Origin of the sequence: Microbacterium sp. JB110, from assembly GCF_003335195.1 — a bacterium.
In the GTDB taxonomy this organism is placed as follows: Bacteria; Actinomycetota; Actinomycetes; order Actinomycetales; family Microbacteriaceae; genus Microbacterium.
In genome coordinates this window covers 454,009-508,764 of record NZ_QPGM01000001.1, presented here as the reverse complement: position 1 = coordinate 508,764, position 54,756 = coordinate 454,009, and the positions used below count along the sequence as shown (strand labels likewise).

58 protein-coding genes (1 of these 58 only partly in view) are annotated in these 54,756 nt (G+C 67.8%); 39 read left to right on the top strand and 19 right to left on the bottom strand.

What is annotated here, in order from left to right:
• The 3 genes in view from CIK77_RS02410 to CIK77_RS02400 are tightly spaced (at most 38 nt apart) and all read left to right on the top strand, a layout consistent with a single transcriptional unit that may run on beyond the window.
• Nucleotides 1–427 carry the end of a heme o synthase gene (locus CIK77_RS02410; RefSeq protein WP_087055715.1) on the top strand. The gene continues 488 nt to the left of window position 1, outside the view, so 427 of the gene's 915 nt are visible here — the last part of the coding sequence; its start codon lies off the left edge, out of view; the stop codon is at nucleotides 425–427.
• Between the two features lie 13 nt (nucleotides 428–440).
• Nucleotides 441–1,931 (top strand): MFS transporter, encoded by a 1,491-nt coding sequence (locus CIK77_RS02405; protein WP_087055307.1) that lies wholly within the window; start codon nucleotides 441–443, stop codon nucleotides 1,929–1,931.
• A 38-nt stretch (nucleotides 1,932–1,969) separates the two neighbouring features.
• Nucleotides 1,970–2,491: a YbhB/YbcL family Raf kinase inhibitor-like protein gene (locus CIK77_RS02400; RefSeq protein WP_087055308.1), complete on the top strand. Its 522-nt coding sequence runs from the start codon at nucleotides 1,970–1,972 to the stop codon at nucleotides 2,489–2,491.
• A 19-nt stretch (nucleotides 2,492–2,510) separates the two neighbouring features.
• Here CIK77_RS02400 and CIK77_RS02395 read toward each other — a convergent pair whose 3' ends face one another.
• A complete protein-coding gene (locus tag CIK77_RS02395) occupies nucleotides 2,511–3,587 on the bottom strand; it encodes a COX15/CtaA family protein (RefSeq protein WP_087055309.1) in 1,077 nt (358 codons plus the stop codon).
• Nucleotides 3,588–3,844: 257 nt separating this feature from the next.
• On the opposite strand from CIK77_RS02395, the gene sufB reads away from it, so the two are divergent.
• From sufB to CIK77_RS02370, 5 genes are read left to right on the top strand one after another with little or no spacing between them, the layout of a single operon-like run.
• The gene (gene sufB, locus CIK77_RS02390; RefSeq protein ID WP_087055310.1) at nucleotides 3,845–5,263 is read left to right on the top strand and encodes a Fe-S cluster assembly protein SufB; all 1,419 of its coding nucleotides are present in this window, start codon (nucleotides 3,845–3,847) and stop codon (nucleotides 5,261–5,263) included.
• A 1-nt stretch (nucleotide 5,264) separates the two neighbouring features.
• Complete coding sequence (gene sufD / locus CIK77_RS02385) at nucleotides 5,265–6,479, top strand: Fe-S cluster assembly protein SufD (protein ID WP_087055311.1); 1,215 nt, start codon at nucleotides 5,265–5,267, stop codon at nucleotides 6,477–6,479.
• Entirely contained in the window at nucleotides 6,476–6,802 is a 327-nt protein-coding gene (locus CIK77_RS02380; protein WP_087055312.1) for a non-heme iron oxygenase ferredoxin subunit, read from the top strand. Before sufD ends, CIK77_RS02380 begins: the two co-directional genes overlap by 4 nt.
• A 1-nt stretch (nucleotide 6,803) precedes the next feature.
• Nucleotides 6,804–7,574 (top strand): Fe-S cluster assembly ATPase SufC, encoded by a 771-nt coding sequence (gene sufC / locus CIK77_RS02375; protein WP_087055313.1) that lies wholly within the window; start codon nucleotides 6,804–6,806, stop codon nucleotides 7,572–7,574.
• A 10-nt stretch (nucleotides 7,575–7,584) separates the two neighbouring features.
• On the top strand, nucleotides 7,585–7,914 hold the full coding sequence (locus tag CIK77_RS02370) for a metal-sulfur cluster assembly factor (RefSeq protein ID WP_087055314.1): 330 nt from the start codon (nucleotides 7,585–7,587) through the stop codon (nucleotides 7,912–7,914).
• 172 nt (nucleotides 7,915–8,086) lie between these two features.
• Here CIK77_RS02370 and CIK77_RS17500 read toward each other — a convergent pair whose 3' ends face one another.
• Complete coding sequence (locus tag CIK77_RS17500; RefSeq protein WP_087055315.1) at nucleotides 8,087–8,272, bottom strand: hypothetical protein; 186 nt, start codon at nucleotides 8,270–8,272, stop codon at nucleotides 8,087–8,089.
• A 342-nt stretch (nucleotides 8,273–8,614) separates the two neighbouring features.
• Between CIK77_RS17500 and CIK77_RS02365 the strand changes: the two genes are divergently transcribed.
• From CIK77_RS02365 to CIK77_RS02350, 4 genes are read left to right on the top strand one after another with little or no spacing between them, the layout of a single operon-like run.
• The gene (locus CIK77_RS02365; RefSeq protein WP_087055316.1) at nucleotides 8,615–9,898 is read left to right on the top strand and encodes a hypothetical protein; all 1,284 of its coding nucleotides are present in this window, start codon (nucleotides 8,615–8,617) and stop codon (nucleotides 9,896–9,898) included.
• Nucleotides 9,895–10,545, top strand: a complete 651-nt coding sequence (locus CIK77_RS02360) for a hypothetical protein (protein WP_087055317.1) — start codon at nucleotides 9,895–9,897, stop codon at nucleotides 10,543–10,545. The genes CIK77_RS02365 and CIK77_RS02360 overlap by 4 nt, the downstream gene beginning before the upstream one ends.
• Entirely contained in the window at nucleotides 10,542–11,192 is a 651-nt protein-coding gene (locus CIK77_RS02355; protein ID WP_087055318.1) for a hypothetical protein, read from the top strand. Before CIK77_RS02360 ends, CIK77_RS02355 begins: the two co-directional genes overlap by 4 nt.
• Nucleotides 11,192–11,869, top strand: coding sequence for a hypothetical protein (locus CIK77_RS02350; RefSeq protein WP_087055319.1), 678 nt, complete (start codon nucleotides 11,192–11,194; stop codon nucleotides 11,867–11,869). Before CIK77_RS02355 ends, CIK77_RS02350 begins: the two co-directional genes overlap by 1 nt.
• 24 nt (nucleotides 11,870–11,893) lie before the next feature.
• Here the strand turns inward: CIK77_RS02350 and CIK77_RS02345 are convergent, their stop codons facing one another.
• Nucleotides 11,894–12,448: a TetR family transcriptional regulator gene (locus CIK77_RS02345; RefSeq protein ID WP_087055320.1), complete on the bottom strand. Its 555-nt coding sequence runs from the start codon at nucleotides 12,446–12,448 to the stop codon at nucleotides 11,894–11,896.
• A 209-nt stretch (nucleotides 12,449–12,657) separates the two neighbouring features.
• On the opposite strand from CIK77_RS02345, the gene CIK77_RS02340 reads away from it, so the two are divergent.
• From CIK77_RS02340 to CIK77_RS02295, 10 genes are all read left to right on the top strand, one after another.
• Nucleotides 12,658–13,494: an IclR family transcriptional regulator gene (locus CIK77_RS02340; protein ID WP_170934159.1), complete on the top strand. Its 837-nt coding sequence runs from the start codon at nucleotides 12,658–12,660 to the stop codon at nucleotides 13,492–13,494.
• A 225-nt stretch (nucleotides 13,495–13,719) separates the two neighbouring features.
• Entirely contained in the window at nucleotides 13,720–14,703 is a 984-nt protein-coding gene (locus CIK77_RS02335; RefSeq protein WP_087055322.1) for an ABC transporter permease, read from the top strand.
• Nucleotides 14,700–15,605, top strand: a complete 906-nt coding sequence (locus CIK77_RS02330) for an ABC transporter permease (RefSeq protein ID WP_087055323.1) — start codon at nucleotides 14,700–14,702, stop codon at nucleotides 15,603–15,605. Before CIK77_RS02335 ends, CIK77_RS02330 begins: the two co-directional genes overlap by 4 nt.
• A complete protein-coding gene (locus tag CIK77_RS02325; protein ID WP_087055324.1) occupies nucleotides 15,602–16,501 on the top strand; it encodes an ABC transporter ATP-binding protein in 900 nt (299 codons plus the stop codon). The genes CIK77_RS02330 and CIK77_RS02325 overlap by 4 nt, the downstream gene beginning before the upstream one ends.
• Entirely contained in the window at nucleotides 16,491–17,312 is an 822-nt protein-coding gene (locus tag CIK77_RS02320; RefSeq protein WP_087055325.1) for an ATP-binding cassette domain-containing protein, read from the top strand. Before CIK77_RS02325 ends, CIK77_RS02320 begins: the two co-directional genes overlap by 11 nt.
• Complete coding sequence (locus tag CIK77_RS02315) at nucleotides 17,309–18,895, top strand: ABC transporter substrate-binding protein (protein WP_087055326.1); 1,587 nt, start codon at nucleotides 17,309–17,311, stop codon at nucleotides 18,893–18,895. The genes CIK77_RS02320 and CIK77_RS02315 overlap by 4 nt, the downstream gene beginning before the upstream one ends.
• Nucleotides 18,896–18,961: 66 nt before the next feature.
• The gene (locus tag CIK77_RS02310) at nucleotides 18,962–19,603 is read left to right on the top strand and encodes a biotin transporter BioY (RefSeq protein ID WP_249268619.1); all 642 of its coding nucleotides are present in this window, start codon (nucleotides 18,962–18,964) and stop codon (nucleotides 19,601–19,603) included.
• Entirely contained in the window at nucleotides 19,600–20,301 is a 702-nt protein-coding gene (locus tag CIK77_RS02305; protein WP_087055327.1) for an energy-coupling factor ABC transporter ATP-binding protein, read from the top strand. Before CIK77_RS02310 ends, CIK77_RS02305 begins: the two co-directional genes overlap by 4 nt.
• Nucleotides 20,298–20,909: an energy-coupling factor transporter transmembrane component T family protein gene (locus tag CIK77_RS02300; protein ID WP_087055328.1), complete on the top strand. Its 612-nt coding sequence runs from the start codon at nucleotides 20,298–20,300 to the stop codon at nucleotides 20,907–20,909. Before CIK77_RS02305 ends, CIK77_RS02300 begins: the two co-directional genes overlap by 4 nt.
• 117 nt (nucleotides 20,910–21,026) lie before the next feature.
• Complete coding sequence (locus tag CIK77_RS02295) at nucleotides 21,027–22,469, top strand: aldehyde dehydrogenase family protein (RefSeq protein WP_087055329.1); 1,443 nt, start codon at nucleotides 21,027–21,029, stop codon at nucleotides 22,467–22,469.
• A 16-nt stretch (nucleotides 22,470–22,485) separates the two neighbouring features.
• Here CIK77_RS02295 and CIK77_RS02290 read toward each other — a convergent pair whose 3' ends face one another.
• The 4 genes from CIK77_RS02290 to CIK77_RS02275 are packed head-to-tail and all read right to left on the bottom strand — an operon-like array spanning nucleotide 22,486 to nucleotide 25,892.
• A complete protein-coding gene (locus CIK77_RS02290; protein ID WP_087055330.1) occupies nucleotides 22,486–23,313 on the bottom strand; it encodes an ABC transporter ATP-binding protein in 828 nt (275 codons plus the stop codon).
• A complete protein-coding gene (locus CIK77_RS02285) occupies nucleotides 23,310–24,080 on the bottom strand; it encodes an ABC transporter permease (protein ID WP_087055331.1) in 771 nt (256 codons plus the stop codon). The genes CIK77_RS02290 and CIK77_RS02285 overlap by 4 nt, the downstream gene beginning before the upstream one ends.
• Complete coding sequence (locus CIK77_RS02280) at nucleotides 24,077–24,901, bottom strand: ABC transporter permease (protein ID WP_087055332.1); 825 nt, start codon at nucleotides 24,899–24,901, stop codon at nucleotides 24,077–24,079. Before CIK77_RS02280 ends, CIK77_RS02285 begins: the two co-directional genes overlap by 4 nt.
• A 4-nt stretch (nucleotides 24,902–24,905) precedes the next feature.
• Nucleotides 24,906–25,892: an ABC transporter substrate-binding protein gene (locus CIK77_RS02275; protein WP_170934161.1), complete on the bottom strand. Its 987-nt coding sequence runs from the start codon at nucleotides 25,890–25,892 to the stop codon at nucleotides 24,906–24,908.
• Nucleotides 25,893–26,038: 146 nt separating this feature from the next.
• Between CIK77_RS02275 and CIK77_RS02270 the strand changes: the two genes are divergently transcribed.
• Entirely contained in the window at nucleotides 26,039–27,169 is a 1,131-nt protein-coding gene (locus CIK77_RS02270) for an NDMA-dependent alcohol dehydrogenase (RefSeq protein ID WP_087055334.1), read from the top strand.
• Nucleotides 27,170–27,194: 25 nt separating this feature from the next.
• Here the strand turns inward: CIK77_RS02270 and CIK77_RS02265 are convergent, their stop codons facing one another.
• Genes CIK77_RS02265 through CIK77_RS02255 form a run of 3 tightly spaced genes read right to left on the bottom strand, consistent with a single transcriptional unit; the run spans nucleotide 27,195 to nucleotide 30,513 of the window.
• On the bottom strand, nucleotides 27,195–28,394 hold the full coding sequence (locus CIK77_RS02265) for an acyl-CoA dehydrogenase family protein (protein WP_249268620.1): 1,200 nt from the start codon (nucleotides 28,392–28,394) through the stop codon (nucleotides 27,195–27,197).
• Entirely contained in the window at nucleotides 28,391–30,019 is a 1,629-nt protein-coding gene (locus tag CIK77_RS02260) for an AMP-binding protein (protein WP_170934162.1), read from the bottom strand. The genes CIK77_RS02265 and CIK77_RS02260 overlap by 4 nt, the downstream gene beginning before the upstream one ends.
• A gap of 8 nt (nucleotides 30,020–30,027) precedes the next feature.
• Nucleotides 30,028–30,513 (bottom strand): MaoC family dehydratase, encoded by a 486-nt coding sequence (locus CIK77_RS02255; RefSeq protein WP_087055336.1) that lies wholly within the window; start codon nucleotides 30,511–30,513, stop codon nucleotides 30,028–30,030.
• Between the two features lie 238 nt (nucleotides 30,514–30,751).
• Here CIK77_RS02255 and CIK77_RS02250 point away from each other — a divergent pair, with 238 nt between their 5' ends.
• From CIK77_RS02250 to CIK77_RS02235, 4 genes are read left to right on the top strand one after another with little or no spacing between them, the layout of a single operon-like run.
• On the top strand, nucleotides 30,752–31,843 hold the full coding sequence (locus CIK77_RS02250) for an ABC transporter substrate-binding protein (protein ID WP_087055337.1): 1,092 nt from the start codon (nucleotides 30,752–30,754) through the stop codon (nucleotides 31,841–31,843).
• Between the two features lie 23 nt (nucleotides 31,844–31,866).
• A complete protein-coding gene (locus tag CIK77_RS02245) occupies nucleotides 31,867–32,685 on the top strand; it encodes an ABC transporter ATP-binding protein (protein ID WP_087055718.1) in 819 nt (272 codons plus the stop codon).
• Nucleotide 32,686: 1 nt separating this feature from the next.
• A complete protein-coding gene (locus tag CIK77_RS02240; protein WP_087055338.1) occupies nucleotides 32,687–33,484 on the top strand; it encodes an ABC transporter permease in 798 nt (265 codons plus the stop codon).
• A 7-nt stretch (nucleotides 33,485–33,491) separates the two neighbouring features.
• Nucleotides 33,492–34,298, top strand: a complete 807-nt coding sequence (locus tag CIK77_RS02235) for an IclR family transcriptional regulator domain-containing protein (protein WP_087055339.1) — start codon at nucleotides 33,492–33,494, stop codon at nucleotides 34,296–34,298.
• 78 nt (nucleotides 34,299–34,376) lie between these two features.
• On the opposite strand, the gene CIK77_RS02230 is transcribed toward CIK77_RS02235, so the two are convergent.
• The 5 genes from CIK77_RS02230 to CIK77_RS02210 form a co-directional block, all read right to left on the bottom strand.
• Entirely contained in the window at nucleotides 34,377–35,735 is a 1,359-nt protein-coding gene (locus tag CIK77_RS02230) for an FAD-dependent oxidoreductase (protein ID WP_212647497.1), read from the bottom strand.
• Nucleotides 35,732–37,459 (bottom strand): dihydroxy-acid dehydratase, encoded by a 1,728-nt coding sequence (locus tag CIK77_RS02225; RefSeq protein WP_087055340.1) that lies wholly within the window; start codon nucleotides 37,457–37,459, stop codon nucleotides 35,732–35,734. The genes CIK77_RS02230 and CIK77_RS02225 overlap by 4 nt, the downstream gene beginning before the upstream one ends.
• Nucleotides 37,460–37,632: 173 nt before the next feature.
• Nucleotides 37,633–38,394 carry an IclR family transcriptional regulator gene (locus tag CIK77_RS02220; protein ID WP_087055341.1) on the bottom strand — a complete coding sequence of 254 codons (762 nt, stop codon included), beginning with the start codon at nucleotides 38,392–38,394 and terminating at the stop codon, nucleotides 37,633–37,635.
• 21 nt (nucleotides 38,395–38,415) lie between these two features.
• A complete protein-coding gene (locus CIK77_RS02215) occupies nucleotides 38,416–39,525 on the bottom strand; it encodes a hypothetical protein (protein ID WP_087055342.1) in 1,110 nt (369 codons plus the stop codon).
• Complete coding sequence (locus CIK77_RS02210; protein WP_140403540.1) at nucleotides 39,522–40,067, bottom strand: UGSC family (seleno)protein; 546 nt, start codon at nucleotides 40,065–40,067, stop codon at nucleotides 39,522–39,524. Before CIK77_RS02210 ends, CIK77_RS02215 begins: the two co-directional genes overlap by 4 nt.
• A 122-nt stretch (nucleotides 40,068–40,189) precedes the next feature.
• On the opposite strand from CIK77_RS02210, the gene CIK77_RS02205 reads away from it, so the two are divergent.
• Together CIK77_RS02205 and CIK77_RS02200 are read left to right on the top strand one after the other, a co-directional pair.
• On the top strand, nucleotides 40,190–41,053 hold the full coding sequence (locus tag CIK77_RS02205) for an amidohydrolase family protein (RefSeq protein ID WP_087055344.1): 864 nt from the start codon (nucleotides 40,190–40,192) through the stop codon (nucleotides 41,051–41,053).
• 110 nt (nucleotides 41,054–41,163) lie between these two features.
• Nucleotides 41,164–42,762, top strand: a complete 1,599-nt coding sequence (locus CIK77_RS02200; RefSeq protein WP_087055345.1) for an ABC-F family ATP-binding cassette domain-containing protein — start codon at nucleotides 41,164–41,166, stop codon at nucleotides 42,760–42,762.
• 35 nt (nucleotides 42,763–42,797) lie between these two features.
• On the opposite strand, the gene CIK77_RS02195 is transcribed toward CIK77_RS02200, so the two are convergent.
• Genes CIK77_RS02195 through CIK77_RS02185 form a run of 3 tightly spaced genes read right to left on the bottom strand, consistent with a single transcriptional unit; the run spans nucleotide 42,798 to nucleotide 44,280 of the window.
• On the bottom strand, nucleotides 42,798–43,673 hold the full coding sequence (locus CIK77_RS02195; RefSeq protein WP_087055346.1) for an SURF1 family cytochrome oxidase biogenesis protein: 876 nt from the start codon (nucleotides 43,671–43,673) through the stop codon (nucleotides 42,798–42,800).
• Nucleotides 43,670–43,897: a hypothetical protein gene (locus CIK77_RS02190; RefSeq protein WP_087055347.1), complete on the bottom strand. Its 228-nt coding sequence runs from the start codon at nucleotides 43,895–43,897 to the stop codon at nucleotides 43,670–43,672. The genes CIK77_RS02195 and CIK77_RS02190 overlap by 4 nt, the downstream gene beginning before the upstream one ends.
• Nucleotides 43,894–44,280, bottom strand: a complete 387-nt coding sequence (locus CIK77_RS02185; protein WP_249268621.1) for a DUF3099 domain-containing protein — start codon at nucleotides 44,278–44,280, stop codon at nucleotides 43,894–43,896. The genes CIK77_RS02190 and CIK77_RS02185 overlap by 4 nt, the downstream gene beginning before the upstream one ends.
• A 103-nt stretch (nucleotides 44,281–44,383) precedes the next feature.
• On the opposite strand from CIK77_RS02185, the gene fabG reads away from it, so the two are divergent.
• The 10 genes from fabG to CIK77_RS02135 all read left to right on the top strand — a co-directional run bounded on the left by fabG (nucleotide 44,384) and on the right by CIK77_RS02135 (nucleotide 54,196).
• Complete coding sequence (gene fabG / locus CIK77_RS02180) at nucleotides 44,384–45,106, top strand: 3-oxoacyl-ACP reductase FabG (RefSeq protein WP_087055348.1); 723 nt, start codon at nucleotides 44,384–44,386, stop codon at nucleotides 45,104–45,106.
• A gap of 266 nt (nucleotides 45,107–45,372) precedes the next feature.
• On the top strand, nucleotides 45,373–45,720 hold the full coding sequence (locus CIK77_RS02175; RefSeq protein WP_087055349.1) for an HIT domain-containing protein: 348 nt from the start codon (nucleotides 45,373–45,375) through the stop codon (nucleotides 45,718–45,720).
• A 46-nt stretch (nucleotides 45,721–45,766) separates the two neighbouring features.
• Nucleotides 45,767–46,792: a PhoH family protein gene (locus CIK77_RS02170; protein ID WP_087055721.1), complete on the top strand. Its 1,026-nt coding sequence runs from the start codon at nucleotides 45,767–45,769 to the stop codon at nucleotides 46,790–46,792.
• Nucleotides 46,789–47,250: an rRNA maturation RNase YbeY gene (gene ybeY / locus CIK77_RS02165; RefSeq protein WP_087055350.1), complete on the top strand. Its 462-nt coding sequence runs from the start codon at nucleotides 46,789–46,791 to the stop codon at nucleotides 47,248–47,250. Before CIK77_RS02170 ends, ybeY begins: the two co-directional genes overlap by 4 nt.
• A gap of 34 nt (nucleotides 47,251–47,284) precedes the next feature.
• Entirely contained in the window at nucleotides 47,285–48,661 is a 1,377-nt protein-coding gene (locus CIK77_RS02160) for a hemolysin family protein (RefSeq protein ID WP_087055351.1), read from the top strand.
• The gene (gene era, locus CIK77_RS02155) at nucleotides 48,661–49,566 is read left to right on the top strand and encodes a GTPase Era (protein ID WP_087055722.1); all 906 of its coding nucleotides are present in this window, start codon (nucleotides 48,661–48,663) and stop codon (nucleotides 49,564–49,566) included. The genes CIK77_RS02160 and era overlap by 1 nt, the downstream gene beginning before the upstream one ends.
• 187 nt (nucleotides 49,567–49,753) lie before the next feature.
• Entirely contained in the window at nucleotides 49,754–51,505 is a 1,752-nt protein-coding gene (leuA, locus tag CIK77_RS02150; protein WP_087055352.1) for a 2-isopropylmalate synthase, read from the top strand.
• A gap of 123 nt (nucleotides 51,506–51,628) precedes the next feature.
• Complete coding sequence (recO, locus tag CIK77_RS02145; RefSeq protein WP_087055353.1) at nucleotides 51,629–52,366, top strand: DNA repair protein RecO; 738 nt, start codon at nucleotides 51,629–51,631, stop codon at nucleotides 52,364–52,366.
• Nucleotides 52,363–53,196, top strand: coding sequence for an isoprenyl transferase (locus CIK77_RS02140; protein ID WP_087055354.1), 834 nt, complete (start codon nucleotides 52,363–52,365; stop codon nucleotides 53,194–53,196). Before recO ends, CIK77_RS02140 begins: the two co-directional genes overlap by 4 nt.
• Before the next feature lie 73 nt (nucleotides 53,197–53,269).
• The gene (locus CIK77_RS02135) at nucleotides 53,270–54,196 is read left to right on the top strand and encodes an alpha/beta hydrolase (RefSeq protein WP_087055355.1); all 927 of its coding nucleotides are present in this window, start codon (nucleotides 53,270–53,272) and stop codon (nucleotides 54,194–54,196) included.
• A gap of 52 nt (nucleotides 54,197–54,248) precedes the next feature.
• Here CIK77_RS02135 and CIK77_RS02130 read toward each other — a convergent pair whose 3' ends face one another.
• The gene (locus tag CIK77_RS02130) at nucleotides 54,249–54,746 is read right to left on the bottom strand and encodes a glutathione peroxidase (protein WP_087055356.1); all 498 of its coding nucleotides are present in this window, start codon (nucleotides 54,744–54,746) and stop codon (nucleotides 54,249–54,251) included.
• Between the last annotated feature and the right edge of the window lie 10 nt (nucleotides 54,747–54,756).

Below are 54,756 nucleotides of genomic sequence, written 5' to 3'. Positions count from 1 at the left end.
GATCGGCTGGGCCGCCGTGACCAACTCGCTGGATTGGCCGGCCTTCGTGCTGTTCGCCCTGGTCTTCCTCTGGACGCCGCCGCATTACTGGCCGCTGTCGATCAAGTACGCCGCCGATTACTCCGAGGCGAACGTGCCGATGCTCGGCGCCACCCGCAACGGTGTGCAGGTCGGCCTGCAGATCATCCTCTACGCGTGGGCGACGATCGCCTGCTCGCTGCTGCTGATCCCCGTCGCGGGCATGGGAATCGTCTACTCCGCTTCCGCCGTGGTGTTCGGCGGCTGGTTCCTGTTCGAGTCGCACAGGCTCTACAACCGCACGGTCAAGGGCGAGGGTGCCGGTCCGATGCGTGTGTTCCACGCGTCGATCACCTACCTGACACTGGTATTCGTGGCTGTCGCGGTTGATCCGCTGCTGCCGTTCTGACCGGCCGGATCTCGTGAGCTCAGCAGGAGAACCTCCGGCCACACGTTCCATCGCGCTCGACCCAGCGCAGCGCTGGCGCGCCTTCTGGGTGTGCGTCGCCGTCGCGGCCTTCACCATCCTCGACATCTCGAAGGTGAACGTCGGGCTGCCGTCGATCGAGGAGGCTCTCGGCGGCGGTTCGACGGAGCTGCAGCTCGTCGTCTCCGGGTACATCCTGGCCTTCGGCCTCGGGCTCGTGCCGTTCGGGCGCATCGGCGATCAGCGTTCCAGGCGGACGCTGATGATCGTCGGTCTGTGCGCCTTCGCCGTCGCGAGCGTGCTGTGTGCCGTTGCTCCCAACATCTGGTGGCTCGTGATCGCCCGGTTCCTGCAGGGCGTGGCGGCCGGTGTGCAGATGCCGCAGGTGATGGGCACGATCCAGCAGCTGTTCACCGGGCGTGAGCGCGGCGTCGCGTTCGGTCTGTTCGGCGCGACGGTCGGGCTCGCCACCGCATTCGGTCCGACCCTCGGCGGCCTGATGATCGCGCTCGGCGGACCGAGCGACGGCTGGCGCTGGATCTTCTGGCTCAACCTGCCGCTGTGCCTGATCGTTGTGCTCGCCGCTGTCTTCGTGCTGCCCGAGGTGCGCAGACCCTCTCCAGGGCGCCTCGAGCTCGACCCCATCGGACTGGCGCTGTTCGGCATCGCCGTGATCTCGCTGATGACGCCGTTCCTGCTCACCACGGGCTCACCGGACGACACCCCAGCCAGATGGTGGCTGCTCGTTCCCTTCGTGCTGTTCTGCGCTGGATTCGTCGCCTGGGAGCGCCGCTACGCGCAGCGGGGCAGGTCGCCGCTCGTGCCGCTGCGACTCTTCCGCGTGGTGTCGTGGCGCAACGGGAACCTGCTGCAGCTGCTGTACTTCGCCGGTCTGCCGACGGTGTTCCTGCTCACGGCGGTGTTCCTGCAGACCGGCCTCGGCATCGAGCCCGTGTTCGCAGGCATGGTCACAATGGGCTTCGCGCTGCTGAGTGCGTACACCTCATGGCTCGGCGGCAAGCTCGTCGACCGACTCGGCCGCAGCCTGGTGATCGCCGGACTGATCACCGTGCTGTCCGCGATCATCGGCCTCGTCATCGTGGGCTACGTCGCGAGCGACGAGATGACGCCATGGCTCATGGCAGGCGTGCTGGCGATCGGCGGCATCGGCGGCGGCTTCGTCATCTCTCCGAACCAGACGCTGACCCTCGCCGAGATCCCGCCCCGCGAGGGAGGGCTCGCCGGATCAGTCGGGCAGCTCGGCCAGCGCATCGGCACAGCGGTGGGCACGGCCGTCGGTCTGTCCTTGTTCTACTCGACCGTGCACCGCGGGTCGGACGGCTCGGGCGACACGACGGTGTACCACGATGCGTTCGGAACGGGTCTTCTCTCGACAGCGGTGTGCGTCGCCGGCGCGCTGGCCGTGGCGTTCATCGACCTCGGCAGTCGCCGCAGAGCGGCTCGCGGCGGTTCCAGCGAGGCCTGACCGCTCGCTCAGGATGGTGCGGGCGGTAGCCTGGCGACATGTTCTCCTACGATCCGTATGCAGAACTTGCCACGCTGCGCGAGTTCGCCCCGATGACGCTGACCAGTACCGACTTCGACGACGGGCGGCCGCTTCCGGCGGCGCAGTGGGGAGCTGCGGGCGGCGGTTCCGACACGTCACCGCAGCTGAGCTGGGCTGGGGCGCCGGAGGGCACCAGGTCGTTCGCGCTGAGCTGCTTCGATCCCGATGCGCCCACCGGATCCGGATTCTGGCACTGGGCACTGTTCGACATCCCCGCGGAGGTGACCTCACTCGACGCCGGCGATGCCCGGCCGACCGGAGCGGTCTCGCTGCGGAACGAGCCGGGCACCCTGGGCTTCGTCGGTGCCGGCCCGCCGCCCGGCACCGGCACGCACCGCTACTTCTTCGTCGTCGACGCCCTCGACGTCGCGTCGCTGAACGTCTCGAGGGATGCGACCCCGGCCATCCTCGGCTTCAACCGACACTTCCACTCGCTTGCACGCGCGATCCTGGTCGGAACGGCCACCAGCGACAGCTGAGAACCCGCGGTTCGCCGGATCAGACCGTCTCGGGAACGCGCCCGGCTCGGGGGAGCGCCGCGCCGACGGGTGCCTTCATACGGAGCACCACGACGACGTAGGCGGCAGCCGAGAGCGCAGCGAGCACCATATGGATGCCGACGAGCAGAGGAGGCAGCGCGGCGTTGGCCTGCCACACGCCGACGCCGATCTGCACCACGAGCACGGCGAGGAACGCCGTCGACCAAGCCCGGGTCGGGAGCCTCTGCGCCCATGCGACCACAGTGATCGCAAGAGCCAGCACGAACAGTGCGTACCCGGGCCATGAGTGCACGTGCGCGAGGAGCGTCGCGTCGAAGCCGTCTCGCTGCACGTACTGGTCGCCCGAGTGCGGGCCGCTCCCCGTCGTGAGCACGCCGAACACGATCGTCGCCGCGAGAACCAGCGAGGTGACGTGCACGAGCACGGCGTAGCCGCGCGGCACCGCGAGCGCGCGGTCACCGGGCGCGGCGTTCATCCTGATCAGGAACGCCGCCGTGACGCAGACCAGGGCGAGCGATGATGCGTAGTGGAAGCCGACGATGAAGGGGTTCAGTCCGGTCAGCACGGCGCTTCCCCCGACGACGGCCTGTGCGATGACCCCGATGAGCACGATCCACGCCAGCGAGAGCAGATCGCGCCGCACCGGCGTGATCTTCAGCGAATGCACGGCGCCGGCGATGCACGCCACCAGCAGGACGACGGAGAAGGCCACGATGCCCGACAGACCGATCGCCTCTGCCGCGAGGTATGCGGCAACGGAGCCGACGACGCCAGCGGAGGCGAACAGCAGCGCGGGTACGAGTGACCGGCGTCGCCCGGCGGCGAACAGCGAGATCAGCAGGACGGCGAGCGCGAGGATCCCCACGACGCCCGTCATGGTGCGGTTTCCGAACTCGATGATGCCGTGGATGCCGAGATCATCGGTGGGGACGAGCGAATCCGGCGTGCACAGCGGCCACTCGGAGCAGCCGAGCCCCGAGCCGGTGAGCCGCACCGCACCGCCGGTGCCGATGATGAGGACCTCGGCGATGAACGACAGCCAGGCGAGGACCCTCAGCGCGGGGGAGATGGTCATGGGTGCAGTTTAGGCGGGCAACCTGCGCCGAGAATGTGGGCCGAGGACCGCCGGCCGCGCCCCGGCATCCGATGCACCTCCAGTGGGTTGTGATCGATCTCCCCGCACCGGGCGCGCCACTGCTGTGAGCCTGTAGACTTGAATGGTTGAGAACAAGCGCGTAATGCGCTGAAACCGGGTCCCCAACAGCGCCCCTTTCTCCGTAAGGGCGGGCCGGATGATACCGATTCGGGATCCACGAGGAGAGTAGAGACGTCATGTCTGATGTGCTGATCGATCGCCCAGAGCTGGAAAGTCTGGGGGTGTACGAGTTCGGCTGGCACGATGAGGATGCCGCTGGCGCGAGCGCGAAGCGCGGGCTCTCCGAGTCGGTCGTGCGCGACATCTCACAGCTGAAGAACGAACCGGAATGGATGCTGAAGACCCGTCTGAAGGGTCTGAAGCTGTTCGAGAAGAAGCCGATGCCCACCTGGGGCGCCGACCTCAGCGATATCGACTTCGACAACATCAAATACTTCGTTCGCTCGACCGAGAAGCAGGCCCAGACCTGGGAAGACCTGCCGGACGAGATCAAGAACACCTACGAGAAGCTGGGCATCCCAGAGGCCGAGCGTCAGCGACTCGTCGCCGGCGTCGCCGCCCAGTACGAGTCCGAGGTCGTGTACCACCAGATCCGTGAGGACCTGGAGAGCCAGGGCGTGATCTTCATGGATACGGATACGGCCCTGCGCGAGCACCCCGAGTTCTTCGAGGAGTACTTCGGCACCGTCATCCCGCCCGGCGACAACAAGTTCGCCGCGCTGAACACCGCCGTCTGGTCGGGCGGGTCGTTCGTGTACGTGCCGAAGGGCGTGCACGTAGAGATCCCTCTGCAGGCGTACTTCCGCATCAACACCGAGAACATGGGGCAGTTCGAGCGCACCCTGATCATCGCGGACGAGGACAGCTACATCCACTACATCGAGGGCTGCACGGCCCCGATCTACAAGAGCGACTCGCTGCACTCGGCCGTCGTCGAGATCATCGTGAAGAAGAACGCACGCGTGCGGTACACCACGATCCAGAACTGGTCGAACAACGTGTACAACCTCGTCACCAAGCGCGCCGTCGCCCACGAGGGCGCGACGATGGAATGGGTCGACGGCAACATCGGGTCCAAGGTGACGATGAAGTACCCGTCGATCTTCCTGATGGGCGAGCACGCCAAGGGTGAGACGCTCTCGGTCGCCTTCGCCGGCCCCGGTCAGCACCAGGACGCCGGCGCGAAGATGATCCACATGGCGCCGTACACGCAGTCGTCGATCGTGTCGAAGTCGATCGCTCGCGGCGGTGGACGCGCGGGCTATCGCGGTGAGGTGCGCGTCGATGAGAACGCCCACCACTCGGCGAACACCGTGAGGTGCGACGCGCTGCTGGTCGACACGATCTCCCGCAGCGATACCTATCCCGCCATCGACATCCGGGTCGACGACGTCGAGCTCGGGCACGAGGCGACCGTCTCCAAGGTGAGCGCCGAGCAGCTGTTCTATCTGCAGAGCCGCGGCATGCCGGAGGACGAGGCGATGGCGATGATCGTGCGCGGGTTCATCGAGCCGATCGCGCGCGAGCTTCCCATGGAGTACGCGCTCGAGCTGAACAAGCTCATCGAGATGGGCATGGAAGGATCCGTCGGCTGATATGGCAGACACGACTCAGGCGCCGGTTGCGGCGCAGGAAGAGCACGCCCATCGCGACCCCGCGACGGTGATCATTCCGCCACAGGACGACGTCATGATTCCGGTTCAGACGCGTTCGGAGCGCCCTCGCTCGTTCGACCCGGCCGACTTCGGCACGCCGACGGGGCGCGAGGTGAATTGGCTGCACACACCGCTGAAGACCGTCTCGCCGCTGTTCGAGCAGGCGGCCGCCGACGGCGGCGTCGTTCACGAGACGATCTCGGGCGAGCAGTTCCTCGACCAGTCGCTGCCCGTTGGAGTCGCCCCGCGCGGCGAGTTCTTCGTGCCGGAGGATCTGCCGTCGGCTGTCGCATGGCAGTCGGCGACCGAGGCGCGCTTCGTCAGGATCCCGCGCGAGGAGATCGTCGAAGAGCCGATCACCATCCGCATCACCGGGCAGGGAGCCGATCAGCGCGCTGATGACCACATCGTCATCGAAGCGGCCGAGCACTCCAAGGCGGTCGTCGTGCTTCGGCACTCCGGCTCGGCGCAGTACGCGCAGAACGTCGAGATCATCGTGCGCGACGGCGCCGACCTGACGGTCGTCTCCGTGCAGCACTGGGACGACGACGCCGTGCACGTCGCCAGCCACCAGGCTCGTGTCGACAACGATGCGCGCCTGCGGCACTTCGTGGTCACCTTCGGCGGATCGCTCGTGCGCGTCAACCCGAACCTCGAGCTCGCCGGTGCGGGCGCGGTCGGCGAGGGCTACGGCCTCAGCTTCGCCGATGCCGGCCAGCACTTCGAGAGCCAGGTGTTCCTGTTCCACAAGGGCCCGCACACCACAGGAGACGTGCTCTACAAGGGTGCGCTGCAGGGCGCGAGTGCGCACAGTGTGTGGATCGGCGATGTGCTGATCGGTGCTGATGCCACAGGTACGAACTCCTACGAGGCCAACCGCAACCTGGTGCTCACCAATGGCGCGCGCGCCGACTCGATTCCCAACCTCGAGATCGAGACAGGCGACATCCTCGGCGCCGGACATGCGTCGGCGACTGGTCGCTTCGACGACGAGCAGCTGTTCTATCTGCAGGCGCGCGGCATCACCGAGGAGGAGGCGCGCCGTCTGGTCGTCGTCGGCTTCCTGGCTGAGATCGTCCAGAAGCTGAACCTGCCGGATCTGGAGGCGGAGCTGTCGGCGGAGATCGATCGCGAGCTCGCGGAGGGCGCGCAGTGAGCGCCGTCCGCGTCTGCGCGCTGACCGAGCTCGTCCAGGACGAGGCGATCCGCGTCGAAGCAGACGGCGTGCCGATCGCGGTCGTCCTCGATTCCAACGGCGATGTCCACGCCATCGGCGATACCTGCACCCACGGCGAAGTGTCGCTCTCAGAGGGCTTCGTCGAGGACGACACCCTGGAGTGCTGGGCGCACGGGTCGGCGTTCTCGCTGACGACCGGCAAGCCCCTGAACCTCCCCGCCTACGAGCCCGTCCCGGTCTTCGCCGTTGAGATCGACGGCGACGACGTGCTCATCGATCCCAACGTGAAGAAGGAAGTCTGACATGGCTGTTCTCGAGATCCGCGACCTGCACGTCACGGTCGAGACCGACGAGGGGACCACGCCCATCCTCAACGGCGTGAATCTCACCGTGCGCTCCGGCGAGACGCACGCGATCATGGGCCCCAACGGCTCAGGCAAGTCGACGCTCGCGTCGACGATCGCCGGCCACCCGAAGTACACCGTCACAAGCGGTTCGATCGCGCTCGATGGGGAGGACGTCCTCGAGATGAGCGTCGACGAGCGCGCTCGTGCCGGCCTCTTCCTCGCGATGCAGTACCCGGTCGAGATCCCCGGCGTGACTGTGACGAACTTCCTGCGCACGGCCAAGACCGCGCTGGACGGCGAGGCGCCGGCCATTCGGACCTGGACGAAGGACATCAAAGAGGGCATGACGAACCTCCGGATGGACCCGAAGTTCGCCCAGCGCAACGTGAACGAGGGCTTCTCCGGCGGCGAGAAGAAGCGCAACGAGATCCTCCAGCTGGAGCTGCTGAAGCCGCAGCTGGCGATCCTCGACGAGACCGACTCCGGCCTCGACGTCGATGCGCTCAAGGTCGTCTCGGAGGGCGTCAACCGTGCCCGCGAGGCGACGGGTCTCGGCGTGCTGCTGATCACGCACTACACGCGCATCCTGCGCTACATCGCGCCGGACTACGTGCACGTGATGATCGGCGGTCGGATCGTCGAAGAGGGCGGCGCCGAGCTGGCCGACAAGCTCGAGGAGTCCGGCTACGCGGGCTACCTCCCCGACGACGCGCCGATCGAAGCGTAGGCTGGGTCGTATGGACGCCACGCTTGCCGACGGGAAGTTCGACGAGGTCACAGAAGCGCTCAAGGACGTCATGGACCCCGAGCTCGGGGTCAACATCGTCGACCTCGGGCTGATCTACGACCTCAGCTGGGACGACGAGAACGACGCGCTGGTCATTCACATGACCCTGACGAGCGCCGGATGCCCGCTCACCGACGTGCTCGAGGAGCAGACCGGCCAGGCGCTCGACGGCGTGGTCGCACGGTACCGGATCAACTGGGTCTGGATGCCGCCGTGGGGCCCTGAGAAGATCACAGAGGACGGGCGCGACATGATGCGCGCTCTCGGCTTCTCGATCTGAGCAGCTGCATCATGCCCTCCGGCCTGCGTTCTCGCAGGCCGGAGGGTCGTTTCGTCTGCCCGCCAGGCTTCGGCGGAGCGGAACGACGCCGCCTCGGCTGATCGCCTCATCGCACGCAGAGGGCTCGGTCCCGGCCATGGAGATGAGGAGCCTGGTCCTTCGAGTCGTAGGCTCAGCGCTGCTTGCCGCTCGCGCGTCGAGCCACCGGCAGAGATCCCAGCGAGGCGATGGCGATGACAGCGAGCCCTGTGCCGATCAAGGGCTGACCGACGATGAAGAGGACGATTGCGAGGACGCCCGCGATCAGCGCGCCGGCAAGGGCCGCAGAGACCATGAGTGTGTTCGGCCCGTGTGCCACGTTCGGTTCCTCTCGTCAGACGTGACTCCAGTTTCGCAGGTCGACGTGGTCGCTGGATCCGCCGTCCGGGGGAGATCCGCTGCGAGGTCGATTGAGCTGATATCCATCGCGCCGGCCGCAGGTTCTCCGACGACACAGTCAGCACGCACGGCGTCCCCGCGTCCTCGCCGACGAAGAGCACTGCACGCCGCCGTGGGGCTCTGAGACGGTCTCAGAAGACGGGTGCGACATGATGTGCACGCTCGGATTCTCCATCCGGGTCCGCTGCGCAGACCGTACGCGATGCCCCGTCTTCGGACGGGGCATCGCGCGTTCCGGAGCGAGCTCGGGCAGGATAGGACCGTGGCAGACGAGGGCAGCGCAGCGGTGAGTCGCGTCGGGTGGCGCGATGTCATCGGCTCTGTCGGCACGGCGGGTAGGCTGATCGGCCGACATTGGCCGCGGATGCTCACAGCCGCACTGCTCGGGATCGCGTTCCGCAACGCCGTCATCTGGGGTGCGGTGGCACTGAGCGCATCCGTGCCGTGGTTGGCCCAGGTCGTGCTGGTGCTCGCACCGCTCGGCTATCTGGTGCCGATCGTGTACATGCTGCGACTCTGCGCTGATGACCTTCCGCGGCTGCGTGCGGCGATCGCCGCTGATGCACCAGACAGCCCGACGGAGGGGCGCCAGCAGCGGCTGATCGACGTGTCCGTCTCGGTGCTGGTGCCGTTCCTCGCGGTGTACACGGCGTACGATCTGCTCGAGGAGGACCGCAACCGCTTCGTGAACGCGGCGGCTGCCGACGAACTGTTCAACGGTTTCTCCGCGCCGGAGGGCATCGACCTGCTGGGCCGCCTGCAGCTGAACAATCCGCTCTGGATGATCCTTTCCCTCGTCGCAGTGGCACTCATCGTGCGATGGCTGCTCGGCCGCGTCGAACGGGTGTGGCGCTTCGTCGGCATTGCGTTCCTGGGCGCGTTCATCGAGTTGTTCTGGACGATCTACGTCTCCGAACAGCTGCAGGACGGGCTGCGCAGCGCGATGAACTGGCTGCTCGACCGCACCTTCGTCGTGGCGATGATCGACTGGTGGGACGGCCTCGTCGACGCTCTCGGATGGCTCGGCATCCCGCTCGACTTCTCCGTGAGCTGGCTGGTCGGGCTGTTCGGCTCGATCGGGCCGGTGATCGTCGTCCCGATCGCCTGGCTCGTCGTCGCCTCGGTCGTGCTCGGTCACCGCCTGACGCCCCCTGAGCGCCTCGATCATCCGGCGCTCAGGCGCGCCACACGTTCCGTGCCGGATCGCGTGAAGAGGGTGGGATCCAGCCTCCTCTCCGACATCGGCGGCCGTTGGGCGGCGTTCTTCGGCGGCGTCGGGCTGGTGCTTCGCACGGGGCTCGTGCCGATCCTGGCGTTCTGCATCGTCTTCCTGATTCCCAACCTCGTGCCCACAGTGGTGAGCTGGTGCGCGCGGTGGCTGATCGGCCCGACAGATGCGTGGACCTTCCTCGCGTTCGCCCCGTGGGAGACGGCCATCGGCCTCGCCCTGCAGCTGGTGGCGACCGCGCCGATCGTCGCGGCAGCGCTCGACCGGTTCCTGATGCCCATCTCCGCGCCGACGACCTCCGAAGAGGCGGCCCGATGAGCGCCGTCACGCCGATTCCCCCGGCCGTGCGCCGACGCGCCGCCGTGGTGATCTCGATCGCCGTCTGCGTCGTCCTCGCTGCGTCGATCGCCCTTGCCGTGGTCGGCTGGCTCCAGGACGCTCGCCCCGACGAGCCGGAGCCCGTGGCCGTCGGCGAGTCGTTCCGCATCGGGGACTTCGAGTTCGTGGTCACCGGTGCGCACATGGTCGACGACGCGGACGGCGTCTATCTGCCGCGCGACGACGACGGTGAGACCGACCAGGACGTGCGTGCCCTCGTCGCCGCGGTCGAGGTCACCAATGTCAGCGATACTCCGTGGCTCGGCGTCACGGCGACGTCCGCGGTGCACGCACCAGACGACGCGGGCATCGTCGGCGATGCGAATGACGACACCGACTCAGCGGCGCTGTTCAGCGCAGATGGCCACCTCGTCGACGTGCTCAATCCCGGCGTCACGGTACGCGGCACATACGGCTGGGCGCAGGACCGCAGATGGCGAGGAGAGGAGATCACGCTTCAGTTCACCGACCTGCGGTGGGTCGAGAACGATCCGTTCTCGCTCGACGACCGCCGCTGGGCGGTCACGGATCGCCTCACACACACTGTCACCGTTCCCGTCGAGGCGATCGAAGCGGACGCGCCATGAGCGAAGCCTTTTCTCGCAGCACGGCACGGCGCCGCGTCCTCGGGACGCTGGCCGCCGTGGCGCTGTTCGTTCTGGCACTGTCGCTGGGCAGGGTGGTGAGCGATCAGCTCTCCGACAGCCAGGCATCGGCGGCTCCGTTCTCCGTGACGGCCGCCGCGTCGGACGGCGTCATCTCGCTCGACTACGTCGACGTCGCGGTGAAGAGCGTGCGGGCGACCGACACGCTCGTGGATCGCGACGAGATCGAGACCACGACGGCGACGTTCCTCGTCGTCGATCTCGAGGTGCTCGCGCCTGGGCGCTCTGTGCATCTGGGCGGTCTGCGCCTGCGGGGAGCGGATGGCACGATCTATCGGCCGACGGGTTCGAGCCGTACCGGATGCTCCGATTCCACGTCGATCGCCACGGGACTGCCCACGTACTGGATGGCATGCTTCGAGGTCCCTGACGACGCCGTTCGGGGAGCGACCATGCTCCTCGGGCGGGGGAATCCGGAGTCGGGTCTCGACCGGCGCGAGCAGCGCGCCGAGATCGACCTCGAGATCGACCAGGAGCGCGCCGAAGCACTCACCGCGGCGAGCGACCCGCTGCCGACGAGCCGTGCGGACATCGAGCCGTACGATATCCAGCCCGTGGAGGTCGAGTGATGACGAATCCCGAGCCGCTCGCGCCGCCGTTGGGCGATGCGCCCGCACCGCCGGCCGAGCCGCCTCGTCGCCGCCGGGGCGCACGCAGGCACCCGTGGTGGCGCCGGAATCGGTTCGGCGTGATCGCGCTCCCCTTCGCCCTGGTGATCGCTCTGGGCGCATCCTCCGATCGGGTCGCCGAGTACTGGTGGCAGGAGGACCTGCGCGTCGAGGTCGATCGTTCCGCTGAGGAAGGCGCAGCGCAGCTCACCGGTGTGCCCGAGCACGACGAGGGCGATCCGGAGAGCGGCGAGCCCGCGACGACGACGCTCACGGTCGCACTCACCGAGATCGACCGCCTCACCGTCATCGACGACGGCTACGCCTCCGAGCCGATTCCCGACGGCGCCGATGCCTACAGCGTGCACCTGGCCTTCGACAGCGGCGTGCCGGTGGAGGCGGAGTGCACGGTGATGCTGGTCGGCGATGACGGTGCGCGATACGGCGACGGGTCGGATCCGCTGCAGCAGTACCCCGCCTGCTCGTATCGCGATGATGAGGGCGACACAGAGTACGGTCCGTCCGGCCAGTGGGAGAACACCTTCACGATCTTCACTGCGGAGGGCGCCGACATCGATCATGTGCGGGTCACGTACGACGGCGTGCACTACGTCCGGCTCGATCTCCCGACGGCGTAGATCGCAGCTCGTTCTCGCTCGTGTTCACCGAGGCGTGGCTGACGCGACGTTCAGGCCACGGGTCAGCGCGGCGATGCCCGCGTCGAACTCCGCGGCGAAATCGCGCGCGACGGCATCGGGATCGGCGTCGAACGCTCCCAGCTCAGCAGCCTGAATGCGCTGCTGAACGAGCGATGCATGCCCGAGCACGAATTGGGCGAGGACGTTCGCACCCGTGTCGGCATCATCAGATCCGGCGCCCGTGAGCGCCGCTCGCAGCTGCTCGACCACAGCGGAACCGCCGAGCCCGAGAGCGGCGGAGCTGAGCACCACGTCTGCGCCGTCGCGCCGCGCGAGCAGCGCATCGCGCAGCGATCGGGCTGTTGCAGGCACGCTGTCGGCCGGCTCAGCGAGCGACACGATGCGATCGGCGACCGCTGCCAGCAGCGTCTGCTTGTTCTCGACATGCCAGTACAGAGCGCTGGGCCGGATGCCCAGGTCATCTGCGAGCGAACGCATCGTCACGGAGGCGAGCCCGTAGAGATCGAGCAGGTGCAGCGCACGACCGACGATCTGGTCGAGGTCGAGGGCGGGGCGCATACGACCAGCCTACTGAACGTCGTTCATCCGGAAGGTCCGATCCCTTCCGCAGGGCGAAAGCCGCTGACGCGCAGCGGCACTCGATGGGCGATCATCGCGAGAGGACCTCCGTTGCGGCGCGCAGTGCGCGCGGACAGCGCGCCGCAGCGCATCACTCCGAGGCGCGGCAGAGCTGCCGCGCCGGAACGGGCGGACTCATGAGCGCAGGCATGACAACCATGGAGCAGTTCGCGACGGAAGCGCGCGACAAGCGGACCGCGGCGGGGCGCGTACTGTCGCTGCTCGAGGCGTTCGCGCACGGCAACGGATCCCTGACGCTGACGGAGATCAGCAGAGATGCGGGTCTGCCGCTGTCGACCACGCACCGCCTCGTGCACGAGGTGATGTCGTGGGGCGGGCTTGAGCTCGACGATCAGGGCAGGTACCGGTTGAGCCGCAAGTTCGTCGATCTCGCTGCGGGGTCGACTCGCGCACTGCGCCTGCGCGACTCCGCCATGCCGCACCTCATCGAGCTGCACAACGCGACGGGGCTCACCGTGCATCTCTCCGCCCGCGACGGCGACGAGGTGATGTATCTGGAGGCGCTGCGCGGCCATCCCAACTACACCGGACAGAACAGGATGGGCGGCAGGCTGTCACTGCATCTGACGGCGACCGGGCTGGTGCTGCTCGCCTTCGCGGAGCCGCACATCGTCGACGACTACCTGACCAGGCCGCTGCGCCCGTTCGCGTCGGGCACGCCGACCTCCGCGGCCGAGGTGCGGTCCCGCCTCGCCGAGATCAGGCGGCGTCGCTATGCACTCGCGGAACGATTCCTCGCAGAGGGCGCGGGGTCTCTGGCCGCTCCCATCGACGGTCTCGACGGCACGGTGCCCGCCGCCGTGGGCGTGACCTTCGATCTCGATGCCGCCAACCGACGTGAACTCGCCGATCTCGTACGCGTGACCGCGCGCCGCATCTCGGCTTCGCTGATGCCGAACGAAGCACGCCCTGATCGCCGCACCATCGACTACAACAGGCGGTGCGCCGGGCTCGGGAACGTCTGACCCCTGGCGCTCTCGCACCGTTCTGCGCGCCGGCAGCGACGTGGCACGACGCGGAGTTCCGTCGCGTGGAAGAGAAGATCTCCGCCCGCTGCAGCGCGGTCAGCATGGTTCCCATCGCGGTCAGAGCGGACCGCGACACGGGCGCACGCACCGCGTGCACCGCTCAGACGCGTCGAAGGAGATCGCGCCCATGCGCACATCCCCATCGGGACAGGAACGGCCACTATGACGGCGGTCGTCCTCCACATCGCCAGACTGCTGGTGAACTCCCTGCTCATCTTTCTCGCCGTGGTCACGGTGCTGTTCTTCCTGCTCGAGATCGCCCCGGGGGACCCGGTGCAGACGCTGGTCGGCGATGTGCCGCTCTCCGACGAGTTCCGCGAGCGCATCACGGCCGCGTACGGTCTCGATGCACCTGTCGCCGAGCGGTACCTGCTGTACATCGGCAATGTGTTCACCGGTGATCTCGGCTATTCGTTCGGGACAAACAACGAACCGGTGCTGAGCCTCATCCTGTCTCGGGCGGGGAACACGCTCGCCGTCGCACTGCCGTCCTTCGTGCTGTCGACGATCGGAGGCATCGTGCTCGGCGCGATCGCCGCCCGCACCCGCAAGCGCTGGTTGGACGCCACGATCTCGGGGACCGCAGTCGGTCTGTTCTCCATCCCGAACTTCTGGTTCGGAATGGTGCTGATCCTGGTGTTCTCGATCGCGCTGGACTGGCTGCCGACGCAGGGCAAGAGCCCCTACGGGGAGTCGGGCATCGCGATCGAGTATCTGATTCTGCCCGTCGTCGCGATGGCGACGACGGAACTCGCCTACAAGACCAGGATCATGCGGTCATCGATGATCGAGGCGCTCGGTCAGGACTTCATCGACACCGCGCGTTCCAAGGGCCTGTCGAGTCGGGCGATCCTCTGGCGCCACGCACTTCCCAACGCGCTTCTGCCCATGGTCACCGTCGCCGGATACAGCCTCGGGTTCGTGCTGGCGGGGTCGGTGCTGGTGGAGCGGGTGTTCGGATGGCCGGGAATGGGACTGCTGTTCGTCGATGCGATCGAACGCCAGAACAACATGGTGATCCTCGGCGTCGTGATCGTGCTGACCGTTGTGATCATCATCGTCAACCTGCTCACCGATGTCCTCTACGGGGTCATCGATCCGCGCCTGCGCGCCCGATTCTCACCGCGAAGGAAGGAGACCGCATGAGCAGTACGACACGGCTGCGAGACGCAGCCGCGCCAGCGATGGAGACCGTGCCTGTCGCGCTGCCTGGCGGGCGGCAGCGCTCACCGCTGCGCGCAATGCTCCGACGCCCCTCGGTCATCGTGTTCGGCGCCGTACTCGCCGCATTCGCACTGGTGGCGGTGTTCGGTCCCTTCGTCGTCGCGGACCCGGTCGCGACGGCATCCCCGAAGCTGCTGCCGCCGAGCGCGGAGCACCTGTTGGGCACCGACATGCTCGGCCGCGACTACCTCTCGCGAGTCGTGTACGGCGGACGCATCTCGCTTCTGGTCGGCTTCACCGTGGCCGCGCTGTGCCTCACCGTCGGGCTCGTCGTCGGCGGGATCGCCGGCTACTTCGGCGGGGCGGCGGACACAGCGATGGTGAAGCTCGCTGAGTTCTTCCAGGTGCTGCCTGGAATCGTGCTGGCACTGGTGGCCGCCGCGCTGCTCGGCGCGAACATCTGGATCATCGTCGGCATCCTCGCGGTGACGATGTGGCCGGGTGTCGCTCGAATCGTCAGGGGCGAGGCCATGCGCATCGCGCAGCTCGGCTACGTCGAGTCCCAGCGCGCCGCGGGCTTCGCCGGCATGCGCATCCTGTGGAGCGACGTGATCCCGAATGCGATGCCGCCGGTCATGGTCGCCACCAGCATGACGGTCGGGCGCGCGATCCTGATCGAGTCCGGACTGGCCTACCTCGGCATCGGCGACCCCAGCAGCCCGAGCTGGGGTGCGCTGCTCAATTCCGCACAGTCCTACATCCAGGACGGCTGGTGGCTGGCGCTGTTCCCCGGAGCCTGCATCTTCCTGGTCGTACTGGCCGTGAACATTCTCGGCGATGCGATGAACGACGCGTACAACCCGACCATCGGGAGGGTGAAATGACCGTTCACAACGAGACGGACCGCGAGACCGAACCGCTCATCGACATCAGGGATCTGCGGGTGAGCCTGCCGACCGGCGAACGCGATGAGGTCGACGCCGTGCGCGGCCTGTCCCTCGTCGTCGCCGACGGCGAACGTGTCGGGCTCGTCGGCGAGTCAGGGTCGGGCAAATCGGTGACGGGCCGGGCACTTGCCGGGTTGCTACCAGAGTCGCCGCGCGTGCGCGTGCGCGGATCCATCCGGGTGCGCGGGCACGAAATGGTCGGCGCCGGCGCAGATGAGTGGGCCACCATCCGGCGTCAGCGCGTCGGCATGGTGTTCCAGGATCCGCTCACGTTCCTCAACCCGACGATGCGGATCGGCACGCAGGTGGCCGAATCGCTGCCGAGGTCCGTGCGGCGCAACCGTGCAGCCAGGGACGAGGCCGTGCACGAGTTCCTGGAGCTGGCCGGTCTCGAGAACGTGACCGGCGTGGCCCGCGCTCACCCGCATGAGCTCTCCGGCGGCATGCGGCAGCGCGTCCTGATCGCGATCGCCATTGCGAAGCGGCCGGATCTGGTGCTCGCGGACGAACCGACGACGGCACTGGACGCGACGGTGCAGTCCCGGGTGCTGCGCACTCTCGACGACACGGTGTCCCGGATGGGGACGTCCCTCCTGCTGATCTCGCACGACCTGGCCGTGGTGGCCGGCATGACCGACAGGGTGTACGTGATGTACGCGGGCCGGATCGTCGAGGAGGGGCCGACGCGTCGCGTGCTCGATGCGCCGGAGCACCCGTACACAGAGGCCCTGCTGCGCAGCGTGCGGAGCCTGAGCGACGACGGAAGCGAGTTGTACTCGATCCCGCCCGACCTGCGGGCAAGACTGCGGGAGGAGGCCGACCATGCTGCTTGAGACGGAGGCGGTGACGAAGGTGTTCGGAGGACGCCGCGGGGCGGCGAAGCTCCGAGCCGTCGACGGTGTGACGCTGAAAGCGGAGCCGGGGAAGTTCGTGGCCATCGTCGGAGAGAGCGGCAGCGGCAAGAGCACGCTGGCGAGGATGATGCTCGATCTGATGCGGCCGACATCCGGCCGAGTGCTGTTCGACGGCGAACCGCTGGATTCCCTGCGCGGCGAGGCGCACCGGTCGTTCCGGCGCAGTGTGCAGGCGGTGCTGCAGGATCCGTCAGGGGCTCTCAATCCTCGCAAGACGGTGGTGCGCGCCATCGGCGAGGTCATCCGGCTGCACGCGATGGCGCGCTCCGCCGCCGACGTGCAGCGGCGAGTGTGCGACGCGCTGGAGCAGGTCGGTATGAACCCGGCTGAGCACTTCCTCGACCGGTACCCGCACGAACTCAGCGGCGGCCAGCGACAGCGCGTGCTGATCGCGCGAGCGCTGGTGCTCGAACCGCAGATCATCATCGCCGATGAGGCCGTCTCCGCGCTCGACGCGTCGGTGAAGGCAGGGGTGCTGCGCGTGATGGTCGACATCTCGCAACGGCTCGGCATCGGCTACGTCTTCATCACACACGACCTCCCTGTGGTGCGGAAGGTCGCGGACGAGGTCTGCGTCATGAAGGACGGCGCCGTCGTCGAGCACGGGCCGAAGAACGCGATCGTGCATGATCCTCAGCATCCATACACCCGTACCCTGCTCGCGGCCGCGCCCGAGCTGGACGACGGAGGCAACTCCGATTCCACAGGAAGAGAGGCGAAGAAGCCATGAGAACACACAGACGGCGCCTGAGCGGCGCGGTTGCAGTCGCGGCCGCGTTCGCGCTGGCACTCACCGGATGCGCAAGCGGCGGGGGAGGAGAGGACGCGGAGCGCGTGTATGTGCGCGCCATCGGCGACGACCCGATGGGACTGAACGGCCAGCTGGTCAGCGGTGCGACGCCGACCATGTTCAGCGGGCAGATCATGGACACACTTGTGCGGATGTCGGACCAGTACGAACTGAACCCGGGGCTCGCGACCGAGTGGGAGCTCAGTGAGGACGGGCTCGAACTGGATCTGACGCTGCGGGAAGGCGTCAGCTGGCACGACGGCGAGCCCTTCACCGCTGAGGACGTGAAGTTCAACCTCGAGGAGATCATCGCGCTGCAGTCGTTCGGCGCCCCGCTCGCCGAACGGATCGACAGCACGGAGGTCACCGGCGAGCACAGCGTCACCGTGCACCTCACCGAACCGTACGGCCCGCTGCTGGAGACGCTGGCCGTGCAGTTCATGATTCCGAAGCACGTCTATGAGGACACGGAGTACGTGACGAACGAGGCCAATATGGCACCGATCGGCACCGGACCGCTGATGTTCGACTCATACGACTCCGGCGAGCAGATCGTGCTCGTGAAGAACCCCGACTACTGGGAAGGCGAGGTGCAGGTCGACAGGGTCGTCTATCCGATCATGGCGGACCCGAACAGCAGGGCGACCGCGCTGTTCGAGGGCGAGGTCGATCAGGCGGAGATCGCCGTATCGCAGCAGGAACGCGTCTCGGGCGAAGACGATCTCGCCCTCATGGAGACCGGCGCGTTCACTCAGCTCGTGAGCATGATGTTCAATGCGAAGAGCGAGTATCTGAGTGACCCCGACGTGCGCAGAGCCGTGTTCGCCGCGATGGACCGCGACGAGATCGTCGACACCGCGCTCTCCGGCATCGGTGAGCCGGCGAACGGGTTCTTCCCCGACGCGCTCGAGTGGGCGCAGGACGAGGACATCGACTTCGACAGGGACTTCCCACGTGATGTCGACGCCATCAACCGCACCCTGGACGAGGCCGGCTTTCCGCGGGACGCGGACGGCACCCGCTTCACCCTCACGGTGCAGTACATCGCAGAGCTGACGGATGCGGCGGCAACGGCCGAGATGGCGCAGTCGATGCTGGGCGAAGTGGGCATCGAGCTCGAGCTGGTCGCTTCCGCCGGCGCGGTGTTCACCGAGAACGTGTACACCAAGGGCGACTTCGACATCGCATTCCTGCGCTCCACGGTGGGAGCAGATCCCAGCATCGGCATCACCCGCTGGTATGCGTGCAACGAGGAGAAGGCGGCGGCGGCGAATCCGTCAGGCATCTGCGACGACGTGATCGACGAGGCCGCGGCGGGGGCCGTCACCGCTCCCGACAGGGAGACGCGGGCGGAGCACTTCCGCGATCTGCAGCAGCGTGCGAACGAGCTGATGATCTACGCACCGCTGGCCTGGTTCAACGGCGCGTTCCCGACCGTGAACCAATCGGAGTGGCAGGGGCAGCTCGAGCCGCAGCAGACGACCAACCGGATGCCGTGGCTGACGATGTCACAGGCGGATTAGGAGACATCGCCTCTTCGCCTATACTGAACACCGTTCATTGAACATCGTTCAGGAGAAGAGGACGCAGTGAAGGATGTCTGGGAGGCGCGCGACATCGCGCGCGTGGCCGTGTTCACGGCGATCATCGTGGTGCTCGGACTGATGGGCCCGATCCCGGTTCCCGGGCTCGTGCCCATCACCGCGCAGACGCTGGGCGTGATGCTGGCCGGCGCGGTGCTGGGATGGAAGCGCGCAGCGGCTTCTGTTCTCGTGCTCTACGCGCTCATCGCAATCGGCCTGCCGGTGCTCGCCGGCGGGCACGGTGGTCTCGGCGTGTTCGTCGGACCCAGCGTCGGGTATCTCATCGGCTGGCTTCCCGGTGCGATCACAATCGGGCTGATCGCGCAGTCGGGCCGCCTCACGTGGTGGCGCGTCGCGGTCGGCACGATCATCGGCGGCATCGTCGTGATCTACGCCATCGGCGTCCCGGTGCAGGCATTCATCACACAGCTCCCGCTCGCCGGCGCCGCACTCGCATCGGTCGCGTTCCTGCCAGGCGATCTGATCAAGGTCGTGCTCGCCACGATTCTGGCGCTGGCCCTGTTCCGTGCGTACCCCGCCGCGTTCCCGGCGCGCGTCAGGGCGACGCGCGCCGGCGGCTCGAGCGGCGCCGCCACGGCCGGTGCCGTCTCGGCACCCGGAGAGGGCGCGGCGCGGGGCGAGGCGTGAACGACGGCATCTCCGTCGCCGGGCTCGGCGTCGAGCTCGACGGCGCACGCATCCTCACGGACGTGACAGCTGAGCTCCCTCAGCAGCGCGTCGCGGTGATCGGCGCGAACGGGTCGGGGAAGTCGACTTTCGCTCGGGCGCTGAACGGACTCGTCCGCCCGAGCGAGGGCAGCGTCCATGTGGCGGGAACCGACGTCGGCCGTGAACCGCGCAGGGCGCGCGAGCGGGTCGGGTTCCTGTTCAGCAGTCCCGACGCCCAGATCCTGATGCCGACGCCTGCGGAGGACATCGTGCTCTCGCTGAAGGCCGCCGGCGTCGCCAGGGCGGACAGGGAGGAGCGCGCACTCGCCGAGCTGGCGCGCTTCGGGCTCGCCGGTCGCGCTGACCAGCCGGCGCACAGTCTGTCCGGCGGTCAGAAGCAGCTGCTCGCTCTGGCGGCGGTGCTCGCGAGCGGCCCGCGCGTGCTCGTCGCCGACGAGCCGACGACGCTGCTCGACCTCGGCAACGCCCGCCACATGGGCGATCTGCTGATCGAGGGCGACGTACGCGGTCCGGTCGCCGATCAGGTCGTCATCGTGACGCACGACCTCGAACTGGCGGCCAGGTGCGACGTCGTGCTCCGCTTCGCCGACGGCAGGCTCGCCGAGCAGGGCGAAGCCGGTCCCGTCATCGACAGGTACAGGGCGGCGTACGCGTGATCTCGCTGTACCGGCCGGGGGCGAGTGCGCTGCACCGGATGCCCGCCGGCGCGAAGCTCGCGACGCTCGCTGTGTTGGCGCTGGTCGCCTCGCTCTGGCCGCACACGATCTGGACGGCGATCGGCACACTGGGCGGCGCCTTCCTGCTGTTCCTGGCCGGAGGGCAGGGACCGATCGTCTTCGTCCGCCAGCTCTGGGCGGCGAAATGGACCGTGGTCATCCTGGTCGTGACCCAGGTCCTGTTCGTGTCGTGGGAAGCTGCGATCACGGTGTCGGCGCGCGTGGTCGCTGTGGTGCTGATGGCCGGCTTGGTGACGCTGACGACCCGGACGAGCGACCTGCTCGACGCGCTCGAGCGCGCAATGGGCCCCCTGCGCGTACTCCGTGTCGACCCCGCTCGTGTGGCCTTCGTGCTCTCCCTCACGATCGCGGCGATACCGGTCATCGCCTCTCTGGCTCATCAGGTGGGCGAGGCGCACAGAGCCAGGGGAGTGCGCCCCGGTCCGCGCGTGATCGTGACGCTGCTGGTGCTCGCGCTGCGCCACGCCGACACGGTCGGTGACGCCATCACGGCCCGTGCGGCGGTCGCCGAGATGCGCACCTCTTGAACGAACCGGCGACCAGAACGGCGCATCTCGGCGAAAGAGGCGCATCTCGGCAGCTGGTGGTCAGCGCTCTGAACGCTGTGCGGACGGCGCGCACGCTGGTCGGTCTATCGTGTGCGCATGAGCTACGGAGCCATCGAACAGGAAGAGATCTTCGCGGGCGGGGAGTGGCTGACGCCGCACGCCGCCGCACGCATCGAGCTGGAGAGTCCTGTCGACTTCCGCCGCACAGGCGGCGCGGTCGACGGAGACGAGCGTGACGTCGACACCGCTGTGCGCGCGGCGCGTGAAGCATTCGACCACGGCCCGTGGCCGCGGATGAGCCCGGAAGAGCGAGCGGGCTGGCTCGAGAGGCTGGCCGATGAGATCGAGCGGCGAGCCGACGCGACCGTGTCGCTCGTGACGACCGAGATCGGCCAACCGGTGAGCATCGCGCGACCGTGGGCCGGCATCCGGCCCATCGCACACCTGCGGTTCTACGCGCAGCTGCTCCGTCGCCCCGACGCGGTCGAGGAGGTGCGGGAGAACGCGATGAGGCCGGGCACCACGATCGTGCAGCATGAGCCGCTGGGCGTCGCCGCGCTGATCGTGCCGTGGAACCATCCGCAGGCGTCGACCACGTTGAAACTGGCACCCGCGCTGGCGGCCGGGTCGACCGTCGTCGTCAAGCCCGCGCCGGAATCGCCGCTGGACATCTCCAACATGGCGGAAGCGAGCACAGCGATCGGCATGCCTCCTGGCGTGATCAACATCGTCACGGGAGGGCGCGAGACCGGCAGGGCGCTAGTGCAGCACCCCGGCGTCGACAAGGTCGGGTTCACCGGCTCATCGGCCGCGGGGCGGGACATCGCCGCGCAGGCTGGCGCACAGCTCAAGCCGGCCACGCTGGAACTGGGCGGAAAATCTGCCGCGATCCTGCTCGGCGACGCCGATCTCGACGCCGTGATGGGAGCCCTGCGAGTGTCGTCGTTCGAGAACACAGGGCAGACGTGCGCGCTGATGGCGCGTGTGCTGGTGCCGCGTGCGGCGCACGACGAGGTCGTCGACCGCCTCGTGGCGCTTGCCCGCGACCTGCGCGTCGGAGACCCATCCGACCCTGCCACGGAGCTCGGCCCACTCGTCTCGCGCCGTATCCACGACCGTGTCTCCGGGATGGTCTCCCGCGCCGCAGCTGACGGGGCGACGCTGCTCGCGGGAGACAGCGACCTGCCGGACACCGGCTACTACGTCGCGCCGACGATCGTCACCGGTGCGGTTCCGAGCAGCGAGATCGCGCAGGAGGAGGTGTTCGGCCCCGTCGTGTCGGTGTTCGCCTACGACGATCTCGACGACGCGGTTGCGCTGGCGAACAATTCGCGCTACGGCTTGGCAGGCTCGGTGTTCGGCGATCCGGACGAAGCGCTCGGCGTCGCGCGCCGGGTGCGCACAGGGTCGATCGGCATCAACGGCTACAAGCCCGATCTGAACACGCCGTACGGCGGCTACGGCGACTCGGGTCTCGGCCGCGAGTTCGCGATCGAAGGACTGCGGAACTTCCAGGAGGTCAAATCGATCTGGCGCTGACTGCGGTTCGCTGCGCCTACGGACTCACCGTGCGCACGGCATCCGTGTCTCCCGTATAGGTCTTCGCGCGCTGGATCTGCTCGTAGACATGGCGGCGCAGGTCGACGAACTCCGGCAGCGAGCGGGTCTCCAGCTGGTCGCGCTCGGCTGGAAGGCCGACGGCGACATCGTCGAGCACGATGGTGGGCGAGCTGGAGAGAACGATCACTCGTTCGCCCAGATACACCGATTCGTCGATGTCGTGCGTGACGAACAGCACGGTGAGCCCCAACTCCTTGGCGGCACGGCGCACCAGATCCTCGAGATCCGCACGTGTCTGGGCGTCGACGGCGGCGAACGGCTCGTCCATCAGCAGGACCTCTGGCTGGTAGGCGATCGCGCGGGCGATCGCGACGCGCTGCTGCATGCCTCCTGAGAGCTGCCACGGGTACGACCTCGGCACGTGGGAGAGCCCGACAGCGTCGAGCGCCTCCGCGACACGCCGCCGGCGCGCCGCCTTGGCCACACCGGCGCCGATGAGAGGCAGCGCGACGTTCTCGTCGACCCTGTGCCATGGGTACAGCGACCTGCCGTACTCCTGGAACACCAGTGCCATGCTGCGCGGCGGCCCGTTCACGACCTCGCCGTCGAGCGTGACGGTGCCGCTGGTGGCCGGCATCAGTCCGGAGACCACCTTGAGCAGGGTCGTCTTTCCCGATCCGGATGGCCCGACCAGGCAGGCGAATTCGCCTCGACGCAGGTCGAACGTGAGGTCGCGCACCGCCTCGACGTCTCCGCCTGGGGAGGAATAGACCTTCTGCACGCCCTTCACGGACAGCAGAATGTCGTCGGTGGCAGCAGTCATTGCTTCTCCATTTCGCGCTGGCCCCGGTACCATCCGAGGACGCGTCTTTCTACGGCCGAGTACAGGAATGCCATCACGATGCCGATCAGGCCGATGATCAGGATGCCGGCCCACATCGCACCGGTCTCGAAGGTCTGCTTGAACAGCATCACCTGGTAGCCGAGGCCGTCGAGCGCGGCGTACATCTCCGATACGACCATCAGGATCAATGAGATCGGCAGAGCGAGTCTGACGCCCGTCATGATGCGCGGCAGTGCGGACGGCAAGGTGAAGTGCCTGAACCTCACCCAACCGCGCAGACCGTAGGAGACCGTCGTCGCGGCGAGCACGGAGTCGGCCGCCCTCGCCCCGTCGATGGTGTTCAGCAGGATGGGCCAGAGACAGCCGAGGAAGACCAGGAAGATCTTGGAACGGTCGTCGATGCCCATCACCAGAAGCAGCACAGGCAGGAGCACGGGCGGTGGCACGGCTCGGATGAACTCGAAGATCGGGCCGGTGAGCTTGCGAGCGACGACGCTCGTACCGATCACGAGGCCCAGCACGATGCCGACGACGATGGCCGCTGCGAGCGCGATGCCGAGACGGTACAGCGACGGCAGCACCTGCTGCGCCATCAGCGGGCCGATCCAGGTCCGGACCAGATCGACGACCATCAGGTCGGGCTTCGGCACGAACGGGTTCGTGGTGCCGCGCGTCGCCGCCCACCAGACGGCGACGATGACGATCGGCAGCGCGAGTGCGGTTGCGACGGGGCGGAGGAACCTCATCCGTCGCCCCCCGTCCGCATCGACGGATGCCAGCTGAGCAGGCCCCTCTCGACGGCCTGCATGAGGAGGTTGATGACGAGGCCGAGCGCCCCCGCCAGAACGGCGAGGGCGTAGACCACCTCGACGTTGCCTGCTGATTGGTACTGCGCGATCAGCTTGCCGATGCCTGGCGCTCCGACGACGATCTCGATCGTGAGCGCCACAACGAGCGCGACGGTGGCGGACAGACGCACGCCGGTCATCAGATAGGGGAGGACCGTCGGCCAGACGAGGTGCTTGGCGCGCATCAGGAATCGGAGGCCGTAGCTGCGGGCGGTCGCCTCGCCCACCGGGTCGATGTCGGCGACGCCCGAGATGACGTGCACAAGGATGATCCAGAAGCATGCCCACGCCACGATGAACACCGTTGCGGAGGGGCGCACGCCGAACAGGATCACAGCGACCGGGATCAGGCCGACGGACGGAATGGGCCGCAGGAATTCGATCGTCGACTCCGAGTACTCGCGCACGAGCCGTGACGATCCGATCAGCACGCCGAGCAGGATGCCGAGCACGAGCGCGACGGCGAGCCCGACCGTCCAGCCGGTGAGCGTCATCCCGAGGGCCTCCCAGAATTCGCCGGCCAGCGGCTGAGACGCCACGACCCGTCCGATCTGCGTCACGATGACCGAGAAGGGCGGCAGATACTGCGAAGGCACGAGCTCGAGCCGCGACGCGGCCTCCCACAGCACGACGAACGCAGCGATGCCGGTGAACCCGAGCACGACGGTCGCCGCAGTCGTGTGCGCGAACCGGCTCTCGCGAACGGCGGTCGAGCTCATCGGATCACGGCTCCCAGATCAGGGATTCGAAGTCGACCTCGTTCTCGATGTAGTCGAGCTCGTACGACCAGTCGGCCAGCGCCTGAAGATTCTCGGACGTGAGCGGGAGCTTGCCGTAGGAGCCGAGCCTGATGCGTGCGGCGAGTTCGGGGTCGATCTTGGTGAACTCGGCGATGTTCTCCCGCAGCTCGTCATCGTTGTCGAGCGCGTACTGGTTCGCGGTATCGATCGTGTCGGCGACGTTCGCGTAGTAGTCGGGGTTCGCCTCGACCTCGCTGCGCAGTGCGTACCAGACGCCGGCGACGACGGCCTCGTCCGAAAGGAACTGGAACGGGTTCGCGAGCGTGCGGAAGCCGTTCTCCTCCCGTCCCAGGGTGCCGAACGGCTCGCCGGCCACGAAGGCGTCGACCGCGCCGCTCTCCAGAGCCGCCGGCTGATCCGGGATGCCGATCTGAACGTATTCGACCTTCGACGGGTCGCCGCCGTCGCCCTTCACGGCGAGGTCGCTGAGCAACTGCGTGTAACCGCCCGGCCCGTTGATCGCGACCTTCTTGCCCTCCAGGTCCTTCGCCGACTCCAGCGGGCTGTCCGAGGTCACCAGAAGGTCGTTGATGCCGTTGGCCGGGTCGTCCGGGGTGGCGCTGGCCGCGGCGATCACGACAAGATCGATGCCGCTCTGAACCGCCTGGAAGACGCTCGTGGTGCCTCCGTAGCCGACCTGAACCTGGCCGGACTGCATCGCCTGGATGATCTCGGGCGACGAGCTCGTCTGCTGCAGCGTCACGTTCAGCCCGGCGTCGTCGAAGACGCCGTTCTGCTGCGCCATGTACGCGGGGCCGATGTCGGTGACCGGGATGACACCGAGAACCAGGTCGCCGCCCGACTCGCTTCCGCCCCCACCGCCCCCACCACCGGAACCGCAGGCGGTCAGGGTGAGGGCGAACGTCGCCGCTGCGGCGACGCCGATACCGCGAAGAAATGTACGATCCATTACTGCCTCCATTGCCAGCCGGATTGTTCCGTCGAGTCGCGACTAAAGCACATCCTGCGGTCGGTTCGTACGCTCTGCGTGCGTCTTGCCCTCACGCATCCCTAGCGTGTGGAACACGTGACAACGGCGTTAACGAAGGAGTTCTGATGCCCACACCGACGCGTGCTGCGATCATCCGCGAACAACCTGGCGAGTTCGAGATCGCCGACATCCTGCTCGACGACCCGCGCCAGGGCGAGATCCTCGTGAGCATGGCCGTGAGCGGCCTGTGCCACTCCGATCATCATCTCGCCACGGGAGACAGCGTGCCCGACATCATGCCTTTCATCGGCGGGCACGAGGGCACAGGCACCGTGCAGGCCGTCGGCCCGAACACCTCCGGCTGGGAGGTCGGCGACAAAGTGGTGTTCTCGTTCATCGCGAGCTGTGGCAAGTGCCGCTGGTGCAACGAGGGGCAGAGCAACCTGTGCGACCTCGGCCGCTTCATGATGACAGGCAGCCGGTTCACGGATCCGGACAGCTACCGCGCCTCCCTCCCCGACGGCACGCCGGTCGGCCAGATGTGCGGACTCGGCACCTTCTCGGAGCACACCGTCGTCGACGTGAACTCCGCGGTGAAGCTGCCGGCCGACGCGGATCTCGACCGGCTGTGGCTGCTCGGCTGCGGCGTGGGGACCGGATGGGGATCCGCGGTGTACGCCGCCGGAATCGAACCGGGCCAGACCGCTATCGTGATCGGCACGGGCGGCGTCGGTATCCACGCCGTGCAGGGTGCATCGCACGCGGGCGCGACCGCTGTGATCGCGGTCGACCCCGTGGAGCTCAAGCGCGAGAAAGCGCTGGAAGTCGGTGCCACGCACGCCTTCGCGACGATCGAGGAGGCGACCGTGTTCGCGCAATCGATCACCAACGGTCAGGGCGCCGACAGTGCGATCCTCACGGTCGGCCTGCTCTCAGGCAAGGACGTCGCCGATGCGTTCTACGCGATCCGCAAGGCGGGCACCGTCGTGGTCACGGCGATCGCGCCGAGTTCGGAGCAGGTGATCCCCATCCCGCCGCTTGATCTCACCCGCTTCCAGAAGCGACTGCAGGGCGCCGTCTACGGCGCGAGCAACCCGCACTCCGACATCCCTCGTCAGCACCAGATGTATCTCGCCGGCCAGTTGAAGCTCGACGAGGTCATCTCGCAGATGTATGCGCTGGAGGACATCTCTCAGGGCTACCGCGACCTGCTCGACGGCAAGAACGTCCGTGGAGGCATCCTGCATCGGCGCTGATCCCGAACCGCACGGGGCGGGCGCCTCACCGGGTGAAGGCGCTCAGCCCCGTGACGGCACGGCCGACGATGAGGGAGTTCATCTCGTGGGTGCCCTCGAAGGTGTAGACGGCCTCGGCGTCGGCGAAGAAGCGAGCGAGGTCGTGGTGCACCCGGATGCCCTCGGCACCGGCGATCTCCCGCCCGAGGGCGACGGTCTCGCGCAAGCGGTCGGCTGACCAGGTCTTCGCCAGCGCGGCGGTCGCATCGTCGAGGGCGCCGCGATCCTTCAGAGTCGTCAGCCGTACGGCGAGCGCCAGCGTCGCCTCGGCGTTCCCGAGCATCCTGGCGAGCTTCTCCTGGATGAGCTGGAACCCCGCGATGGGTCTGCCGAACTGCTCGCGTCCCAGCGCGTATCGCAGAGCTGACTCGTATGCTCCGATCTGCATGCCGGCGGCATTCCAGCCGATCACGTACCGCAGCTGCGCGAGGATCGCCGAGAGGTCCGAGAAGGAGTCGATACCGGGAAGGCGCGCGTCGGCGGCGATCGAGACGTCGTCGAACCGGATGTCGCCGTTGCGCACCATGCGAAGGGCGATCTTCCCGTCCACGTCGCTCATCGTCACACCTGGCGCATCGAGCGGCACGAGAAAGGCGTTCACTCGGCCGGTGTCGGCGTTCCGCGCCGGCACGATCGCCAGCTGCGAGATCGGCGCGTTGCCGATCCAGCGCTTGTGGCCGCTCAGCCGCCACCCCTCGCCGTCAGGAGTCGCAAGAGTCGCCATGCCGCCCGCGACGTCCGAACCGTGCTCCGGCTCTGTGAGGGCGAAGCATCCGGTGATCTCGAAGCTCGGGATGCCGGGGTCGATCGCGGCGATCTGCTCCGGCGATCCGCCGCCTCGCAGCACCGTGCGGAACATGCCGGTCTGTCCGCCGTAGATCGTGCCGATCGACGCGTCGACCCGCTGGAGCTCCAGGTGCTTGAAGCCGACGTAGTAGGGGCTGAGAGTGCCGTCAGGGCGCAGCAGCGCTTCGTCGTCCTCCAAGCGGAGAGCGGCCAGCTCTGCGCGCAGGTGCACGGGGCATTCCGCCTTCTCCCACCATTCGGCGAGGTGAGGCGTCGCCTGCTCTGCGAGCAGGCGACGCAGCTGGCCCAGCTTTGCGCGCTCGGCCGTGGTGAGGAGGTCGTCGGCATAGCCGAGCCTGTCCGTCGGCTCGGCCAGCGGATCGGGCGAAGAAGCGATCACGTACGCGCTCCCGCGGTGCGCACGGCGAGCTCCTCCGCCGCGTCCGCTCTGATCCGCGCGAGCGGAACCTTCCCTGTCTGGGTGCGGTCAAGACTCTGCCGCACGAACAGGTGCCGCGGCTTCTTGTAGCCGGCGACGCGCTCGCCGACCGAGGAGATCACATCATCGACGTCGACGGGCACGGTCGCGGCGATCGTCGCACACACGACCTCGCCGAATCGCGGGTCGGGGAGGCCGAAGACGATCGCGTCATCGACCGACGGATGCTCGATCAGCGCCTCCTCGACTTCGGCCGGGTACACCTTCTCGCCGCCCGTGTTCACCACAGCGCTGAGCCGGCCCAGCAGATCGATCGTGCCGTCGCCGCGGGCGCGCGCCCAGTCGCCTGGCACCACATAGCGGTGGCCGTTCATCTCGCGGAACGTCTCGGCCGTCTTGACCGGATCGCCGTAGTAGCCGCGAGGGAGGATGCCGCGGAACGCGACCAGCCCGAGCGTGCCGGCGCTCAGCGGGAGCTCGCGTCCCTGCTCGTCGAGCAGAGCCGCATCCGGCGTCAGCGTGAGCGGCGCGGGCAGGTCGGCTGCGGAGCGGGATGTGCCGAGCGCGTACGGCCCTCCCTCGCTGGAGGCGAACATGTCGACGATCGTCAAATCGCCGAGCCGGTGCAGCCGCGCCTTCGCCTCGTCGCTGAAGCGCATACCGCTGCTGATGACACTGGTCACGGTCGGAAGACCGCCCGCCTTCTCCGCCGTTTCGGCGAGGGGCAGCGCCAGCACATCGCCGGCGACGATCAGTCGGGTCACCTCGTAGCGGCCGATCAGCTCGTACGCGGCGCCCACGTCCATCCTGGCCGCCGCGTGCATCACGATCGTTCCGCCGAGCGCCAGCGTCGCCATCGTCGCCGACTGAGCGGTGCCGTGCAGAAGCGGGCTCATCGGCAGGGTCACGACCCGAGGCCGATCGGCGTCCGCGGCGATGCGGACGGCCGCGGCGACGTCGGCGGGCGGTTCGGCGCCGATCAGCCCCCAGGTCGAGTGGCGGCGTGCGACCAGGAGCGTATCGAGGTCCCACACCACAGCACGGGGACGACCCGTGGTGCCCCCGGTGTAGAGCCGCATGTCCGCGCCGCGGGGTGCGGGAAGCAGGTCGTGGCCGCCGACGAGCAGCGCGCGGTAGTCCGTCGCCCCGTTCACGGCATCGCCGCCGTCGTCGACGGTGATCATCTCGAGCTCGAGCCCGGCCGCCGCCTCGACGGCGAGGGCGGACAGCGACGTCGGCACCAGGAATGCGCGCGAGGAGGAATCCAGCAGCAGGTCGCGCACCTCTCCCGCGCGGTACCGGTAGTTGATCGCGACAGGGGCGACGCCGATCGCGAGGCACGCCCACATGAACACGAGGAACTCCGTGCGGTTGTACAGCAGCGTCGCCGCGGCGTCGCCTTTCCTGAGGCCGCGGGAGCGCAGGTGGGCGGCGAGGGCCGCCGCCTCGTCGCGGAAGCGGCCCCAGCTCATCTCGTCGTCCGCCGTCGCAGCCGCAAGACGCTCGGGCACGGCACGGGCGATGCCGTCCCACAAATCGCTGTAGTGGATCGGGACGGTGGACGTCGCTGTCGAGGTCTTGGTCATCGCTTCGCTCATTCGTAGTGCCTCAGCACGAGTTCGGCGACGACAGCGGGCTTCGGCGCGCCCTCCGTCTCGAACACCAGCGCGAGGGCGACCTGCCAACCGCCGTCGACGCGAGCGACATCCGCGACCGAGCCGCGGATCCGGATCGGGGCGCCGGAGCGCACGGGGTGCGGGAATCGGATCTTGTTGAAGCCGTACACGATGCCCGTCCTGGTGCCTTCGACCCGGTAGATCTCCCGCAGATGGGGCACCACCATCGACAGCGTCAGCATGCCGTGCGCGATCCGCCCGCCGTAGGGCGAGGCAGCGGCGGCCTCCGCGTCGACGTGAATCGGGTTGTCATCGCCGGAGAGCGAGGCGTAGGCGTCGATGTCGGCCTGCGGGATCTCCCGCCAGGAGGATGGTCCGAATTCGCGGCCGGCGATCGCACCGACGTCCGCGATGTCGGTGATCAGGGAACCCGCCTCGGCACGGTCGGTTGTCGTTGCGCTCATCGTGGCCTTCCGTCATCCGGCGCCTCGTCGCGCCATGTCGCCATTCTGACCGAGACCGCGTCGCCGGTGCGGCACCGTTTCCACGCGGCGAAAGCACTGTGTCCATGGCGATCGGGTCAGTCCGACCGATCGATTCCACCTGCTGAAAAACACATGGAGTGCACCGCCCGCCGGTGTGCAGACTCGGGCCAGCCGTCGACGTCTATGCCGACGGCCACGTTCCGACAAGGGAGTCGACATGATCAGTGCACGAAGCCCCAAGAGCGGGCGCTCACGCCTGCCCCGCGTCACCGCCGGTGCGGCGCTCTTCGCCGCGGGTACGCTCGCTCTCGCCGGATGCGGTGGTTCCGGAGCGGCAGGAGGAGGCGAAGGAGAGCTGCAGGAGATGACGGCGGTGACGTTCCTGCCGATGGAATCGTTCACGTTCACGCCCGAGATGTACGCCTACGCCGGCGGCTATTTCGAGGACCACGGCCTCGACGTGACGCTCGAGCCCGTGAAGGGCACGGCCGCGGCCGTGCAGGCCGTGCTCGGCGGAGCCGCAGACATCACCCGGGTCAGCTCGATCGACTCGATGCCGCCGTTGGAGGAGGGCCAGCCGATCGTTCCGATCGGCACGATGGCGTACAAATCGAACCTGCGGGTCGTATCGAGCGAGGGCAATCCGATCGAGTCGCCGGATGACATGGCGGGCCAGACGATGGGCATGGGATCGATCGGCGGGACGAGCGAGAAGATGCTGAACCTCGCACTCGATGCGGGAGGAGTCGATCGTGATTCCGTGACGCGCCAGGCGGTGCCTGTGACCGGAGCCACCTATCAACTCGTCAAGCAGGAGCAGCTGGCGGGATACATCGTCAGCCTCGACACGTCCATCCAGCTGGGGCTGCAGAATCCGGATGCGGTCGTCACGGACGCCGGTCTCGCTGAGGCGCCCGACATCCAGACGTGGCTCGCCACGCAGGAGGCCCTCGACGACGAGCAGTCGGCTGAGAACATCACCGCTTTCCTCGCGGCGATCGAGGACGCGGTGCAGGACATCATCGATGATGCGGACAACGACTTCGAGAACGTGATCGCCACTCTGCGCGACAGCGGCGACTTCGACTTCGCAGCACTCGACGATGACGACGTCGCCGCTGAGGCGCTCGACTTCTATGTGAACAACACCTGGGTCGATCCTGACGGCGACACACCGATGCTGGCGCACAACCCGGAAGCATGGACGGACGCCTACGACACGTACGTCGAAGCCGGCCTGCTCGAGGGCGGGCAGGACCCTGCAGCCTGGCTCGATTCCGACCACCTGCCATCGGCGGACGCGGAATGATCGCGCGAGAAGGAGTCGGAACCATGACGGGGGATCAGAGCGCGAACTCTGCAGACGCAGGCACGCCTCGTCTGGCGATCCGCGGGCTCTCCCGAGATTTCCACACTCGCAACGGCGTCGTCCACGCGGTGCAGGGCATCGACCTCTCCATCGCGCACGGCGAGTTCGTCGCGCTGATCGGCAGGTCAGGGTGCGGCAAGACGACGCTGCTGCGGATGATCGGCGGTCTGCTTCCGCCGACCGACGGCAGCATCGAGGTCGACGGGCGCGGACTGTGGCGGGACGGTCAGATCGACCAGTCCGCCGTCGGCATGCTCGGCTTCGTCTTCCAGGAGAGCAACCTCTTCCCGTGGTTCTCGGTGCTCGACAACATCGCGCTGCCGATGAAGCTGCGCGGCGTGCCCAAACGCGTCCGCAGATCCAGGGCGGCGGAGTTCGCCGATCTGGTGGGCCTGGGCGAATTCACCGGCTCCTATCCGCGCGAGCTCTCCGGCGGCATGCGACAGCGCGCCGCGATCGCGAGAGCACTGTCCACCGAGCCCGAACTGCTGCTGATGGACGAGCCGTTCGGCGCACTCGATGCGCTCACCAGGGAACGGATGAACCTGGAGCTGCAGCGCATCGTGCTGGAGACCAGTTCCACAGTCGTGTTCGTCACCCACGACATTCCAGAGGCGGTTTTCCTCGCGGATCGCGTGGTGCACATGACACCGCGGCCAGGGCGAGTGCGCCAGATCCTGCCTGCGGAGTTCGCCAAGCCGCGATCGGTCGATCTGCAGACCGAGACCGCATTCAATGAGATCGTGCGCCGGCTCCGGCACGACATCGACGAGGAGGAGTGAGATGTCCCGTTCTCGTTTCCTGAGGATCCTGCCATGGATCGTCACGCCGACGCTCGTCGTGCTGATCGTGGTGTGCTGGCACCTTGTCGTGACGCTGTTCGGGATCAACCCGTTCATCTTCCCCCCGCCCGGACAGGTCGGGCAGGCGTTCGTCGGGCTGTTCACCGACCCTGCGACATGGGAGGCGACGGGCACCACCGTGCTCGAGATCGTCATCGGCTTCACGCTCGCCGTCGTGTTCGGAGTGATCGTCGGCGTCCTGCTCGGCAAGATCCGGTGGCTCGAAGTCAGCCTGCGCCCACTCATCGTGATCGCACAGGTCGCCCCGAAGGTCGCGTTCGTGCCGCTCTTCGTGATCTGGTTCGGCTTCGGCATCACCTCGAAGGTGGTGCTCGCGACACTTCTCGGCTTCTTCCCGATCATGCTCAACGTGCTCCTGGGCGTGCGTTCCGTCGAGCAGGGCCAGCGAGAGGTGATGCAGAGCCTGAACGCCTCCCGCTGGCAGACGTTCCTGCAGCTGGAGGCGCGCAGCCTGCTGCCGTACCTGTTCGCAGGCATGGAGGTCGCGATCGTGCTCTCCACCATCGGCGCGATCGTCGGCGAGTATCTCGGCGGCAACGACGGGCTGGGCAACCTCGTGATCTCCGCGATGAACTCGCTCGACGCGGCCGGCACCTTCGCGCTCATCCTGTGGCTGTCGATCATGGGACTGCTGCTGTATCTCGTGGTCAACGAGCTGAAGCGGTTCTTCATCCCATGGCACGAGTCCGTCTACGGGCTGCGGGACATGGGGGCGTAGGCCGGGCATGCCGACACAGTCGCGCGACCTCATCCAGAGCCTGCAGCGCGGCGTCGAGGTTCTGCGGGCCTTCGACGGCTACGAGGCTGCGCTGTCCATCGCCGAGATCTCCTCTCGCGTCGAGCTCTCACGTCCCGTCGTGCGGCGCATCCTGCTCACCTTCCAGGATCTCGGCTATGCCGACTGCATCGGCAGCCTGTGGAGCCTCACGCCGCGCATCCTGGAGCTCGGGGCGGGATACTTCGCGGCGTCTTCGCTGCCCGAGATCTCGTACCGCTATCTCCCGGTCGCCGTCGAGCACACGGGGGAGACCTGCAGCGTCGGCGTGCTCGACGGCGACGACGTGATCCACGTCGCCCGGATCGAGGACCACAGGCCGCTGCCGGATGCCGTGCGCATCGGGCACCAGCTGCCCGTCCACGCGACGGCGCTCGGCAAGGTCCTGATGGCCGATCTCGACGAAGCCGCGCTCGACAGCCTGCTGACGCGTCTCGAGCTGGAGCGGCACACACCGCGCACGGTGACCGACGCGCGCGCCCTGCGCGAGCGCCTCGAACGTGTGCGAGGCGCGGGCTTCGACGTGTCGATCGAGGAGCTCCACCCCGGCATGATCTCGGCGGCCGTGCCGATCCGTGTCGAGGGCGTCGCCGTCGGCGCGCTCTCGGTGTCGTCGACGACCGTGAGGGAGACGGGTGATTCCCTCGCCCGCCAGATCGTACCTGTGCTGCGGCAGACCGCGTCGAACATCGCCAGTGCATATCGGAACGCGAACCCGCAGCTGTTCCGCAAGATGTCGCGCGCCGCGCGGCCCTGACGGAGCGGCACCGGTGCGGCCCGCAGCTGTTCGGGACGGCAACCGGCCTGACGAGTTGCGACTGCGACTCGGACCGCGTCAGACGGGCAGCTCGAGGCCGAGGAAGGCTCCGTCGGATTCGAGGCGGCGCTGCAGTTCGCTGACGTCGATGTCGGCGCCGCCGAGGCCTGCGCCGAGCGCCATGGCCGCCGCGGTGCCCGCCGCCTGGCCCATGGCGAAGCACGGGCCGGTCACGCGGCCGGACGACTGACCACCCTGGGTCATCGATGCGCAGCGCCCGGCGACCAGAAGGTTCTCCACGCGCTGGGGCACGAGCATCCGGTAGGGAAGCTGGTTGTAGCCGCGCGAATCGACCGGCGCGAAACGGAAGGCCACGTCTCCGGTCACGTGTGCCTCCACTGGCCAGCCGTTCACGCCGATCGTGTCGTCGAAGTCGGCGCAGCCGAGCACGTCCTCCTCGGTGAGCTGGAGTCCGCCCAGAATGCGACGCGTCTCACGGATTCCGACCGATGGCGCGATGTCGACGATGTACGAGTCCCGGAACCCGGGGGTGTGATCCCTGATGAACTCGAACGCGTCCCAGACCTGTCTTCGACCCTGCAGCTCGCCCCTGGTGAGCTGGTGCACGTCGGTGCCGTCGACCGGCGAGCCGTCGGCGTTGGACAGCTGCGTGAGATTGGAACGCCACTCCAGGGGGTTCCGCTGCGGACGCACGATCGGCTTCTTGCGCGGGAACGTGTGGGTGCCCGCCGCCTCTGCCTGTTCCATCTGCTCCCGGACCACGCGCCACGCTTCGCCTGCCTCATCGGAGTCGACACCGTTGATCCGGAACATCAGCGACGGGTACATCAGCTTCTCCGACCGCTCGAACGGCGCCCCCGCCCACGCGGCGATGTCGGCGTCGCCTGAGCCGTCGATGAAGAAGCGACCCCTCACGGCGGCGCGGCCTGACTTCGATTCGACGATCACTGCATCGATGCGATCGTCCGCCGAGCGTGCCACGCCGACGGCCCTGGTATGGAACAGGATCTCGGCGCCGCCCGAGGTGACCAGCTCGTCCGCCGCCAGCTTGAGCGCGGAGATGTCGTACGACAGCGCCTGGATGCGGTCAGCGACCGACAGATGCGGCTCGTTGAGACCGTCGAGCGCGCGCATCCGGTCGAGCAGCTCATCGGCGTACCCGTGGATCGACTGCACGTCAGTGCCGAACACCCGTGCGTGCATGCCGCAGAACGTCGCGAGCCCGCCCATCGTGCCCGCACCGCCGAGAAACCCGTACATCTCGACCAGGAGGGTCGACATGCCGTGGCGGCTCGCCGCGGTCGCCGCCATCAGGCCTGCAGGACCGCCGCCGATCACGACGACGTCGTACTCACCGATGACCGGGGTGCTGCGCGCGGGCTCGTGCACGGTCGGCGTCGACATGATGCCGGTCATGCGGGGACTCCCGCGGCCGAGTGGGGCTCGGAGGCCCTGTCGCAGAGTGCACCGCACATCACGGCGCCGCAGCTGAGGGGCTGCACCAGCTGCTCGTACTGGTCCAGATAGCCGCCACCGGAATCGCGATCGGCGAGCGGGACGAAGTCGGGCCTGGCGGCCAGTTCGGCCTCCTCTACCAGCAGGTCGACTGTGCCTGCCTTCAGATCTATTCGGATGGGATCGTCGTCCTGCACCCGGCCGAGGGGCGCGCCGGGAAGCGCCGCCTCTGGCGAGACCTCGCCGATCGTCATGCCCTGATTGACCAGGCCGGAGAACTGTCCGTCGGTGACGAGGGCGACGCTGTGCGCGAGCCCGCGAGCGTGCAGCGCGAAGATGAAGGCGCTGGTCAGGCCGAGCCCTGGCGCCCCCGTCACGCCGATGCCGCGGATCACCGCGACGTCGCCCTCGCGGAGGCGGCCGCTGGCGATGCCGGCGATGGCGTCCTCCCGGTTGCGGAAGATGCGGGCGGGGCCTTCGAAGGTGTGGGGCCCTGGATCGGGAACCGGCCGTTTCGCGACCGCGCCGCCAGGCGCGAGCGAGCCTTTCAGCACGCTGATCGCCGGGTCGGTGCCGAAGGCGTTGGCGAGCGGCCTGATGACGTCGTCATCGCCCGGTCGTGCCGACACGGCGTTGTCAGCGACCGTCCCGCCGGAGACTGTCAGCGCATCGCCGTCCAGGAGCGGAAGCAGCTCGCGAAGCGTCGTGGCGGCGCCCCCTGCGTCCTCGTACTCCTCCGTCAGTCTGGGCCCGTTGGGGCGCACCGAGCACAGCAGCGGCGTCTCTCGACCGAGCGTGCGGAACAGCTCCCACACATCGACGTCGAGTCCGGATTCGATCGCGATCGCCTGCAGATGCTTGATCGTGTTGATCGAGCCGCCGACGGCGAGCATGGCGCGCACGCCGTTTCGCACAGCTCCTGCTGTGATGATGTCGCGGGGTCGGATGTCGCGGGCCACCAGATCGGCGAGCGCGGCGGCGCTGCGGGCGACGTTCTGCCACATCCGCTCGCCCAGCGCGCGTACGGGTGCGGCTCCCGGCAGCGCCATACCGATCGCCTCGGCCAGGATGTGCATCGAATTCGCGGTCGCGAGACCTGCGCAGACTCCTGGGCCGAGGATCGCATCCTGCGCCTGCTCTTCCAATCCGTCCGTCGGTTCGCCCGTCACCGCCGCCTTCGACGCCTGCAGGAAGATCTCCTCGATGTCGGCCTCGCGACCCTCCGCGAGCCCCGAGTGCTGGTATCCGCACGGCACGACGATGGTCGGGATGTTCAGGCGACCGGCCGCCATCAGGTGGCCAGGCGTCGTCTTATCGCACGAACTCAGGCAGATCATCGCGTCGAGTTTGGCTCCCTCGACGGCCGCCTCGATGTCGTCGACGATCAGGTCCCGGCTCGGCAGAATGTACCGACCGGCGCGGCCGGCGCTCGTGACGAAGTCGCTCGGCGCCGTCGTACGGATCTCGAACGGCAGCAGTCCGGCGTCACGCAGGTAGGTCTTCAGCCGGGCCGCGACCTCGTCGAGGTGCGAGAAGCAGGCGGCGAGCTCAGACGACGTGTTCACGATCGCGACCTTGGGGCGATCCCAATGCTCGCGCGGTATGCCGAGTGCCGTGTAGTGCGCCTGCCTCGCGATCGCGAGGGCGGAGGTGCGGGGAAGGTTGCTGCGGAGCGGGGAGGACATCGTCGTCCTTTCTCATCGGCGTGCCGAACTGTCTTCGTTCCTTGATATCCCACGGGCGGATCCGTGCGCACGCTGTGCGTACGCAGCGACCGCCGAGCGTACGAGCGGGCGGGCGCGACGGAATCGGGCACTGGCTGTTTCGCTGACCACCAGAGCCCCGTGGGCGGGAGCAGTCAGCGTTTCGCCGACAGCGCCCGCGAGATGCCTCCCGCGGCCACGCGGACCAGATGGGCGGCGTTGCGCTCGTCGGCGTCTTCGTACCGCATGATCAGCGAAAGCGCGGCCACCACCTGGCCGCCAGGCACGGTCACCGGGGCGGCGACCGCCATGTACTCGGTGTTCAGGTCGCGTCCGCTGATCGCGTAGCCGCGGATGCGCACCTCGGCCAGCTCCCGCTTGAACGCATGGGCGTCGACCGTCGGAGGCAGCTGCTCGTGGAGCATCCGGTCACGCTCATCCAGCGGCGCGTAGGCCAGCAGCACGCGCCCGACGGCCGTCGTGTGCATGTCGTGCCTGCCGCCCACCCGCGGGCGCGTGAGCACCTGGGACGGGCTCTGGAACCGCTCGACGAACACCGTCTCGTTTCCCTCGCAGATCGCAAGATGGATCGAGTAGTGGGTGATCTCGTACAGGTCGTGCATGAACGGCCGTGCGATGCGCTGCATCGCCATGGAGCGCGGCGCGAGAGAACCGACCTCCCACAGTCGGAGGCCGACGTGATACCTGCCGCGGTCGTCGCGTTCGAGGGCGCCCCATTCGGCGAGCGAGTTCACCATCCGGTACGTCGTCGCCAGCGGCAGCTCCGCGTTGCGACTGATCTCGCTGAGCGTCTGGCGCGCCCTGCCCTGCCGGAAGGTGCCGATGATCGACAGTGCTCGATCCACCGACCTGGGCAGCGCGGCTTTGGGTGGTGCGGCGCGCTCGGCGATGACCATGTGTGCTCCTTGACGTCGGTGTCAGGCGTCGACGGCCTGCGTCGACAACGGGATCTCCCTGGGCGGATTCAGCGTGAACACCTCCGCGACAGCGGAGACGCCGGCGTTGTTCGCCCCTGCGACCATGATCTGCACGGATGTCGGAAAACTCAACAGCGGCACCTCGTCGGGCGTCGCGGAGAAGCTCGCCGTGTCGGGCATCGCATCCGGATGATCGACTGGCAGGCGCCAGTGCGACTTGTGCGAGAGAGCGTCCTTGCCGACGGCGGCGAGCTCGGATCGGTCGCGGCGTGCATGCTCGAAGATGAACCGCCTGAGGCTCTCCTTCGACCAACCGGCGTCGGCGAGCAACTGCGCATGCTCCGGCACGAGCACGATGAGCGCGCTGGTGTACTCGTGGATGAGAGCGCCGGTGCGCCGGATGCTGTCGGCGAGGTCGAGGGCGAGCTGCTCGGGCACGGAGGTGTGCCGCGCTTCGATGTGCATCACGGACCGGATGACGAAGGCCGTCACGACGGACTCGTCGGCCGAGTGACCGTGCTCGACGGCCAGACTCTGCCATGGACTGAGCTCTTCGTTCTCGCCGATCACCGCTGTGTACTTGGAGGGGTTGCCCTGCGTCGCCTGGTCGAGCTCGTGGGGTCGCAGACCGAACACGTTGATCAGGCCCAACCTGATCGCCCGCCCGATCGTCGCATTGGCGCGATGGCCGGAACCGAAGATGTTGCCGGCGCTGTTCAGAGAGATCTCGTTGCGGATGGGCCCGTTCACGACGGCGAACGGCGCCGTTCCCGTCGTGCTCTGCCAGATGCCGCGGCGAGGGTGCGGTTCTTTGGCGATCGCCAGCCAAGAGGCGATGACCACAGGGAGGTACTCCGGGATGCACCCGGCGAGTGCGGCGTTGATCGCGGCGAGCCGCACCGTGATCCGGCGGTTCAGATGCGGGATCTCGAACAGCACCTCGTCCGGCTCGCGGTCGGTCACCTCGAGGAAGTCGGCCAGCCGCGACTCGGTGACGGGTGTGACGGGAAGCCCATCGGTCCAGCCGCGCCCCTCGTAGAACTCCTGGGCGAGACGAACCGCTTCCGCATCGATCGCCGGAGGCGTGATCGTGTCGGATGTGATGCTCATTCCGCGTCACCGCCTGTCAGAATGCGCACGGCGACGGGCAGCGTGCTCGCGGCGTGCTCGCCGAGTTGCGCATCATCGAGGCTTGCGAACGGATGAGGCACGGCGTGGAACTCGAAACCGGGGAAGCCCTGCACAGCGGCCATGGCGCGTCCAGATGCGTGGAACGCGTCCGACACGATGCTCACTGTCGGGACGCCTGCACGCTCGAGAAGAATTCCGTCGACGACTGTCGCCGCGCTGCACGAGCCGCAGTCTCCGACACCGGTGATCACCACGTCGACTTCGTCGACGATCCGCGCCAGCAGGTCGTCGCCAGCGGGAGTGCCGAAGTAGTCCTTGGTGTAGAGCTTCGTACCTGCGACGCCCTCGGCATCACGGAGCAGCGCGCCGACCTTCGCCAGGAACATCGTCGTGTTGGGCTTGGTGTTGTCGAGAAGGCCCACGGTGAGCCCTCTCACTGTCGTCGGCCGCGGCGCGAGTGTCGCGTCGTCGGCTTGTTCGTCCATGCCGGTGGGGTCCAGCAGCAGTTCCGCCGTCGTCATCGTCGGCACCTCCCGATCGTCTCGTCGTCACAGACAATCCGATCCGGCGCCGCACGGCTGGCCGGTTTCCACGCCACGAAAACTCCCGCCGGCACGGCTCATGCGCGCGCGAGGGTGAAGGCATGACACTCAGCCCCGAGATCGTGGCCATCGACGTGCACACCCATGTGCAGCGCTCTGTGCGGGCGGACACGGCGCTCGACTCAGAGAAGAGCGAGGCGATGGCGACCTATTTCCGCACCGATGTGCGCCGCCCGACGATCGTCGACCTCGCGGAGCTGTATCGCGCGAAGAAGATGATGTGCGTGGCCTTCTCCGTGGACGACAGCTGGCTGACCGGGGAGGAGAACCCCGTGAGCAACGAGGAGGTCATCGATCTCGCCGCGGAGCACGCCGACGCGGTCATCCCGTTCGTCACCGTCGATCCGCATGCGGGCGCACGCGGTGCGCGGCAGCTCCGGCGGCTTGCGGAGCGGGGAGCGCGTGGTGTGAAGTTCCACCCCAGCGCGCAGGCCTTCTTCCCCAATGACCGAGACATCTATCCGCTGTACGAGGCGATAGCGGAGACGGGGCTGGTCGCACTGTTCCACAGCGGCCACACCGGTGCAGGCGCAGGGCGGCGCGGAGGAGGCGGCATCAGACTGAAGTACGCCCAGCCGATCCTCGTCGACGACGTCGCCGTCGATTTCCCCGATATGCCGATCATCCTGGCCCATCCGTCGTTCCCCTGGCAGGACGAGGCGCTGTCCATGGCGCTGCACAAGCCGAACGTGCACATCGACCTGTCCGGCTGGTCGCCGAAGTACTTCCCGCCGAACCTGGTGCAGTATGCACGCACACTGCTCAAGCACAAGATGCTGTTCGGCACCGACTATCCGGTCATCACTCCCGAGCGCTGGTTGCGCGACTTCGAGGCGCTCGGATACGACGACGACGTCACCCGTCTCATCCTGCGCGACAACGCCGCCGCCCTGCTCGGCTTGTGACCGGCGTGCCGAGCGCTGCTCGGGCGAGCGGGTGGGGCTCAGTCTCGGCGCGGTAGGGTGGGAGGCTGGCGCAATCGCGCCGTGATCACCCCAGACGAACGGACGTTGCTGTGCTTGCCGTGCACGATCTCGAGATTCGCGTAGGTGCGCGCATGCTCATGTCCGACGTGAGCTTCCGCGTCGGCCCCGGCGACAAGATCGGCCTCGTCGGGCGCAACGGCGCGGGGAAGACCACGCTCACCAAGGTGCTCGCCGGTGACAAGCCGCCGAGCAACGGCGGCGTCGACCTGCGCGGCGAGCTCGGCTACCTACCGCAGGACCCTCGCTCAGGCGACCCGGAGGAGCTGGCTCGCACCCGCGTGCTCAACGCCCGAGGGCTGGGCGACCTCTCCGCCAAGATCGCGGAGGCATCCGCGCAGATGGCCAGCGACGATGCGACGGCATCGGAGAAGGCGATCCGCCGCTACGGCAACCTGATGGAGCGCTTCGAAGCGCTCGGCGGCTACACCGCAGAGAGCGAGGCCGCCGTCATCGCGAACAACCTCTCTCTGCCCGATCGCATCCTCGACCAGCCGCTCAAGACGCTCTCCGGCGGTCAGCGGCGGCGCATCGAGCTGGCGCGCATCCTGTTCAGCGATGCCGACACCATGATCCTCGATGAACCGACCAACCACCTCGATGCTGACAGCGTGGTGTGGCTGCGCGAGTTCCTGAGGTCGTACCGCGGTGGGCTGATCGTGATCAGCCACGACGTGGAGCTGGTCGGCGAGACGGTGAACCGCGTGTTCTACCTTGACGGCAATCGCCAGGCCATCGACATCTACAACATGGGCTGGAAGCACTATCAGCGTCAGCGCGTCGCCGATGAAGAACGCCGCAAGAAGGAACGCGCCAATGCGGAGAAGAAGGCGTCGTCGCTGCAGCAGCAGGCGGCGCGATTCGGCGCCAAGGCTTCCAAGGCCGCCGCGGCGCACCAGATGCAGGCGCGCGCTGAGAAGCTGCTGTCAGGGCTGGATGAGGTGCGGCAGCAGGACCGCGTCGCGAGCATCCGGTTCCCGAAGCCCGCTGCCTGCGGCAAGACGCCGCTGATGGCCTCGAGCCTGTCGAAGTCGTACGGTGCGCTGGAGATCTTCGCGGGCGTCGACCTCGCCATCGACCGCGGGTCGAAGGTCGTCGTGCTCGGCCTGAACGGTGCGGGCAAGACCACGCTGCTGCGTATCCTCGCCGGCGTCGACGCCAGCGACACCGGGCAGATCGAGCCGGGCCACGGCCTCAAGATCGGGTACTACGCGCAGGAGCACGAGAACCTCGACGTCGACCGCTCCGTGCTGCAGAACATGATGTCGTCCGCGCCGGACATCAACGAGACCGAGGCGCGAAAGGTGCTCGGATCGTTCCTGTTCACCGGCGACGACGTGCTCAAGCCCGCGGGCGTGCTCTCGGGCGGGGAGAAGACCCGCCTGTCACTGGCGACGCTCGTGGTGTCGTCGGCGAACGTGCTGCTCCTCGACGAGCCGACCAACAACCTCGATCCGGCTTCGCGCGAGGAGATCCTCGGCGCGCTCAACCACTACGAGGGCGCCGTGGTCCTGGTCTCGCACGACGAGGGAGCCGTTGGGGCGCTCAACCCTGAGCGGGTGCTGCTGCTTCCGGACGGCGTCGAGGACATCTGGAACAAGGACTACGCGGACCTGATCTCGCTGGCCTGACGCCCGTTCGTCTCATCAGGGGACCTGACGAGTCGTCACTGGGCGTCGAGCAGGGCGTCCTCTTCCTCGGCGTCGCGGTCACGGCGGCGAGGGCGCCTTGGAAGACGACGGCGGGCACTGCGCTCGGGGCGTCCCAGAGCGTCGATATCGTCGATATCATCCGGATCGTCGTCGTCATCCTCCGCGGACGCGCGGATCTCGGTGCGGATCATGTAGCCGATGAAGATGAAGCCCATCACCGCGAACAGGATCCACTGCACGGCGTACGACAGGAACGGACCGGGATCCTCGGTCGGATCCTCCAGCGCGTGCGGGGTGTCGGCGGCAGCCGGATCCTCCGAGACCAACGATCCGTATACGGCAGCCAGCGTGTCGTCACCCGCGATCTCCGCGACCGACGGCACGTGCAGCGTCGGCAGCTGGCCGTCTGGGGCCGAGCGGCCGGACGTCGGCAGCGGCTCGGTCGGTCGCAGCCTGGCGATCACGGTGACCTCGCCGCTGGGAACGGTCGGCAGGATGTCCGGAGCCTCTGCGCTCTCACCCGGCGGGATCCAGCCGCGGTCGATCACGAACACGCGACTGTCGTCGGTCCGGATGGGGACGAGCACTTCGTACGCGCTCGTGCCGCCGTGGGGGCGGTTGCGCACGAACGTCTGTGCGGGCGCGATGTACTCGCCGGTGACCTCGACGGGACGCCACTCGTCGTCGGGATCGAAGCGCCCGTCATCGCCGATGAGGTCGGCGAGGGGCACAGGATCGGCGTCGTAGTTGTTCTCGATCAGGGCGAGATCGCCTGCGCGTTCGGCGTTGCGGGAGAACTGCCAGTGCGAGAGGAACCCGCACGCCACAGCGAACAGACAGGCGACGAGGGCGTACACGGTCCAGCGGACGGCGCGAGGACTGTTCTTCACGAGGCCCCCTGTGCGCCGTCTGTCACGCCCTCGACGACTTCGAGCGGAAAGCTGCGCGAGGCGAGGAACTCCCGCAGGTAGGTGACGTGCTCATCGCACGCCAGCCACACCTTCCGTCGGTCGGCGGAGTGGATCTTCGGGTTGCGCCACACCACGCTCCACGTCGCTGGCGCCCTGCACCCGGCGCGCGCGCAGGTCGGCGCGACGGGATCCATGCCGATCATGTCGTGGCCCCGCCGTTCCCGTTCGAATGCTCCTCGTCCGGCTCGGCGCCGCTCTCATCGATGCGCAGCACCCGGGGCTCGGCGTCGGGCGGAGCGGGCTCAGACGGTGCGGTGAGCGAGTCCGATTCCGGCGGGAGGGCGTGATCGACGCGTGTGGAGGAGCGCGCATTGGCGCTGACGACGGCGATGTACGGCAGGAAGATCGCGCCGATGGCGAAGACGAACGTGTACCAGCCGTAGGGCTGGATGACGACCGCAAGGATCAGACACGCGATGCGGACGCCCATGGTGATCAGGTACCGGCGCTCGCGCGAGCGCGAGTCGTCCCGCGGCGAGACGTCGAGTGACGTCGCGGACTGGGCGGAGCGGCTGCGTTTGTTCACGGTCCTCTCAGGGTATGCCCCCATCCGGTGAGCCGGCCCAGAGAACGTGTCGCCCGCCGGATAGGATGATGACTCCGTTTCCCGTCGATCATGGAGCAGCACCGTGAGCTCAGCTGACACTTCCGACCGCGTCGTCCTCGTCACCGGGGGCAATCGCGGCATCGGCCGCGCGATCGCCGAACGCTTCGTCCGCGACGGCTACCGGGTCGCCGTGACCGTGCGCAGCGGAGGGGGCCCAGACGGCACACTCGCCGTGACCGCCGACGTCAACGACGGCGCGTCCCTCGACGCGGCGGTCAAGGAGATCGAAGCGCAGCTCGGGCCGGTCACCACGGTGGTCGCCAACGCCGGCATCACCCGCGACACGCTGCTCATGCGCATGAGCGATGACGACTTCGACGCGGTCGTCGGCACGAATCTCGGCGGCGCCTTCCGTACCGTCAAAAGGGCGATCAAGAGCATGATCAAGGCGCGTCGCGGGCGGATCATTCTGATCTCGTCGGTCTCGGGTCTCCTCGGCGTCGCCGGCCAGGCGAACTACTCATCGTCGAAGGCGGGCCTGGTCGGCTTCGCCCGCTCCGTCACACGCGAGCTCGGCGGCCGCGGCATCACGGCGAACGTCGTCGCGCCCGGCTTCATCGACAGCGACATGACGGCAGAACTCGACGAGAAGACGCAGGCGGATTACAGGAAGCAGATCCCCGCTGCGCGGTTCGGCACAACGGAGGAGATCGCCGGCGTGGTGTCGTGGCTGGCCTCGGACGACGCCGCCTACATCTCGGGGGCGGTTATCCCCGTAGACGGAGGCCTCGGCATGGGCCACTGACGAGGGCCCGGCGGCGCGCCTGGCGGCGTTGTCGGCGGTCAGGGCACTGTCGGTGCCCTTCCCTTCTCCGCCTTGCCATGCACACCCCCGGACCCACGTTGCCTTGGGCACTCTCGGTGCCCCTCCTTCCTCCGCCTTGCCATGAGCACCTCCACGGCCCCCTCGTACTCGAGATGCCGCCGACAGCCAGTTTGCTGTCGGCGCGCTGACATGAGCGCACCAGGAGTCCCCACTCGCGTGGGGGGCTTTGCCAGTAGGATCGGAGTATGACCGAAGCGAGCATCTTCACGCGCATCTACAACGGGGAGATTCCCGGCGAGATCGTCGCCGAGACGGATCGGGTGTTCGCGCTTCGCGACATCAGCCCTCAGGCGCCGGTGCACCTGCTGGTCGTCCCGAAGACCGAGCAGTACCGCGACGTCACGGAACTCGCTGCGGGTGACCCCGCGCTGCTCGCCGAGATGGTCGCGTTCGCCAAGAGCCTCGCCTCCGAGCACGCGAACGGCGAGTACCGTCTGATCTTCAACAACGGAGCATCGGCATCGCAGTCGGTCTTCCACGTGCACGCGCACGTGCTCGCGAACTTCGAGGAGAACACACTCGTTGGATTCTGAATCCTCCCACCAGATCACTGACCGCATCCTGGCCGACGGCGTCGCCATGGTCCAGCTCCTCGGACCGCAGGACCGGCTGCTCCGGATGGTCGAATCCGCCCATCCGGATGTCGACGTGCTCGTGCGGGGCAACGAGATCACGCTCACGGGCGCTGAAGCGGATGTGAGCGCCGCGCGACGGCTCGTGGATGAACTCATCGCCCTCACGGCGAAAGGACACGACGTGGTCGAATCCGACGTGAACCGGTCGGCGCGCATGCTCGCGGACGAATCGGGCCCGCGTCCGAGCGAAGTGCTCGGTGAGGCGATCCTGTCCTCGCGCGGCAGAACCATCCGGCCCAAGACCCCCGGCCAGAAGGAGTACGTCGACGCGATCGACGAGAACACCATCGTGTTCGGCATCGGCCCCGCGGGAACGGGCAAGACGTACCTCGCGATGGCGAAGGCGATCCAAGCGCTCCAGCGGCGCGAGGTCGAGCGGATCATCCTGACGCGGCCGGCCGTGGAAGCGGGGGAGCGGCTCGGGTTCCTGCCTGGCAGCCTCACCGACAAGATCGACCCGTACCTGCGCCCCCTGTACGACGCCGTCAACGAGATGATGGATCCCGAGATCGTGCCCAAGCTCATCGCGAGCGGCACCATCGAGGTCGCCCCGCTCGCCTACATGCGCGGGCGTACGCTGAACAACTCGTTCATCGTCCTCGACGAGGCCCAGAACACCACGCCTGAGCAGATGAAGATGTTCCTCACGCGGCTGGGCTTCGGCACCCAGATGGTCGTCACAGGCGACATCACGCAGATCGACATCCCCGGCGGAACGAGCGGTCTGCGCACGGTGACGGGCATCCTCGACGGCGTGGATGACATCCACTTCGCCCGTCTGACCAGCGACGACGTCGTTCGGCACTCGCTGGTCGGCCGGATCGTCGACGCCTACACGGAGTACGACGAGCAGCGTACCGCGCAGCGCTACGAGCGCGCGGAGGCGCACGAGTTCGCGAACCGTGCCGAGAGGCGCTCGTCTGCGCGCCGCCCCGGCCCACGCGACCACAAGGGGAGGCCCAGGGCATGATCGAGATCAACAACGAGTCGACGATCGAGATCGACGAGTCGGTGCTGCTCAGGCTCGTCGAGCGGAACCTCGCAGAGCTCCGAGTGAGCCCCGACGCCGAGCTCGCGATCGTGCTGATCGACGAGGGCGCCATGGAGCAGCTGCACCTGCAGTGGATGGACGAACCAGGGCCGACAGACGTGCTCAGCTTCCCGATGGACGAGCTGCGGCCTGGCACAGAGGACGTTCCGACACCACCGGGCCTGCTCGGCGACATCGTGCTCTGTCCGCAGGTCGCCGAGACGCAGGCACAGGCGGCCAAGCACTCGACGATGGACGAGCTCATCCTGCTCACCACCCACGGTCTGCTGCATCTGCTCGGCTTCGATCATGCAGAGCCGGAGGAGCACCGTGAGATGTTCGGCCTGCAGAAGACGCTGATCGACGGCTTCGCCGCGGAGGAGCGCCGACGATCGTGAGACGCAGGCGACCTCCCCGATCTGAGAACCGCTCATGACCCCCGCGCTGCTGTTCGTCGCCGCGGCCCTGCTCGTCCTGCTCGGCGGCACGATGTCCGCCATCGATTCCGCGCTGTCGGTGATCTCGCGCGCCGAGATCGTCGACCTGGCCGCAAGCCAGCGGGCGCGGCGAGCCAGGGCACTTGCGCACCTCGCGGACGACATCGACTCTCACGCCAACGTCGTCGCGTTCGTCCGCGTGGTGTCGGAATCGACCGCGGCAGTTCTCGCAACGGTCGCTTTCACGCTCGTCTTCGACAACCTCTGGTGGGCGATGCTCGCCGCGGCCGTGCTGATGGCCGGTCTGTCGTTCGTCGCCGTGTTCTCCAGCCCGAGGGCGGTCGGTCGGCGCCACTCCGACGCCTTCGTGCGCGCATCGGCGCCGCTCGTGCGCCCTCTGCGGCTCGTGCTGGGGCCCGTCGCCGGTCTGCTCGTGCGCATCGGCGCTCGCGTCGCCCCCGCCAGGGGCAGACAGAGCTTCGACTCGGAGGACCAGCTGCTCAGCATGGTCGACGAGGCCGCGTCGAACGATCTCATCGACGACGACGACCGCGACCTCGTGCACAGTGTGTTCGACTTCACCGATCAGGTCGTGCGGGCCGTGATGGTCCCGCGCACCGACATGATCTCGATCGACGCGGCGGCGACCACGCGAGAGGCGATGCGCACGTTCCTCGACACCGGCATCTCCCGCATGCCCGTGATCGACGGCGAGGTGGACGACGTCGTCGGTGTGCTCTATCTCAAGGACCTCGTGCAGTTCGGCTTCCGGGAGACGCCCGGATGGCACGACGCCACCGTGCGGGCGCTGGCTCGGCCTGCGTCGTTCGTACCGGAGCAGATGCGCGCAGAGTCGCTGCTGCAGCAGATGAAGCGCGATGCGGTGCACGTCTGTCTCGTCGTCGACGAGTACGGCGGCGTCGCAGGCATCGTCACGCTCGAAGACCTCATCGAGGAGCTCGTCGGTGAGATCGCCGACGAGTACGATGCACCGTCCCACGAGATCGTGGAGCTGAGCGAGGGGAGCTACCGCGTCGCGGCCCGCCTCGCACTCGACGAAGTCGGCGACCTGTTCGACTACGAGCTGGAGGATGAGGACGTCGACTCGATCGGCGGCCTGCTCGGCAAGGCGCTGGGGCACGTCCCGCGACCGGGTGAAACCGTCGAGTCGCACGGTCTGATCATCACCGGAGGCACCTCACGCGGGCGCGGCAGGGGCCTCGCCACGGTGTTCGTCGAGCGCGGCGAGGGTCTGCGCGCTCTGCAGGAGGTCCGCTCGCGCCACCCGCAGACCGGCGAGATGCCGGTCCAGAACGACGCGCATGGCACGACCTCGTCGAGTCGCGGCGAGCGAGAAGGAAGAGAGCGATGATGAGTGACACCGCGGAGACCCGGAGCGGATTCGTGACCTTCGTCGGCCGCCCGAACGTGGGCAAGTCGACCCTGATGAACGCCCTCGTCGGCGAGAAGGTCGCGATCACCAGCGACAAACCGCAGACGACCAGGCGCGCGATCCGGGGCATCATCAACCGACCTGCCGGCCAGCTCGTCGTCGTCGACACCCCCGGCGTGCACCGACCGAGAACGCTCCTCGGTCAACGGCTGAACGACCTGGTCGAACAGGTGCTCGGCGACGTCGACGTGATCGCACTCTGCGTGCCGGCGAACGAGAAGGTCGGCCCTGGTGACCGCCGGATCGCGGCCTCCCTCGACGACTACCCGAACGCGAAGAAGGTCGTGCTGGTGACCAAGACCGACGCCGCAGGCCGTGACGACATCATGCAGCGGCTGATGGAGGCCGATTCGCTGCGCGAGGACTGGGCGGCAGTCATTCCCCTGTCATCCGTGTCGGGCGACCAGCTGGACGTGCTCGCGGACGAGGTGCTCGCTCTGATGCCGGAGGGGCCCGCGCTGTACCCGGATGACGTGGTCACCGACGAATCGACGGAGGATCGGGTCGCCGAGATCATCAGGGAGGCGGCGCTGGACGGCGTCCGCGACGAGCTGCCGCACTCCATCGCCGTGACGATCGACGACATCATCGCACGGGAGGGGCGCGACGACCTCACCGACGTCTACGCCAATGTGGTGGTGGAGCGCGACAGCCAGAAGGCGATCATCATCGGCCACAAAGGCTCCCGGCTGAGCGACGTCGGTGCCAGAGCGCGCGCCCAGCTGGAGCCGCTGCTCGGCACCAAGATCTACCTCGCGCTGCACGTGCGGGTGGCGAAGGAATGGCAGCGCGATCCCAAACAGCTCGGCCGGCTCGGCTTCTGATGAGCACTCTGCGAAATGCAGCGGCGCAGCTGCCCCGTGTCGCTGAGCAGGATGAGTGTTATCGTGGAGGCATGCTCCTCGGCGGTCTCCTTCTTAGTCGCCGCGACGAGTCCTCGATCTAGGGCCTTCTCGTCGCGGAGACTCCTGCGGGCCCATATCGAGACACCCGCCGCGAAAGAAGAAGACCATGAAGAACAATCAGAAGCCATCGGCGATGCCGGTGCACAAGTACGTGCCGTTCCACGAACAGATCACGGTCGATCTGCCCGACCGCACCTGGCCGTCCAAACGCATCGAGAAGGCGCCCCGCTGGTGCGCCGTCGATCTGCGCGACGGCAACCAGGCCCTGATCGACCCGATGGATCCGCAGCGCAAGCGCGTGATGTTCGATCTGCTCGTCGGAATGGGCTACAAGGAGATCGAAGTCGGGTTTCCCTCGGCGAGCCAGACTGACTTCGATTTCGTGCGCAGCCTGATCGACGAGGGCGCCATTCCGGATGACGTGACCATCCAGGTGCTGACGCAGGCGCGCGAGCACCTGATCGCCCGCACCTACGAGTCGATCGCCGGCGCGAAGCAGGCCATCGTGCACCTGTACAACTCGACCAGCGTGCTGCAGCGCGAGGTGGTGTTCCGCACCGACAAGCAGGGCATCATCGACATCGCGCTGGAGGGAGCGCGCATCTGCAAGAAGTACGAGGCGACGATCCCAGAGACCAACGTCTTCTACGAGTACTCACCCGAGTCATACACCGGGACCGAGCTCGAGTTCGCCGTCGAGATCTGCAACCAGGTGATGACGGTGCTGCAGCCGACGCCGGAGCGCAACATCATCCTCAACCTGCCGGCCACGGTGGAGATGGCCACGCCCAACGTGTACGCCGACTCGATCGAGTGGATGAGCCGGCACCTCGACAATCGCGAGAACGTCATCCTGTCGCTGCACCCGCACAACGACCGCGGCACGGCGATCGCCGCATCGGAGCTGGGCTACATGGCAGGCGCCGACCGCATCGAGGGCTGCCTGTTCGGCAACGGCGAGCGCACAGGCAACGTCGACCTGGTCGCGCTGGGTGTCAACCTGTTCACGCAGGGCGTCGACCCGCAGATCGACTTCAGTGACATCGACCAGATCAAGCGCACCGCCGAGTACTGCAACCAGCTGCCAGTGCACGAGCGGAGCCCGTGGGCCGGCGATCTTGTCTTCACGGCATTCAGCGGATCGCATCAGGATGCGATCAAGAAGGGCTTCGAGTCGATGGACGCCAGGGCCGAGGCCGCAGGCGTCTCGGTGGACGACATCAGCTGGGGCGTGCCGTACCTGCCGGTCGACCCGAAGGACCTGGGTCGCTCGTACGAGGCGGTCATCAGGGTCAACTCCCAGTCGGGCAAGGGCGGTGTCGCGTACCTGCTGAAGACCGATCGCCACCTCGACCTGCCGCGCAAGCTGCAGATCGAGTTCTCCGGCGTCGTGCAGTCGCGCACGGACAGCGACGGCGGCGAAGTCTCCAGCGACCAGATCTGGCACATCTTCCAGGACGAGTACCTGCCGGCCGACAGTTCGGACGCGCGTTGGGGTCGGTTCGAGATCATCTCCACAGAGACCCGCAGCTCGGGAAGCGACGTCACCCTCGAGGTGACGCTGCGAGACGGTGAAGAGCAGCGCACCGTCACCGGAACCGGCAACGGGCCGATCGCGGCCTTCCTCGAGGTGCTGCGTGAGGCAGGGCGCGAGGTCACGCTGTACGACTACGTCGAGCACGCGATGTCCGCATCCGGCGACGCACAGGCAGCGGCCTACGTCGACCTGCAGATCGATGACCAGCGACTGTGGGGCGTCGGTGTCGACGGCGACATCTCGATGGCATCGCTGAAGGCGATCGTCTCGGCCGTCAACCGGACCATCAGGGCCCGCGAGGACCACCTCGTCGCCGCCTGAGGAACCGCGCCGACAGCCGCTCAGGTACGGCGATTCGCCGCTGTCAACCGGTCGAAGCGGCGAGTTGCCGCACCTGAGCGACGGATGCGGCCCTGCGCAGGGACTGCGGATTAAGCTGGGGGAGTGCCGACCTATCGAGACGAGGCCGTCGTGCTTCGCACCCACAAACTGGGGGAGGCCGACCGCATCGTGACGCTCCTGTCGCGACAGCACGGCAAGGTCCGTGCTGTCGCGAAGGGGGTCAGGCGCACCTCGTCGAAGTTCGGTGCACGGCTGGAGCCCTTCATGGTCGTGGACGCGCAGTTCTACGCCGGGCGCAGCCTCGATATCGTGCAGCAGGCGGATTCGATCGGTTCCTACGGCGCGGTGATCGCAAACGACTACGACCGGTACACCGCGGCCAGCGCGATGGTGGAGGCCGCTGACCGCATCGCCGAAGCCGAGTCCGGCGCGCAGCAGTACTACCTGCTGGTCGGCGCGCTGCGCTCGCTCTCGCGCGGCGAGCATCCGCCCGCGGCGATCCAGACGTCCTACCTCCTTCGGGCGATGGCGCTGTCCGGATGGGCCCCAGCCCTCGATGAGTGCGCACGGTGCGCCGCTCCCGGGCCGCACAGTGCGTTCGTCGCGCAACTGGGCGGCAGCGTCTGCGGGAACTGCGCTCCCGCAGGAAGCCCGAAGGCACAGGAGAAGTCCCTCGTGATGCTGCGGGCACTGCTCGCAGGGGACTGGGGCGCGGTCGACGAGGCACCTGAGGCCGATCTGCACAGTGCATCCGGCCTCGCGAACGCCTACGTGCAGCACCATCTCGAGCGAGGCATCCGCGCCTTCAGCCAGACCGGACGCCGCGGAGGCGCACGATGACGAAGCCGTACACGCACCGCGACGCCGTCGCGTTCCGCCCGCTCGACTGGACGGGACTGTATCCGACGCCCTTCGCCGGCCCCGTGCCGAACCACGTGGCCATCGTGATGGACGGCAACGGTCGCTGGGCCAACAAACGCGGGATGAGCCGGATCGAAGGCCACCAGGCGGGGGAGGAGGTGCTGCTCGACGTCGTGGCGGGTGCGATCCAGGCCGGTGTGAAGCATCTGTCCGTCTACGCGTTCTCGACGGAGAACTGGCGCCGCTCACCGGATGAGGTGCGCTTCCTGATGGGCTTCAACCGGGACGTCCTGCACCGGCGCCGCGACCAGCTCAACGAGTGGGGAGTGCGGGTGCGCTGGGCGGGGCGCGAGCCGCGGCTGTGGCGCAGCGTGATCAAAGAGCTGCGGTACGCGGAGGAGCTCACGCGCGGCAATGATGTGCTCACGCTGACGATGTGCGTCAACTACGGCGGACGCAACGAGATCGTCGACGCCGTCAGACGGATCGCCGACGACGTCGCGGCCGGCCGCATGAAGCCGTCGGGTGTGAACGAGAAGACGCTGCGCCGGTACACCTACATCCCCGACATGCCGGACGTCGACCTGTTCGTGCGATCCAGCGGCGAGCAGCGCACCTCGAACTTCCTGCTCTGGCAGGCGGCGTATGCCGAGATGGTGTTCCTCGACACGCTGTGGCCGGATTTCTCACGCGAGAACCTGTGGGAGGCCATCCGGGTCTTCCACTCCCGCGATCGCCGCTTCGGCGGGGCGGTGGACGCGCCGCGCGACAGGCAGGCGCGCGGGACCGAGGGCGGTATCGCACGCTGATGGGTGACCCGGAGCCGTTTCGCCCGCAGATCGACGCTCAGCACCAGCGTGTGCGCCGGTACGGTGAGGAAGCATGAGAACAGAGACGATTCCCCTCCGCGAGGGGCGCGACGACGTCACCATGACCACCTACATCCTCGACGACTCGGCGTCGATGCTCGGTGGAGCATCGCGCCCCGCCGTTCTCATCCTGCCCGGCGGCGGCTATCTGAGCTGTTCCGACCGCGAAGCCGAGCCCATTGCCATGGCGTTCGCTTCGCTCGGCTATCACGCGTTCGTGCTGCGCTACTCGGTGTACGGCGACGCCGACCCGACGCGGCCGCTCGAGCCGCGTGAGCGCTCGCAGTTCCCGCATCCGCTCGTCGACGTCGGGCTCGCGATGCGCGAGATCCGCACGCGGTCGGGGGAATGGCTCGTCGACGTAGACCGGATCGCCGTGTGCGGCTTCTCGGCGGGCGGCCACAATGCGGCCATGTACGCCACGCACTGGGACAAGCCGGTGATCACAGGGGCCGCGGGTGAGGGCCTGCGCCCTGCGGCACTCATCGCCTGCTACGCCATCACCGATTACATCGACGTCGCCGAAAGGACCCACGAGGCGGGCGAACTCGAACAGGCTGTGCGCGGCGCAGCGGCGGTCGCATATCTCGGCACGACCGAGCCGTCGCAGGAAGCACTCATCGCCGCGAGCCCCGCACGCATGGCTGATGCGAACACGCCTCCCTCCTTCATCTGGGGCACGGCGGGCGACACTCTCGTCCCGGCGCGACACAGCATGTACTTCGCCACGCGCCTCGCCGACGTGGGCGTGCCGTACGAGCTGCACGTGTACGAGGAGGGCCGACACGGTCTGTCGCTGGCGACGCAGGCAACGGCCGGTTCGCGCGGTGACATGGATGTACGGGCCGCCGACTGGTTCCGTCAGGCTTCCTCATGGCTCGAGCGTCGGTTCGCACTCGATGTGCCTGACCTCTCGGCTTGGGAACGCTCACGCGCCTGACCGCCGCTGCGGTGCGCTGACGCGTGTTCAGCTGCTGCGGTGAGGCGGAGCGCTATTCGCTCAGTGCCCCCTCGATGGCGGCGATCACGGTGGAGTCATCCGGGGCCGTACGGGGACGGAACCGGGTGACCGCACCGTCGGGGGTGACGAGGAACTTCTCGAAGTTCCACGCAACGCGGCCGGCCTTGCCTTCGGCGTCTTCGGTGTTCTTCAGCGCTTTGTAGAGCGGGTGCGCGTTCCTGCCGTTCACCTTGACCTTGTCGGCGACTGGGAACGACACCCCCCACGTCGTCGCACAGTAGTCGAGGATCTCGTCGATCGAGCCGGGTTCCTGCCCCATGAACTGGTTGCACGGGAAGCCCAGCACGGTGAGCCCCTTCTCCCCGTATGTGCGCTGCAACTGCTCCAACTGCTCGTACTGGGGCGTGAGACCGCACTTCGACGCGACGTTCACGACCAGCACGGGGCCATCGGAGAGGTCGCCGAGCGTCTTGGTCTCACCCGTGGCCGTGTCGAATGGAATGCTGCGCACATCGAGTACTTCGCTCATACGGCCCAGC

What these genes read in the sequence shown, in the direction of transcription:
- CIK77_RS02320 (WP_087055325.1), top strand. Translation starts at nt 16,491, where the DNA reads ATGCTGCTTGAGACGGAGGCGGTGACGAAGGTGTTCGGAGGACGCCGC.
- CIK77_RS02215 (WP_087055342.1), bottom strand. Translation starts at nt 39,525, where the DNA reads ATGAGCATCACATCCGACACGATCACGCCTCCGGCGATCGATGCGGAA.
- CIK77_RS02210 (WP_140403540.1), bottom strand. Translation starts at nt 40,067, where the DNA reads ATGACGACGGCGGAACTGCTGCTGGACCCCACCGGCATGGACGAACAA.
- sufD (WP_087055311.1), top strand. Translation starts at nt 5,265, where the DNA reads ATGGCAGACACGACTCAGGCGCCGGTTGCGGCGCAGGAAGAGCACGCC.
- CIK77_RS02285 (WP_087055331.1), bottom strand. Translation starts at nt 24,080, where the DNA reads ATGAGGTTCCTCCGCCCCGTCGCAACCGCACTCGCGCTGCCGATCGTC.
- CIK77_RS02335 (WP_087055322.1), top strand. Translation starts at nt 13,720, where the DNA reads ATGACGGCGGTCGTCCTCCACATCGCCAGACTGCTGGTGAACTCCCTG.
- CIK77_RS02260 (WP_170934162.1), bottom strand. Translation starts at nt 30,019, where the DNA reads ATGACCAAGACCTCGACAGCGACGTCCACCGTCCCGATCCACTACAGC.
- CIK77_RS02400 (WP_087055308.1), top strand. Translation starts at nt 1,970, where the DNA reads ATGTTCTCCTACGATCCGTATGCAGAACTTGCCACGCTGCGCGAGTTC.
- CIK77_RS02225 (WP_087055340.1), bottom strand. Translation starts at nt 37,459, where the DNA reads ATGTCCTCCCCGCTCCGCAGCAACCTTCCCCGCACCTCCGCCCTCGCG.
- CIK77_RS02345 (WP_087055320.1), bottom strand. Translation starts at nt 12,448, where the DNA reads ATGCGCCCCGCCCTCGACCTCGACCAGATCGTCGGTCGTGCGCTGCAC.
- CIK77_RS02355 (WP_087055318.1), top strand. Translation starts at nt 10,542, where the DNA reads ATGAGCGAAGCCTTTTCTCGCAGCACGGCACGGCGCCGCGTCCTCGGG.
- CIK77_RS02270 (WP_087055334.1), top strand. Translation starts at nt 26,039, where the DNA reads ATGCCCACACCGACGCGTGCTGCGATCATCCGCGAACAACCTGGCGAG.
- CIK77_RS02130 (WP_087055356.1), bottom strand. Translation starts at nt 54,746, where the DNA reads ATGAGCGAAGTACTCGATGTGCGCAGCATTCCATTCGACACGGCCACG.
- CIK77_RS02315 (WP_087055326.1), top strand. Translation starts at nt 17,309, where the DNA reads ATGAGAACACACAGACGGCGCCTGAGCGGCGCGGTTGCAGTCGCGGCC.
- CIK77_RS02230 (WP_212647497.1), bottom strand. Translation starts at nt 35,735, where the DNA reads ATGACCGGCATCATGTCGACGCCGACCGTGCACGAGCCCGCGCGCAGC.
- CIK77_RS02140 (WP_087055354.1), top strand. Translation starts at nt 52,363, where the DNA reads ATGACGAAGCCGTACACGCACCGCGACGCCGTCGCGTTCCGCCCGCTC.
- CIK77_RS02170 (WP_087055721.1), top strand. Translation starts at nt 45,767, where the DNA reads ATGGTCCAGCTCCTCGGACCGCAGGACCGGCTGCTCCGGATGGTCGAA.
- CIK77_RS02220 (WP_087055341.1), bottom strand. Translation starts at nt 38,394, where the DNA reads ATGGTCATCGCCGAGCGCGCCGCACCACCCAAAGCCGCGCTGCCCAGG.
- CIK77_RS02395 (WP_087055309.1), bottom strand. Translation starts at nt 3,587, where the DNA reads ATGACCATCTCCCCCGCGCTGAGGGTCCTCGCCTGGCTGTCGTTCATC.
- sufC (WP_087055313.1), top strand. Translation starts at nt 6,804, where the DNA reads ATGGCTGTTCTCGAGATCCGCGACCTGCACGTCACGGTCGAGACCGAC.
- CIK77_RS02255 (WP_087055336.1), bottom strand. Translation starts at nt 30,513, where the DNA reads ATGAGCGCAACGACAACCGACCGTGCCGAGGCGGGTTCCCTGATCACC.
- CIK77_RS02245 (WP_087055718.1), top strand. Translation starts at nt 31,867, where the DNA reads ATGACGGGGGATCAGAGCGCGAACTCTGCAGACGCAGGCACGCCTCGT.
- CIK77_RS02175 (WP_087055349.1), top strand. Translation starts at nt 45,373, where the DNA reads ATGACCGAAGCGAGCATCTTCACGCGCATCTACAACGGGGAGATTCCC.
- CIK77_RS02360 (WP_087055317.1), top strand. Translation starts at nt 9,895, where the DNA reads ATGAGCGCCGTCACGCCGATTCCCCCGGCCGTGCGCCGACGCGCCGCC.
- CIK77_RS02275 (WP_170934161.1), bottom strand. Translation starts at nt 25,892, where the DNA reads ATGGATCGTACATTTCTTCGCGGTATCGGCGTCGCCGCAGCGGCGACG.
- ybeY (WP_087055350.1), top strand. Translation starts at nt 46,789, where the DNA reads ATGATCGAGATCAACAACGAGTCGACGATCGAGATCGACGAGTCGGTG.
- CIK77_RS02295 (WP_087055329.1), top strand. Translation starts at nt 21,027, where the DNA reads ATGAGCTACGGAGCCATCGAACAGGAAGAGATCTTCGCGGGCGGGGAG.
- CIK77_RS02135 (WP_087055355.1), top strand. Translation starts at nt 53,270, where the DNA reads ATGAGAACAGAGACGATTCCCCTCCGCGAGGGGCGCGACGACGTCACC.
- era (WP_087055722.1), top strand. Translation starts at nt 48,661, where the DNA reads ATGAGTGACACCGCGGAGACCCGGAGCGGATTCGTGACCTTCGTCGGC.
- CIK77_RS02280 (WP_087055332.1), bottom strand. Translation starts at nt 24,901, where the DNA reads ATGAGCTCGACCGCCGTTCGCGAGAGCCGGTTCGCGCACACGACTGCG.
- CIK77_RS02190 (WP_087055347.1), bottom strand. Translation starts at nt 43,897, where the DNA reads ATGATCGGCATGGATCCCGTCGCGCCGACCTGCGCGCGCGCCGGGTGC.
- CIK77_RS02370 (WP_087055314.1), top strand. Translation starts at nt 7,585, where the DNA reads ATGGACGCCACGCTTGCCGACGGGAAGTTCGACGAGGTCACAGAAGCG.
- CIK77_RS02250 (WP_087055337.1), top strand. Translation starts at nt 30,752, where the DNA reads ATGATCAGTGCACGAAGCCCCAAGAGCGGGCGCTCACGCCTGCCCCGC.
- CIK77_RS02330 (WP_087055323.1), top strand. Translation starts at nt 14,700, where the DNA reads ATGAGCAGTACGACACGGCTGCGAGACGCAGCCGCGCCAGCGATGGAG.
- CIK77_RS02340 (WP_170934159.1), top strand. Translation starts at nt 12,658, where the DNA reads ATGACAACCATGGAGCAGTTCGCGACGGAAGCGCGCGACAAGCGGACC.
- CIK77_RS02235 (WP_087055339.1), top strand. Translation starts at nt 33,492, where the DNA reads ATGCCGACACAGTCGCGCGACCTCATCCAGAGCCTGCAGCGCGGCGTC.
- CIK77_RS02205 (WP_087055344.1), top strand. Translation starts at nt 40,190, where the DNA reads ATGACACTCAGCCCCGAGATCGTGGCCATCGACGTGCACACCCATGTG.
- sufB (WP_087055310.1), top strand. Translation starts at nt 3,845, where the DNA reads ATGTCTGATGTGCTGATCGATCGCCCAGAGCTGGAAAGTCTGGGGGTG.
- CIK77_RS02290 (WP_087055330.1), bottom strand. Translation starts at nt 23,313, where the DNA reads ATGACTGCTGCCACCGACGACATTCTGCTGTCCGTGAAGGGCGTGCAG.
- CIK77_RS02350 (WP_087055319.1), top strand. Translation starts at nt 11,192, where the DNA reads ATGACGAATCCCGAGCCGCTCGCGCCGCCGTTGGGCGATGCGCCCGCA.
- CIK77_RS02240 (WP_087055338.1), top strand. Translation starts at nt 32,687, where the DNA reads ATGTCCCGTTCTCGTTTCCTGAGGATCCTGCCATGGATCGTCACGCCG.
- CIK77_RS02325 (WP_087055324.1), top strand. Translation starts at nt 15,602, where the DNA reads ATGACCGTTCACAACGAGACGGACCGCGAGACCGAACCGCTCATCGAC.
- CIK77_RS02160 (WP_087055351.1), top strand. Translation starts at nt 47,285, where the DNA reads ATGACCCCCGCGCTGCTGTTCGTCGCCGCGGCCCTGCTCGTCCTGCTC.
- leuA (WP_087055352.1), top strand. Translation starts at nt 49,754, where the DNA reads ATGAAGAACAATCAGAAGCCATCGGCGATGCCGGTGCACAAGTACGTG.